Raw genomic sequence first — 54765 nt, 5'->3', positions numbered from 1 at the left:
CCGTGACGGGCCATTCACAAGTGCTAACGATAACACCGTTACACTCGCTGCTGCCGCCTAAACAGCGGACGTAAGCGCGGTCCGGGGGGCACCGGGCAACAGAAGCCCCCCACTTTCCTTGCGGGCATCCCACTTTCTTTCCCGTCGATTGAGGGCTATTGCCATCGTTGACTCTCCGGCAAGGCGGGTCGATGCTTTCACGAAATTTCCGACAGGCCATGAACGATCGCTTTCACTACGACGCTCTCGTCGACGATGCGCTGCGCAGCGTCGTGCGGCGCGTGCTGACTCAGGTCGCGGAAACGGGCCTTCCGGGCTCGCACCATTTCTACATCAGCTTTCGCAGCGGCGATCCCGGCGTTGAACTGCCCGAATATCTGCGCGCCAAGTATCCCGAAGAGATGACGATCGTCCTCCAGCACCAGTACTGGGACCTGATCATCGGCGACACGGATTTCGAGGTGACGGTCAGCTTCAACAAGCAGCAGGAGCGCATAAAGGTCCCGTTCGCTGCGCTCTCGGCCTTCGTCGATCCGTCGGTGCGCTTCGGTCTGCAGTTCGACCGCCGCGACAAGGCCACGGGAGAGAAAGTTTCCGCCGACAAGCCGGAAAGCGCTGCCACGCCGACCCCGCTGCCCGTGCCCGAGAAGCGGCCGGCGCCGCCCGTTCAGGAAGGCGAGACAACGGAGGCCGACGGCGAGGCAGCGACGGCCGAAGCGCCCAAGTCCGAGGACGCGGCCTCCAAGGTCGTCAAGCTCGACAGCTTCCGAAAGAAGTAGGTAGACGCCGCGCCCCGGCTGCGGCAGGAAACCGGCGCCCCGACAGGGTCGCCAGGAGAGAAGACGCATGCCCGAATTCCAGTTCCAGGAAATGTTCCCGAGCCACGAGGACACGACGCCCTACCGCAAGCTCACCTCGGACTTCGTCGGCACCACGAAATTCAACGGCAAGGAAGTCCTGACCGTCGAACCGGAGGCGCTGACCACCCTGACGGCCGCCGCTTTCCACGACATTTCCCACCTTCTGCGCCCCGGCCACCTGCAGCAGCTCCGCAACATCCTCGACGACAGCGAGGCCTCGGCCAACGACCGCTACGTCGCGCTCGAGCTGCTGAAGAACGCCAACATCTCGGCCGGCGGCGTGCTGCCGATGTGCCAGGACACCGGCACCGCCATCGTCATGGGCAAGAAGGGCCAGGCCGTGTGGACCGGCGGCGGCGACGAGGAAGCGATCGCCCGGGGGGTCTACAGGACCTACACCGAGACCAACCTGCGCTACTCGCAGGTCTCGCCGCTGTCGATGTTCAAGGAAGTGCAAACCGGCACCAACCTGCCGGCGCAGATCGACATCTATGCGACCGACGGCGATGCCTACAAGTTCCTGTTCGTTGCCAAGGGCGGCGGCTCGGCCAACAAGACCTACCTGCACCAGCAGACGCCGGCCGTGCTGAACGAGGCCTCGTTGCTCAAGTTCCTCGACACGCAGATCCGTACGCTGGGCACCGCCGCCTGCCCGCCTTATCACCTGGCCATCGTGGTCGGCGGCACCTCCGCCGAGATGAACCTCAAGACGGTGAAGCTCGCCTCGACCCGCTACCTCGACGACCTGCCCGGCGAGGGCAACAACAAGGGCGTGGCCATCCGTGACCGCGAGATGGAGCAGAAGGTGCTGGAGCTCACGCGCCAGATGGGCATCGGCGCACAGTTCGGCGGCAAGTACTTCTGCCACGACGTGCGCGTGATCCGCATCGCCCGGCACGGCGCCTCGGTGCCGATCGGCATCGGCGTCTCCTGCTCGGCCGATCGCCAGGCCGTGGGCAAGATCACGAAGGACGGCGTCTTCCTCGAGCAGCTCGAGACCAACCCGGCGCACTTCCTGCCCGAGGTCGAGCCGGCGCAGCTCTCGGGCGACGTCGTCTCTGTCGACCTGAACAAGGGCATGGCCCACACGCTCTCGGTGCTGACGAAGCATCCGGTGAAGACGCGCGTGAACCTGAGCGGCACCCTGATCGTCGCTCGCGACTCCGCACACGCCAAGCTGAAGGAGCGGCTCGATCGCGGCGAGGGCCTGCCGGACTATTTCAAGCAGTTCCCGGTCTACTACGCCGGCCCGGCCAAGACGCCGACCGGCATGGCCTCGGGCTCGTTCGGCCCGACCACGGCCGGCCGGATGGATTCCTACGTCGACCTCTTCCAGGCCAATGGCGGCTCGATGGTCATGCTGGCCAAGGGCAACCGCAGCAAGCAGGTCGTCGACGCCTGCAGGAAGCACAAGGGCTTCTACCTCGGCTCGATCGGCGGTCCGGCCGCCATCCTGGCGCAGAACGTCATCAAGAAGGTCGAGGTGCTGGAGTACCCGGAACTCGGCATGGAGGCCATCTGGCGCATCCAGGTCGAGAACTTCCCGGCCTTCATCATCACCGACGACAAGGGCAACGATTTCTTCAGCGACCTGAAGATCTGATCGTCAGCGATCCGTCATCCTCGCACGACCCATGCCGCCAAAACCCCGGGAATCGTCCCGGGGTTTTTCGTTTCGTCTGTTGCGTATGTTTCGTTTATTTCGTTTGTATTTCTTGACGACGTCGCTGGTCGATCCACACGACGCCGTTGCGCGCATCGATGACCTGCAGCCGGGTTCCGCGGCATCCGAGGAGGCGGAACCTGGCCGTGTCGCCGTCCAGGGTCGCGAGGTTCTGGCCCAAGGGTCCTGGCCGGCTGTAGAGCGCACTGCCCGACCTGGCGTCGATCCCCAGCCGATCGGCCTGTACCCACCCATAGGGTTCGGCGCCCACTGCGATGCGCGCCCAGCCGCCCTGGCCGCCAAGGACGCTGACCACAGCATGGCCCTGAAGCGTCCCGATGGCGGGCGAGTCCAGCGTCGGCTCGGCCCGCACCGGCACGGTCTCGCCCCGTGGCAGCAGGACATGAGCATCGGTCGGCGTGCACGATGCGTCCCGACCGGTGCTCGCGTCGACCGAACGCTCGACGACGGCGAAGCCGGCCAGCACGGCCACCGTGCCGATCATGGCACGAATCATCGAAAGTCCCTTCCCACGTCCCACCGGCGGCTCGCCAGCGGCCGGTGCTTAACCCCGCCCGTTCTAGGTCCGCTCTGCAGCCTCGTCGTGGCGGGCTTTGTAAGATTTGTGTCCCATCCCGCGCTAAACTGGCCGCATGAACCTCGCCAAGCAGCATCTCGACGTCGGCCTCTTCTCCAACACGCGCGACGCACAGCTCGCCTTCTGGCAGCGGACGGTCGGCTTGCCTTACGACCACATGGGCAAGCTGGGCGGCGGCATGCAGCAGCATCGCCACCACATGAACGGCTCGATCCTGAAGATGAACCATGCGCGCGGGCCCCTGCCCGACGTGCCGCCCTCGGGCATCATCGGCCTCGAGATCGCGCGCGAGGGACTTACGGCGCCGCAACCGCTCGCAGATCCGGACGGCAACCAGGTGACGCTGGTGCCGAAGGGCCGGAACGGCGTCGAGGGCATCGCGATCCGGCTCCGGGTCAACGATCCTGCCGCCCACGACCGGTTCTGGACGCACGCCATGCAGTTCGAGCGCGTGGGCGAGGGCCGCTACCGCTGCGGCGACTCACTGGTGGTGATCGCAGAGCAGGGCAAGGAGGTGTCGGCGTCTTACGCCGACGGAGGGGTCATAGACCTAACGCTTGCCCTTGCGGGCCTTGCGGGCGGCGTAGCGGGCGTCGCGGGCGGCCTTCTGCTCGGCCTCGGTGAGGACCGGCTTGGCCTTGCGGCGGGCGGCACGTTCGGCCTCTTCGGCTGCTGCCGCAGCAGCGGCTTCGGCGGCGGCGGCTGCAGCCGCCTCCTCCGCGGCGATCCGTGCGGCTTCGCGCTCGGCGGCGATCCTCGCCTCTTCCGCCCGCTTGGCTTCCCGGCGCTCGTTCTCGCGCGCCTCGCGGGCGGCCGCGAGGGCGGCCCGCTCGGCCTGCTTCTTGAGGAGTTCCGGATCGTTGGCCTTGGCCTTGGCCTTCTCGAGCAAGGCCTGCTTGGCCGCCGCGGCGGTCGCCAGGCGATCGCCGAAATCCACGTTCCTGCCGCTCATGTCCTGGTCTTTACTCCGCCGCCGCAGCGGCCTGCTTCTTGGCCCGCTTGCGGTCCTCGGCATTGAGGAAGCGCTTGCGCAGCCGGATCGATTTCGGGGTGATCTCGACCAGTTCGTCTTCTTCGATATACGCGATCGCCTGCTCGAGGGACATCTTGCGTGGCGGCGTGAGGCGGACCGCCTCGTCCTTGCCCGCCGCGCGGATGTTGGTGAGCTGCTTGCCCTTCAGCACGTTGATCTCGAGATCAGTGCCGCGGCTGTGCTCGCCGATGATCATGCCCATGTAGACGGGCACGCCGGGCTCGATGAACATCGGGCCGCGATCCTCCAGCTTCCACATCGCATAGGCGACCGACGTGCCCTCTTCGTTGGCGATCAGCGCACCGTTGCGCCGGCCGGCGATCGGGCCGCGATAGGCGCCGTATTCGTGGAACAGGCGATTCATCACGCCGGTGCCGCGGGTGTCGGTCAGGAATTCGCCATGATAGCCGATCAGGCCGCGCGACGGGGCGTAGAACACCAGGCGGGTCTTGCCGGCGCCCGACGGCCGCATGTCCTGAAGCTCGCCCTTGCGCAGCGAAATCTGTTCGACGACGGCGCCGGTATAGGCATCGTCGACGTCGATCACGACTTCCTCGATCGGCTCCAGACGCTGGCCAGTGACCGGGTCGGTCTTGAACAGCACCTTGGGACGGCCGACGGCGAGCTCGAAGCCCTCGCGGCGCATCGTCTCGATCAGCACGCCGAGCTGCAGTTCGCCGCGACCGGCGACCTCGTAGGAATCGGCGTTCTCGGTGTCGGTGACGCGGATGGCGACGTTGCCCTCGGCCTCGCGCATCAGGCGGGCGCGGATCATGCGGGTCGTGACCTTGTCGCCTTCCCGGCCGGCCAGCGGCGAGTCGTTGACCATGAAGGTCATCGCCAGCGTCGGCGGATCAATCGGCTGCGAGGTGATCGGCTCCGAGATCGTCAGGTCGCCGATCGTGTCGGCCACGGTGGCGACCTTCATGCCGGCGATGGCCACGATGTCGCCCGCGTCGGCCGAGTCGAGCGCCACGCGCTCCAGGCCACGGAACGCCAGGATGCGCGTGATGCGCGTCTGCTCGAGTTCCTTGCCGTCGCGAGCCAGCGCCTTGACCATCGAGTTGGGCTTGATCGAGCCCGACAGGATGCGGCCGGTGAGGATGCGGCCGAGGAAGTTGTCGGCTTCGAGCGTCGTCACCAGCATGCGGAAGGCCGGATCCGGATCGATCTTCGGCGCCGGCACGTGGTTCACCAGCAGCTCGAACAGCGGCGTCATGTCCGTGTGCTCGGCCTCGAGCGAGGTCGCAGCCCAGCCCTGGCGGGCCGAGGCGAAGAGCGTCGGGAAGTCGAGCTGCTCGTCGGAGGCCTCGAGCGCGGAGAAGAGATCGAACACCTCGTCGTGCACCTCGTGGGCGCGCGCGTCGGAGCGGTCGACCTTGTTGATCAGCACGATCGGCTTGAGGCCGAGGCGCAGCGCCTTGCCCAGCACGAACTTGGTCTGCGGTAGCGGCCCTTCGGCCGCGTCGACCAGCAGCACCACGCCGTCGACCATCGACAGGATGCGCTCGACCTCGCCGCCGAAGTCGGCGTGGCCCGGCGTGTCGACGATGTTGATACGGGTGCCGTGCCACTCGACCGAGGTCGCCTTGGCGAGGATGGTGATACCCCGTTCGCGTTCGAGGTCGTTCGAATCCATGGCGCGCTCGGCCACCTGCTGATTCTCGCGGAAGGTGCCGCTCTGCTTCAGCAGGCAATCGACCAGTGTGGTCTTGCCATGGTCGACGTGCGCGATGATCGCGACGTTACGGATATCCATAATGATGTGTCCGGAGGGGGTTGGTTGGGCGCGCTTATACGCACGCTCTGTGACGGCGGCAAGGCAACATGAGAGGGCGTGTTGCCGCTGCCGGGGCCTGCTGCCACAGTCCCGTCATGCGTAAACGCTCGGTCACGATCGACGGCCACCGTACCAGCATCTCGCTGGAAGATGCCTTCTGGACCGAGCTTTCAGCCCTGTCACAGGCACGCGGCCTGTCGCTCAACGCCCTGGTGGCCGAGATCGACCGCGGCCGGACGCAGGAGCAGACCAACCTGTCGAGCGCGCTGCGGCTTTACGTGCTGCACGAACTGAAGCAACGCACGATCAGTCGAGATTGAAGCCCTTCGCACGCACGAATGCACCGAAATCGGCGCGCTCCGGCACCGAATATTGCCGCGCCTTGTCCTCGGACCAGCCGTAGGCCGGGGCCTCGCCGAATTTCTCCACGAAGCGCTGGGATTTGTAGGGCTGGGTCTCGTTGCGCCGCCGGTCGTAGGCCTCGACCTTCTCCTTGAGGCCTGTCTCGTCATAGCGGTCGCGATGAATCGACACGTCGAGGCCCAGGCGCGGGCTCATCACGCCCTCGAAGGACGGCCAGCCGACGCCCAGCCCGGCCACCGGGAAGACATGCTGCGGCAGGCCGAGCACCTCGGAGACGCGACCCGCCTGGTTGCGGATCTGGCTGATCGGGCAGGTCCCGAGCCCCACCCGGTCGGCCGCGGCGATGAAGGTCGCGAGCACGATGCCGGCATCGACGGCAGCATTGAAGAACGGGTCGAGATGGTCGTTCACGAAGGGCCGGCCGCGCCAGTCGAACAGCAGCCGGTGCCGGCGATTGTTGCCGCAGAAGACCAGCAAGGCCGGGCCGGCGGCGGCCCACGGGTTCTCGGGGATCAGGGCCTGAAGCTTCTCCCGCTGCATCTTGTCGGTGACGATCACGATGTCGGCCTGCTGCAGGTCGCTCTTGGACGGCGCCGACAGGGCCACGGCGCAGAGCGTGTCGAGCAGCGCCGGATCGAGCGGCTTGTCGGAATAGCGCCGCACCACCCGCCGGTTGGCCATTTCCACCAGGACCTCCACCCCCTTCGGGGCCTTCGACAGTGCGGGCGCGGAACCGAACCGTGCCTTCAGCACGGACTTCAGACGATCAAGCACGGGAACTCCTAACGGCCGAAAATATTGGGGATCGGAATGTTGGGGATCAGCGAGCGCGGCTGCCCCGGGAGAATCGTCTGCTCGAGCTGCTGCAGCTGCTGCGCCCCGGGCAGGGTGCTGGTCATGCCCGGCGGATCCTTGGCGCTGCCGCGCGTGACGTTGAGCGACGGCGAAGACATGGAGCCGCGCGCGGTCGTGATCAGGTAGGGCGCCGACCCGTCCTCGGCGATGTAGAAATTGACCGTCGTGTCGGTGGTCGAGGCGCCGAGATTGGTGCGCGTGGAGATCCGGGCCGTGGCGCGATTGCCCTGGACGCTCAGCCCCCTGTCGGTCAGCACGCCCCCCGCGAAGTCGACATGGCCCGAGATCGGGCTGTCGTGGTTGACGAAGCGATTCAACACCAGCGAGATCGCGTTCAGCATGCTGGTCGGCGACATCCCGCGCTGGCCGACGGCGCCCAGGACATTGCCCAGGGTCTGGTCGATCACCGTGCTGGCGGCGCCCGCCGCCATCGAGCCCAGCATCTGCAGGGCCCGGTCGGCACCGATGAAGACGTGCCCGCTCAGCTGGGCGCCCCCCGCCATCGAAGCCCTGATCTGGTCGGCGGTCGTACCGGCGCCGCGCACGGTGATGCCGTTGGCATTCAGCTTGCCGTCGACCGTCACCTTGATGGCGCTGCCGAACTGGTTGGAGCCGGAGGTGCTGCGCAGCATCTCGCCCAGGATGATGCTGTTGGCATCGCCCTTGAAGTCCACGGAGAGCGCCGGCCGGGTGGCGTCGACGGTGCCGGCGAGCGCCAGCGAGCCGCCATAGAGCGAGCCCTTGAAGTGCTGGATCGTCAGAACGCCGTCCTTGAGCGAGGCCGAAAGGTCGGCATTGCCGATGCGCAGGGGCGAACTGACCAGAGTGGCGGCCACCAGCTTCAGGGAACCGTCCATGCTGCGCAGCGGCGCCGTGTCGATCGGCTTGGCGGCCGCCTGTCCCCGGGCGGCCGGTCGTGCCGGGGCTCCACCGCCGCTGCCGCCAATCCGGTCGAGGTCGAGCACGTTGGCACGCAGGTCGGCATTGACCGTCGTGCGGCCGGTCAGGCGGGCATCGATCGACCCGTCGACCGACTGGCCGTTCAGCACCAGGTTGCCCTTGTAGGAGGCCGACTGCGGCGCGCCCTTGGACGCACCCGGCAGCGCCAGCGTACCGGTGGCCTTCACGGCCTGGCCCATCGCATTGACGGACAAATCGCGCAGGGTGAGCTGCTCGATCGTGCCGGCGACGCCGCCGCTCGCACTCACCGCGCCGAGATCGGACGGCCCGGTAGTGCCGGCGACCTTGAGCACGCGGCTCATGTCGGGCGCCTCGAAGTTGAAGGCGATGTCGGCCCGCGGCTGCACCGCCGAATAGTTGGCGACGGTGCCGCGCACCGCCAGACGGGCGCCCCCGAGGTTCGAAACCTTGACGTCGTTCAGCCGCAAGGTGCTGCCCTGCAGCGCCACGTCGACATCGACGCCCTGGATCGTCTCCTTGTTGTAGATGAGCTTCGCCACCTTGGCCTTGAGACCGACCGACGGACCGGCCACAGCGGGCGCCGCTGGCGGCGTCGAGGCACCCGCCGCAGCCGGCTTGTGCTGCGCCGCCACCGGGACGAGGAAGGAATCGAGGTCGAGCGTGTCGACGTTCACGCTGGTCACGATCGACAACGGCACAGTGAAGGTGACCGTCACGCCACCGCTGCCCTTGAGGTCGTCGAGCTCGAAGAGGGCATCGCTCACCTGGACGTTGCCACCGGTCGAGGACATGCGGCCGCGCAGGCTGAGCTTCTGCAGTTTGGACGGCGGCACCGAGGAAAGATCGACGGCGAGCCAGGACAGCGTTTCGCGCAGCTTCGGCCCGACCATGCTGAACTGGCCGGTGACGCCCGGCCGCGCCGTATCGCCCGTCAGGGTCGATTGCGCCTGCAGGACCATGTCGCCCGGCAGCGTGGCCGTGAGCTTCGGCACCGCCACGGCGCCGCCCTTTGCATCGATCTCCAGCACGACGTTGCGGACCGGCTGCTTGTTGTAGATCACCTCGCCGACTTCGATGGCGACTTTGGCGGTGAGATCACTCAGGAAGCTCTGCGACGTCGTCGCGGGAGCAGCGGTGGAAGCAGCAGGCGCCGCTGCGGGCGCAGTTTCCTGCAGCGTGACCAGCCATCGGTCGAGATCGAGCTTCGGCACGGCGAGCTTGCCCTCGACGGCGAGTCTGGGCTTCAGCGTGAGCGAAAGTGATCCCGAGCCGCTGTCCTGCCCCAGGGCGATCTTGAAATCGCGCGCGGCGAATGCCGTCTGGGACACGTCGACGGCGCCATCAAAGCTGAACTTGCCGGCGAGCAGGGCCGGCAGCACGGGCTCGGGCTGGCCGGCGAGCTTCACCAGCGTGCCGACGAAGGCGGTGAGCGATTCGGCCGAGGCGGAAGCCACGCCGGAAATCTTCGCGGCCGCGCCGAGTTCGCTCAGCGTGCCCTTGAACCCGAGCTTGCCGCCGCCCGCCTGCAGGGCGAGGTCGGCGGTGTGGCCATTGGCGCCGCGCGCGCCGACGGCGAGGTCGAGCCTGAGCGGCGCCCCGTTAATCGAGGCGTCTCCCGCCAGCGAATAGGGACCGTCGAGCGAGCCGATCGAAGCGGTGAAATTCGCCTTGTCGGCGACCACCGAGAGGCCCGCCTTGGAATCGCTGAAGATCAGCGTGCCATTGTCGATGGTGAGCTGGCCGAGCGATAGCGGCCGCGGCGCGCTGGGCTTGGGGGCCGCGGGCTTCGCTTCGGCGACCGACGGCGCAAACTCCCAGTTCGGCTTACCCTCGGCGTTGATCTCCAGCACGATCTTGGGTTCGACCAGCGTCACCTCGCTGACTTCGATGCTGCCCCCCAGCAGGGCGAGCAGCGACGGCTTCACGGTGACCGACTTCACCTCGACCATGTTGGCGTTCTTGGAGCCGGGCACGTTGAAGAACTTCACGCCCGTCACCGAGACGGTCGGCGTCGGCAGCAGCGACAGCGAGATCGGCCCGTCGATCACCAGGTCGCGGCCGGTGGCCGTCTTCACCTGCGAGACGATCAGCGGCTTGTAGGAATTGACGTCGATCAGGGCGGGCAAGGCCACGAGCGCAACGACCAGTAGCGCGACGATGCCGCCGCCGCCGATCAGGAGACGCTTGCGGGTTGTTGGTGTCATGGCAGGGCTCCCCGGTCCGGCAGGGCAAGACTAGCGCATCGACTGCAAGCACGGCATAGAGAAATCGATGGCCGAGATCGTCAACCTGCGACGGGCGCGCAAGGACAAGGCGCGACGCGAACGCGAAGCGGAAGCCGACGCGAACCGCCGCCGCTTCGGCCGCACCCGCGCGGAGAAGGAAGTCGACAGGGACGCCGCGGAGCGCACCGTGCGCACGCTCGACGGCAAGCGGCTGGAGCCGGAGAAGGACTAGGGTCTCTTGTCGTCCTGAGCGCAGCGAAGGACCTCAAGCCAGCCACCGAGTACCCTGGTCGTTCAGCCAGGTCCTTCGCTCTGCTCAGGACGACTGAGGAGCCGCTACCGCGCCGGCCGGTTGAGCGCCAGGCGTTCGAAGAAGGTGCGCGTGGTCTCGTCGGCGCCTGGTCCCGCCACCGCGCGGACGTTGGTGAGTTCGAGGCGGCGGCCGCTCTCGGCGTCGATCAGCACCGGCTCGAGTGGGCGGTTGTCGGCACGATCCACCAGGTCCATCGGCTTGCCGGCGCGCGCGGCCGCGCCGAAGCGGTCGCCCCATTGTTTCAACCCGACGATCACCGTGAACAGCGCGGCCCCCTTCTCGGTGAGGCGGTATTCGTGGCGCAGCGGACGCTGGCGATAGGCGGTCTTCCGGAAGATTCCGGCCTCGACCAGCTTCTTCAGCCGCGCGGTGAGCACGTTGCGCGCGATGCCGAGATTTTCCTGGAAGTCGTCGAAACGGCGCACGCCGTAGAAGGCATCGCGCACGATGAGGAGCGTCCACGGCTCGCCGACGACATCGAGCGCCGAGGCGATCGAACAATTCATCTGCTCATAGGAGGTGCGCCGCATCCCGAAAGTATAGGCCGGCAGGCGCACGGCGCAATCTTGGCAGGCGCGTCATTCTCCAAAACAGAACGCCCGGGTCTTTCGACCCGGGCGTCCTTTCGATTTCCCGAAGGGCAGTCCGCTAGTCGCGCGACTGGCCCAGGAAGCTCATCAGGAACTGGAACAGGTTCACGAAGTCCAGGTAGAGGCTGAGCGCGCCGAAGATGGCGACCTTCTCGACCATCTCCGTACCCCAGGCCTCGGAGTACTGCTCCTTGATCTTCTGGGTGTCGTAGGCGATCAGGCCCGAGAAGATCAGCACACCCGCGGCGGAGATGATGAAGCTCATCGTGCCCGACGGCCAGATCATGTTGACGAGGCCGGCCAGGATGAGGCCGATCACGCCCATGAACAGGAACTTGCCCATCGCCGTGAGGTCACGCTTCGTCGTATAGCCGTAGAGGCTCAGCGCGCCGAAGGCGGCGGCCGTCACGAAGAAGGTGCGCGCGACGCTGGCACCGGTGTAGCGGAACAGCAGCAGCGACAGGCTGACGCCCATCAGAGCCGTGACCGCCCAGTAGACCGCCTGGATCGCTCCCACGCTCATCTGAGCGGCGCGGAACGAGGTGAGAAGCAGCAGGCCGAGCGGCGCGAAGATCGCGATCCACCCCAGGATGTTCAGGCCGACGACACGGCCCGCCTGCACCTGGAAGAACAGGCTGGCGAGCTCGGCGGAGCTGAACAGGCCGAAGGCCACGATGCCCGACAGTGCGAGCCCCGAAGCCATGTAGTTGTACACGCGCACCATATGGGCGCGCAGACCGACATCGAACGACGCCTGGTCGGCAACGGTGCCGGCGCGATTAAAGGTGCCGAAGTTCGGATTTACCATTTGGTTTCAAGCCTCCAAGGGGGCCTCGTTTGCCGAGCCCCTTCGACGATAATCTGGGGTTACAGATCGACTGAATCAATAGCCAAGTAGCTCGACGGGATTCCAATTTGGAGCCGTTCCGGAGAATAATTAATTCACTCATTGCGCAACAAGGCAAGCGGTCTTTGCCGCAATGCCGCCAGGGTTCCCGCCAGCCCGAAGGCCAAGGTCAGCGCCATGGCCCCCACCGCGACCGCCACCGCCACGGTCGGCAGGAACGTCCATTCGAGGTTCATGAGCCGGCGCACGACCAGATAGGCGGCCAGCGTCCCCACGCCCAGCGCCGCCACGGCGGTGGCGAGTCCGAGGAAGGCGAACTCCCAGGCGAAGGTCCCGGCGATGCGCGCGCGGGTCGCGCCCAGCACCTTCATGACGACCGCCTCGTGAACGCGGCGGCGCTGGGTGGCGAGCATGGCGCCCGCCAGCACGAGCACCCCGGCCAGGATACTGAGGAAGCCGATCACCCGGCTCGCGAGGCCGATATTGCCCAGCACGCCGGCGGCCGTCTCGATGGCGTCGCGGATGCGCACCACGGTGACGTTGGGGAACTGGTCGGTGACCGCCTTGAAGATCGCGTCCTCGGCCTCGGGCGTCGATTTCACCGTGGCGAGGAAGGTGTGTGGCGCCTTGTCGAGCGTGCCCGGCGAGTAGACGAACACGAAGTTGATGGCGAGCGTCGTCCATTCGATGCGGCGCAGCGAGGCGATCTTCGCTTCGATGTCGCGGCCCAGGACGTTCACGGTGATGCTGTCGCCCAGCCCCAGGCCGAACTGGTTCGCCAGATTCTCGTCGAAGGAGATGAGCTGCGGCCCGCGATAGTCGGCCGGCCACCATTCGCCGGCGACGATACGGGAGCCCTCGGGCGGCGTCGCCGAATAGGTCACCCCGCGATCGCCCTCGACCGCCCAGCGCGCGTCGGACGGCACCGCGATCTCGCCGACGGGTTTGCCGCCGATCTTGACGATGCGCCCGCGCAGCGACGGCACCTTGTCGAGCGGCCCGGCGCCGGGAATGGCGGCGATCGCCTTCTCGAAGGCCGGCATCTGGCTCGACTGGATGTCGACGAAGAAGAAGGCGGGGGCGTCGCTCGGAATGCGCCGGGTGAGCTGTTCTCGGAGATTGCCCTCGATCAGGGCCGTCGCCACCAGCACGGTGAGGCCGAGGCCGAGCGACAGCATGACGATCGGCGTCGGCGCACCCGGCCGGTGCAGGTTGGCCAGCGCCAGCCGAAGCGCAGCGAATTTGGGCTTGCCGATCCAGGCAGCGCCCAGCATCAGCAGCCGCGCCAGCAGCGGAAAAGCGATGAAGGCGCCGACCGAGCCCAGCACGAAATAGGCGGCGATCCGGCGGCTGTCGGCGGTGAAGATCGTGAAGGCCGCCAGCGCCATGGCCGCTGCGGCGATGATCAGCGCGTCGCGCCAGGCCAGCCGGCCGCCCTGTTGGACCACGGCGCCGCGCATCAGGGTCGCGGCCGAAACGCTTCGGGCGCGCATCAGCGGCATGAGGGCGAAGAGGAGCGAGACCAGCAGGCCGAATCCCGCAGCAGTCGCCAGCGGTCCGGCATAGAGCGCCACGCGCGCTCGCACCGGCAGCACGTCGGCGATCGCCGACTGGGCGACGAAGGGCAGTGCGGCGCCAATCACCAGGCCGATGCCGACGCCCAGCGCCGCCAGCGCCGAGAGCTGGATGAAGTAGGTCGTGAAGACCAGTCGCTCCGGCGCACCCAGGCACTTCAGCGTAGCAATCGTCCGCAGCCGCGCGGCCAGGAAGCTGGAGACCGCATTGCCGACGCCGACTCCGCCCACCAGCAGCGAGGCGAGACCGATCAGGCCGATGAACTGGGTGAGTCGGTCCAGCCAGAAGCGGATGCCGCCGCCGGCATCGTCGAGGCCCCTCACCCGCCAGCCGGCATCGGGAAAGCGGGCCTTCAGCGCCGCGACGACCGCCTTGTCCGAGCGTCCGGGCGGCAGGCGCAGGCGATATTCCCAGGTGAGCAGGCTGCCGGGCTGGACGAGGCCCGCTTCCAGGGCGGCGTCCAGGGGGATCATGAGACGCGGGCCGAGGCTCGCGAAGGCATTGAGGCCGCGGTCGGGCTCGTGCGCGATGATGCCGCGCACCTCGACCGCCGTGTCGCCGACCTTCAGCATGTCGCCCGGCGCCATGTTCATGCGGCGCAGCGCCGATTCCTCGAGCGCGGCGCCCCAGATACCGTCACGCTTGCCCAGCGCGTTGGCGAGCGTCCCGCCATCGGCCATCTCGACCTTGCCGTAGAGCGGATAGGCCGGTTCGACGGCCTTGAGCTGCACCAGCGTGGGTCGTCCGTCGGGCTTGGTTGGCCGCGCCATGGCCCGGCTGTCGAGCCAGCGCACGAACTCGCCCTGTTCGCGCATGAAGGCGATCTGCTCGGGCGTCGCCTCGCGATAGAGCAGCGAGATCGCCACGTCGCCGCCCAGGATCTCGCGCGCATCGGCGCGCAGCCCTTCCTCGATGGCGCGGCTGAACGACAGGATTGCCGCGATGGCACCGACGCCCAGCGCCAGGCACGCGATGAACAGACGGAAACCGCCGAGGCCGCTGCGCATCTCGCGGCGCGCGAGGCGGAAGGCGAGGCTCATGGCGACGCCGTCACTGCGCGGCGAGCGCGCGCAGGCGATCGTCCGCGACCAGCAGGCCGTCGGCGATGCGCAGCACCCGGTCGCAACGCTCGGCGAGGCCCATATCGTGCGTGATCAGGATCAGAGTCGTGTTGTCGGTGCGCGCGACCTCGAACAGGAGATCCATCACCTGCTTGCCGGTGGCGCCGTCGAGATTGCCGGTCGGTTCGTCGGCCAGCATCAGCCTGGGCCGGCCGACGAAGGCGCGGGCGACGGCCACGCGCTGCTGCTCGCCGCCGGACAGCTGCGCGGGATAGTGGCCGATGCGATGGCCGAGCCCGACACGCTTCAGCGCCGCCTCGGCGAGTTCGAACGCATCGGAACGGCCGGCGAACTCGAGCGGCAGGGCCACGTTCTCGTGTGCGGTCATGGTGGGAATGAGATGGAAACCCTGGAAGACGATGCCGATATGGTCGCGCCGCAGGCGTGCCCGGTCGTCGTCGCCCATGGGGCCGAGATCGTTGCCCACGACTTCGACCCTGCCCGAGGTCGCACGCTCCAGCCCTCCCGCCACCATCATCAGACTCGACTTGCCGGCACCGGACGGCCCCACCACGGCCGTAATCTCGCCCGCCGCGATGTCGAGAGTGACACCGCGCAGGATATTGACCGTGCCGGCATCGCTCGCCATGTCGAGATGCACGTCTTTGAGACGAACGATGGGACTTAGCTCGACCAAGCGGGCTCCTGGGACAGGCAAGGAATGAAACTGCAATCTCGATATGGTGGTTTTGCGGCGACGGTCAATTCACGGATCGCGGCGTTCGTGGCGCTGGTCCTGTGCCTTGCAGCCTCCGCAGCCCATGCACAAACCGGGCAAACGGCGGCCGAGCCGGTGAAGCTCGCGATCCTGGGTGACAGCCTGGCCGCGGGATACGGCCTCGCCCCCGCCCAGGCCTTCCCGGCCCGCCTCCAGGCGGCACTGAAGGACAAAGGCCGTAACGTCACCGTCATCAATCACGGCGTTTCGGGCGATACGACAATGGGCGGCCTCGAACGCATCGACTGGATGATGGCCGACAAGCCCGACATCGTGCTGGTCGAGCTGGGCGGCAACGACATGCTGCGCGCCCTCGATCCGGCCGCCACCGAGCGCAATCTCGATGCCATCCTCGACAAGTTGAAACAGGCTGGCGCCACCGTATGGCTGGTCGGCATGCTGGCGCCGCGCAACTTCGGGCCGGAATACGTCAAGCAGTTCGACGGGATCTACAAGAAGCTCGCCGACAAGCACGGCGTGCCGCTCTATCCCTTCTTCCTCGACGGCGTGGCCCAGGACCCTGCACTCAACCAGCCCGACGGCATCCATCCCAACGCCAAAGGCGTCGACGTCATCGTCGAACGCATCCTGCCTTTCGTTACCAAGAATCTCGACGATGCCGCGCCTGTTCGTCGCCCTGCCCGTCCCTGACGAAATCGCCGACGCGCTGTCGGCGTTGCAATCGGGCGTGCCCGATGCGCGCTGGGTGCCGCAGGAGAATCTCCACATCACGCTCTGCTTCGCCGGCGAGGTGCAGGGTGGCATGCTGCGCGACTTCGAGGAGGAGCTGGCCGACATCGAAGGTCCGCCCTTTCGGGTCGCCATCGCCGGCGTCGACCAGTTCAGCAACGGCAAGCAGCCCCGCGCGCTGGTCGCCCTCGTCGGACGCAGCGAGCGCCTCGACTGGCTGCAGCAGAAGGTGACGACCGTCGCCCGCAACTGCGGCATCGAGGTCGATCGCCGCAAGTATCGTCCGCACGTCACCCTGGCGCGCTTCCCGGCGGGCGGCGAGACCGGCCATCACATCGCACAATTCATGGCGAGCCACGGCACGTTTCGCGTGGAGCCATGGGTGGCCGAGCACTTCACGCTCTATTCGAGCCGTATCGGACGCAGCGGTCCGATCTATACGGCCGAAGCGGAGTATCGGCTGACGTTTTGAGTTTGCCCCGTCATCTCGACCGGAGCGCGCAGCGCGGAGTGGAGAGATCTTCTCTCCACCATTTGCCCGCTTTTGGTTGAGGGAAGGTCTCTCCGCTACGTCTCGCTTCGCGAGGCTTCGGTCGAGACGACGGGATATTTATTTCGCGCCCTTCACACGAACGTCAGCAGCCGCCGCGGGTTGTCGACCAGGATCGCGTCTATCTCGGCCTCGCTGTAGCCGCGCTTCTGCATCATCGGCACGACGTTGCGGAAGATGTGGCCGTAGCCGTGTCCGCCGAAGCTCGCGAGACGCGTGCGGTAGCAGATGTCGTGGCTGATCACGACCCTATCCAGATGATCCGCCTCGATGAGCGCCCGGATCAGCTTGAGTCGCGTCGCGTCGTTGGGCATGTCGATGTCGCTGAGGCCGTAGTAGCTCGACTCCTGGCCGAACAGGTCGAACTCCACCGTCACGCCCGAGTCGGCCAGCTTCAGCAGCCGCGGCTCGTCGAAGATGGTGCGGTCGATGTGGCTGATGACGATGCGCTCGGTCGGAAAGCCCGCCGCCTTGGCGAAGTCGGCGACCTCCTGTGGCTGGTCGGGATCGCGGCCGGGATGGACGTTGATCGCGGCGCCGGTCTCGGTGGCGGCAATGAAGGCGCCCTGCATCACGCGCTTCTCGGTGTCGGTCCACGGTGCCTGGCAGCCGATCTCGCCGATCATGCCGGCGCGGACGTCGGTCCCCCAGGCGCCGTCGTGGATCTGGCCGATCATCTCGGCGGCGAAATCCTCGACGGTGCGGTCGTGGTTCTTCGGGTCCTGGTAGTCGTTCACGTAGTAGCCGCAGCCCATCACGAGGTGCACGCCCGTGCCGGCCGCGATGCGGCGCAGGCCGTTGGGATCGGGTGAGAGGCCGCCGCAGGACAGCTCCACGATCGCGTCGCCGCCCTCGTGCTTCATCATCGCCACCTCGCGGGTGGCGATGTCCTCGAGGTCGAGCATGTACTTGCGGCCGGCGCGCTTCAGGCCGCGGCCGTAGTTGATCTGCCAGACATTCTCCAGGGTGATCTCGGGGCCGAGATCGTTGTCGGAGCGCGTGCCGGGCGGGCGGATGTCGCAGAGCACGTGCTCATGCATCAGCGTGCGACCGAGCTTCCCGGGCTCGATCGGCCCGAGAACGGTCTGGATCTTTCCCTTCAGCTCGCGACGGCTCATTGCGGCTCCAGCTTGGCGGCCTCGACGACCTTCTTCCACTTCACGTACTCGCTCTGCATGTGCTTGGCGAGGTCCTCCGAGGAGCCGCCCAGCTCGGCGGCGCCGGCGTCGCGAATCTTCTTGATGACGTCGGGCTGCTTGGAGGCCTTCACCAGCTCGTCCGAGAGCTTCTTCACGATCTCCGGCGGCGTGCCGGCCGGTGCCGCCACGTACCACCAGGGTGCGGCATCGAAGCCGGCATAGCCCTGCTCGGCGATGGTCGGCGTGTCCGGCAGCGCAAACCAGCGCTTGCCCGAGCTGACACCCAGCGCCCGCAGCGCGCCCGACTGGATGTGCGGCAGATAGGGCGGCAGATTGTCCATCGTGCTGGGGATGTGCCCGGCCAGCAGGTCCTTCAGCACCAGCGAGCTGCCGCGATAGACGACATGCTCGACCTTGAAGCCGCCCAGCGACTGGAAATATTCCATCGCGAGATGGCCCGTGCCGCCGATCGCCGGGGAGCCGAAGCTCACCTTGTTCGGACCCTGCTTCTTGCAATATTCGACATATTCCTTGGCCGTCTTGACCGGCATGTCGGGATGCACCGCGAGCACATTGGCGACCTCGCCGAACAGCGCGACCGGCGCGAAGCTCTTCACGCCGTCGTAGGGCATGTTCTTATAAAGGAACTGGTTGGTGACGGCGGTACCGACCGTGCCGAGCAGCAGCGTGTAGCCGTCGGCCGGTGACTTGGCGACGATCTCGGCGCCGACATTGCCGCCGGCGCCGCTCTTGTTGTCGACCACCACGGTCTGGCCCCAGACTTCCTGGAGATGCGCTGCGGCGATACGGCCCAGCAGGTCGGTCGTTCCGGCCGGCGCGAAAGGCACGACCATACGGATCTGCTTGTTGGGGTAGGTCGACTGCGCCCAGCCGTGGCGCGCGAGCATCGGCGCAGCGAGAGGAACGGCGACCGCGCCCGCGATGAGGCTGCGGCGTCCGATTGTCTTGGCGATTGTCTTATTGGTCATGGCGAAGCTCCCTTGTTTCAGGCGACTATATCGGCCGCCAATTGGGAGTTAAATGTGACCGCAGCATTGATTGGGTACACGGATCGCATCTCGGTACGGAGCGGCGAGAAGATCGCCTTCAAAGTCTCGAGCACGGGACCGAACCCGTACCACGCCATGCTGGTCCGCATCGTGCGCGGCGATCCCAATCCCGGCGGACCGCCGCCCAAGCTCGAGGACCTGTCCGAGCTGTTCGACGGCCGTTTCGCCTCGCGCGTGCAGAACGCATGGCCCGGCTCCTACGGTCTGGTCGAAGCGGCGAAGGACGCAAAGATGCCCGCGGCCCTCCACGTCGAGGCGTTGATCTGGCCGACCCTGCCCGAGGACGGGCCGCAGACGGTGATCTCGCGCCGCGATCCCGCGACGGGCGCAGGCTTCGCGCTGGTCCTGACCCCGGACGGCATGGCGCTGGAGACCGGCACGGATCGCATCGTGGTGGGCAAGAAGCTGCGGGGACGCATCTGGTATCGCGTCTGGGCCAGCGCCGATCCCGAGACCGGCACCTTGCGCGTCGGACAGCAACCGCTCGCGCGCGCGTTCGGCACCGACGACGAAGGCCAGGCGAGCGGCAAGGCTTCGTCTCCCGCCCTGGAGGCCGCCGCGCCGGTGATGATCGGCGCGGAGCCGGCGACCGACAGGCCGGCGCGGCGCTGCTTCAACGGCAAGATCGAGGCGCCCTGCATCCAGGGGTTTGCCGCCTGGGATTTCACCCGCCGCATGGACTCGATGGAGATCGAGGATACCGGCCCCAATGGCCTGCACGGCAAGCTGGTCAACCTGCCGACGCGGGCCATGAAGGGCTCGGCCTGGACCGGCGCCGAGCGCGACTGGCGGCGCGCGCCGCATCACTATGCCGCCATCCACTTCCATGACGACGACCTGCACGATTGCGGCTGGCTCGACGATTTCAGCTTCACCGTGCCGAAGGAAATGAAGAGCGGCGTCTACGGCATGCAGCTCACCTGCGGGAGCCACCGCGACGTCATCCCGTTCTTCGTGCGGCCGCAGGTCGGCAAGCCGCAGGCCAAGGTCTGCTATCTCGCCTCGACCTTCACCTATCAGGTCTATTCCAACTTCTCGCGCGGCATGTACGACGACGCCTTCCGCAAGAGAGTCGCCGACTGGAAGGCCTATCCGCACAATCCGGATGAGCACGGCGATTACGGCCTCTCGACCTACAACCATCATCGCGACGGATCGGGCGTGGCCTATTCCTCGCGCCTGCGGCCGCTGCTGACCTGGCGGCCGAACTATCTCAGTTTCAACGACGAGGCGGGTTCGGGCCTGCGCCACCTGCCGGCCGACACGCATCTCACCGGCTGGCTCGACCGCATGGGCGTGGCCTTCGACGTGGTGACCGACCACGATCTCGACGAGAAGGGCGTCGAACTGCTCGCCTCCTACAAGGTCGTGCTGACCGGCTCGCACCCCGAGTATCACACCGCGGGCACGCTCGATGCGCTGCAGGCCTATACCGAGAGCGGCGGTCGGCTGATGTACCTCGGCGGCAACGGCTTCTATTGGCGCGTGGCGCTGTCGCCCAGGGTGCCTGGCGCGATCGAGGTCCGGCGCACCGAGGGCGGCATCCGCACCTGGGCGGCCGAACCCGGCGAGTACTATCACGCGTTCGACGGCGCCTATGGCGGCCTGTGGCGGCGCTCCGACCGGCCGCCCAATCTCCTCTGTGGCATCGGCTTCTCGAGCCAGGGCACCTTCGTGGGCGATTCCTACCGGCAATCGCCGGCCGCGCGCGACAATACTCATGCCTGGGTGTTCGAGGGCGTAAACGACGAGTTGTTCGGCGGTTACGGCTTCTCCGGCGGCGGCGCGGCGGGCTTCGAACTCGACCGGCTCGACCATCGCCTGGGCAGCCCGCTCAACGCCGTGGTGCTGGCCTCGTCGGAAGGCCACGACCGGAAGAACTTCGTCGTCGTGCACGAGGAGCGGCTGGGCTTCACCACGACCATTCCGGGCCAGTCGCTGGAGCAGCTCATCCGCGCCGACATGACCTATATCGAGAAGCCCAAAGGCGGGGCCGTGTTCTCGGTGGGCTCGATCACCTATTGCGGCAGCCTGCCCCACAACAAATTCGACAACGACGTGTCGCGACTCACCTTCAACGTGCTGAATCGCTTCGGCGAACTCGGCCTCAAATGGCCTTTTTGACCTCCGGCGTGAGCTTCGCCAGCAGGCCGCGCGTGGCGGCCTCGATCATGCCGATGGCGCGCTCATAATCGTCGACCGTGCCGCCGAACGGATCGGGGATGTCGAGGACGCCGAGCGGCGGGGCGTAGCTCATCAGGAGTTGCGGCTTGCCGGCCAAGTCGCGCGGCGCCAGCCAGCGCATCTCGACGAGATGGCCGCGGGTCATCGCCAGCACATGGTCGAAGTGCCTGATGTCCTCGCCCGTAATCTGACGGGCGCGGATGCCGGTGATGTCGTAGCCGCGCGCCGCCGCCGCATCGATCGCAGGCTTGGTCGGCGGTTGGCCGACATGGCTGGCGCCGGTACCGGCGGAATCGATCTCGAAAGCGTCGGCCAGGCCGGCCTTGGCAGCCAGCGACCGGAATACGCCCTCGGCCGTGGGTGACCGGCAGAGGTTTGCAGTGCAGACGAACAGGATGCCGATGGTCATGGTCGCCGACCCTAGCACGGCGCTAGATTGGCGGCATGCATCAGGATTTCTTCCCGCCCGGCATTGCGGTGCTGACCGGTGCCGGCATCTCCAAGGAAAGCGGGATCGACACGTTCCGCGACGCGGACGGGCTGTGGAACCGGGTCGACCTCGAGGAGGTCGCGACCCTGGAAGCCTGGCACCGAGACAAGAAGAAGGTGCTCGACTTCTACAACAGGACACGCGCCATGTTCCGGGCGTCCGGCATCGCCCCGAATGACGCGCACAAGGCGCTGGCCCGGCTCGAGCGTGAATATGAAGGTGAAGTTACGGTCATCACGCAGAACATCGACCCGTTGCACGAACTGGCCGGGTCGAAGCGGGTGATCCACATGCACGGGCGCGACGGCGAAATCCGCTGCATGGCCTGCAAGGCGGTGTTCGAGTCGGACAAGGACCTCACGCCCGTTTCCGTCTGCCCCAATTGCAAGGCGGTGGGCGAACTGCGCCCCAACATCGTCTGGTTCGGCGAGATGCCGATGCATCTCGACGAGATCTACGAGGTGCTGGAGCGCTGTGGCCTGTTCCTCGCGATCGGCACGTCAGGCGAAGTCTATCCGGCTGCCGGCTTCGTGCTGCACGTGCGTCGCCACGCGCCACGCGCCCGCACGGTCGAGCTCAACCTCGAGCCAACCGACAACAAGAGCCTGTTCCAGGAGCACATCTACGGCCCTGCCACGGAGATCGTGCCGCCCTATGTCGCACGCGTGCTGACGCAGGGCTGGCGATAGAACGAGAAGAAGAGACGGAGGAAGACATGCCCGACATGATTCACGTGCCGCACGGCGCCCACCACATCGCGGCCGACGCGCACGGCCAGAACTTCTATGCGATCGATCGCCAGTTCCAGGACCTGATGCGGCTCTACATGGAGCCCGGCCTGCTCCGCCAGGTGACGCCGCATTTCGAGCGGCTGGGCGGGCTGGCCGGCGGCCGGCTCGACGAGCTGGCGATGGTCGCCGACAAGCATCCGCCGGTGCTGCAGCCGCGCGACCGCTTCGGCCGCGACGAGGACTGGATCGACTACCATCCCGCCTATCGCGAGATGGAGAAGATCGCCTTCGAGGAGTTCGGCATGCACGCGATGAGCCATCGCGCCGGCGTGCTCGGCCTCGCGGAGCCTGCCCATCCGCTGGTGAAGTACGCCATCACCTACCTCTTCGTTCAAGGTGAGTTCGGCCTGATGTGCCCGATCTCGGTGTCGGATACATCGAACTTCATCATCAAGCGCTACGGCTCGCCCGAGCTGAAGAAGCTGCTGCTCGACCGGCTGCTGAGCCAGGATCCGGCAACGATGCTGAAGGGCACGCAGTTCATGACCGAGAAGGCCGGCGGCTCCGATGTCGGCGCGCTGGAGACCGAAGCCGAGCGGGTGGGCGTCGGCCCCGACGGCGTCGAGCGCTGGAAGCTCTACGGCCAGAAATGGTTCTGCAGCCATGCCGACGCCGATGTCGCGGTGATGCTGGCGCGGCCGCGCGGCGCGGCGCCGGGAACGTCGGGTCTCGGCCTGTTCGCCCTGCCGCGGCGACTGGAAGACGGCAGCCGCAACAGCTACCGGATCGTGCGCCTCAAGGACAAGCTCGGCACGCGCTCGATGGCCTCGGGCGAGATCATCCTCGACGGCGCCACGGCTTACCTCGTGGGCGACGTGAACCGCGGCTTCAAGCAGATGATGGAGCAGGTCAACCTGTCGCGGCTGAGCCACGGTGTGCGCGCCGCCTCGATGATGCGCCGCTGCCTCAACGAGGCGCTGGCCGCCGCGCGCGGTCGCCGGGCCTTCGGCCGCGCCATCACCGAGTATCCGCTGCTGCGCCGCCAGCTCATGAAGATCCTGCTGCCGACCGAGCAGGCGCTGTCGATGTTCGCCTTCTCCGCCGACGCGATGGGCCGCGCGGATAAAGGTGACAAGGAGGCCGCGAACCTGCTGCGCATCCTGACTCCGGTCTACAAGTTCCGCGCCTGCCGCGACAATATCCCGGTCGCCAGCGCCGCCCTCGAGGTCAAGGGAGGGCTGGGCTACATCGAGGAATGGGTGACGGCGCGGCTGGTGCGCGACGCGCAGATCGGCACCTTGTGGGAGGGCACCTCCAACATCAACGCGCTCGACGTGGTGCAGCGCGCCGTCGGCAAGTCGGGCGGTCACAAGACGCTCTCCGCGGCGCTCAAGGCAAAGTACGAGCCGAGCGGCGCCCTGCCCGGTCAGTACAAGGGCCTGCTCGGCGCCACGCTCGACCGGGTCGAACGCTTCGTCGAGGCGGTGGCGCAGGACCCCAAGCACGAGAAGCGCTCCCGCCTCGCCGCCGGCGCCCTCTATCACGCGACGACGGCCGCGCTGCTGGCGTGGGAAGGCGCCACCCTCGGCGCCGAGGGCGGCGACGCCCGCCGCCTCTTGTTGTCGCGTCTGGTCATCGAACACCGCCTCGCCCCGCAGGACCCGCTGTCGCTCGGTGAGTCGGGCTGGGAAGAGGAAGCCATCAACCTCCTCCTCGACGATGCACCGGTGCCGTTGGCCAAGGCGATGGCACTCGTGGCGGCGTGACGATAAAGGTCCCTCGCTGCGCTCGGGATGACAATTATGGGTTGCTGACGCACATTCTTCACTAAGGAAAAGCTGTCATCCCGAGCGCAGCGAGGGACCCTTCCCCTAACGCTTCAGCACCTCGGCCGTATGCTCGCCCAGTAGCGGTTCGCGATAGAGCGGGCTCGACGGTTCGTCCTTGAAGCGCACCACGGGACCGAAGTGGAGGCGGCCTTCGGCGTCAGTCACCATGAAGCCGCGCTTCTGCAGGTTGGCGTCGGCGATGGCTTCGGGGAGCGTGTTGACCGGGCCGTAGCAGATGTCGAGCGATGCCAGATACTCCATCCAGTGGGCCAGTGGCTTCGCCTTGAAGGTTTCGGCGAGGAAGTCGACCACGGGCTTCTGGTGCGCGCCGGGCCATTCGCACAACGGCGCCATTTCCGGCCGACCGAGCGCACCCAAGAGATTCTTTATGAATTTCATCTCCTGGCCGGCGATCACGAGCTGGCGGCCGTCGGACGTGTCGTAGACGCGGTAGAAGGCCGAGCCGCCGGTCGTGCGCTGCTGCTTCACGTCGGGCGCCTTGTTCTCCGCGAAGGTCGTGCCGACCACGTTGGCGCAGGAGGCCATCAGCGATTCGTGCATCGAGACGTCGATATAGTCGCCGCGGCCGGTATCCTTGCGCCGTAGCAGCGCCATCAGCACGCCCGCCAGGCCATGGAGACCGCTCACCAGGTCGGCGACGGGAATGCCGGGGATTGCCGGCCGGCCGTCGTCGCCCAGGGTCAGGCTCAGCACGCCGGTCATGGCTTCCAGCGCGAGATCGTGCGCGGCGCGGCCGGGATAGGCGCCGTCCTGCCCGAAGGCGCTGATCGAGCAATAGACGATACCCGGATTCTTGGCGGCGACGGCGTCGTAGCCGATGCCGAAGCGGGCCGCGACGCCCGGCCGAAACGATTCAACCAGCACGTCGGCCTCGCAAGCGAGACGGAGGAGGTCGGCGCGGCCCTGCTCGCTCTTGAGGTCGAGCACGACGCTCTTCTTGCCGCGGCCCATGTTGCGGAAGAACACCGAGGTGCGCTGGTCGGGCGGGAGGATGTGGCGCCCGGGATCGCCCTCGCCCGGCGGCTCGACCTTGATCACCTCGGCGCCGTGATCGGCCAGCGAGGTGGTGAGATAGGGCCCCGGCAGGAACCAGGAGAGATCGACGACCTTGATGCCCTGAAGTTTCATGACGGCTTGTCCAGTAATGATTCGTTGTCGGCACCAAGTGGCGAACAGGCGGTCTGTGCTAGCCGTTCGCCGTCGATGCGCAGGGGATTGGCGAGGACGCGCAGCTCGCCCTTCGCGGGATGCGGCACGGACGAGACCATTCCAGCCTCACGCGCGAAGTCGCTGTCGAGTGCCTGATCCAACCGGTAGACCGGCGCCGCGGGGAGCAGCCCGTTCATGGCCGCCAGCCACTCCGCGGTCGTGCGCGTGCGGAAGGTCACGTCGAGTTCCGCCGACATGGCCGCGCGATTCCTTGCTCGCGTGTTGGGATCGGGAAAGCGTGGATCAGCCACGAGATCGGCGCGGTCCAACACCTCGCACAGGTTCAGCCAGAATTTCTGCGTCATGCACATGATGAAGATCCAGCCATCCTTCGTGGGGAAAGTCTGGACCGGCGCCAGCGAGAGATGCGCGCTGCGCGGCACCCTCGGCGAGACATCGCCCTCGTTCAGGTACCAGAGGCCGGGATAGGTGAGCTGGTGCATGGCGACGTCGTAGAGGCAAGTGTCGACGTCGCAGCCCTTCCCCGTCGTGCGGGCACGCAGCAGGCAGCTCAACAGGCCGACGATGCCGGTGAGGCCGCTCATGCTGTCGATCATCGAGACGCCGACACGCGTCGGCGGCCCGTCGGGCTCGCCGGTCAGTTCCATCAGCCCGGCCTCGGCCTGCATCAGGAAGTCGTAGCCCGGCCAATCTGCGCGAGGGTTGGCCTTGCGCTCGTTGTCCCGGCCGTAGGCGGAGATGTGCAGGCAGACGATCGAGGGCTTCAGATGTTTCAGGCTGGCATAGTCGATGCCGAGCTTGGCCGGCTGCGTGCCGCGCATGTTGTTCACGACACAGTCGGCACCCTTCACCAGTTGCTCGAACTGCCGCCGACCCGCCTCCGACTTCATGTCGAGGGCCACGCTTTTCTTGCCGAGATTCCAGGCCTGGAAATACTCGCTGTCGTTCTCGCCAAGCTTGTGAGGCCCGACCTGGCGCGAGGGATCACCGCCCTGTGGCGCCTCGATCTTGATCACCTCGGCGCCGAGTTCGGCCAGGAACATCGTGCCGTAGGGGCCGGCGCCGAACTGTTCGAGCGTGAGGACGCGGATGCCCTCGAGCGGCTTGCCATTCAGGCTCACGAGATCGGGTTCCGCTTGATCAGCTGCCGCGCGATGATGATGCGCTGCATCTCGTTGGTGCCCTCGCCGATGCAGGTCAGGGGCGCGTCGCGATAGAGGCGCTCGATGTCGTATTCCTTCGAATAGCCGTAGGCGCCGTGGATGCGCATCGATTCGATGCTGTTCTCGAGTGCGGCCTCCGAAGCAAAATACTTCGCCATGCCGGCTTCCATGTCGCAGCGTTCGCCGCGATCGAAGATGGCCGCGGCATCGAGCGTCAACAGGCGGGCGGCGCGGGCCCGCGTCGCCATCTCGCCGAGCTTGAGCTGGATCGCCTGATGCTCGCAGATCGGCTTGCCGAAGGTCTTGCGCATCTGCGAGTATCCGGTCGCCAGCCTGAGCGCGCCCTCGGCGATGCCGACGCCGCGCGAGGCCACGTTGATCCGGCCGAGCTCGAGCCCGCCCGCGACCTGGGCGAAACCCTGGCCCTCGACCTCGCCGATCAGGTGATCGGCCGGGATCTTGTAGTCCTCGAACACCAGCTCGCCCGAATCGATCGACTTGTAGCCGAGCTTTTCCAGCTTGCGACCGACCGTGAAGCCCGGCCCCTTGGGCGTGATGAACAGGCTCATGCCGGTGTGGCGCGGATTGGCCTCGGGATCGGTCTTCACCAGCATGGCGAAGCAATGGCCCTCGATGCCGTTGGAGATCCAGGTCTTGGTGCCGTTGATGACGTAGCCGTCGTTGCCGTCGCGCCTGGCTACCATGCGGATCGATTGCAGGTCGGTGCCGGCATCGGGCTCGGTGAGCGCCAGGCCGCCTCGAATCTCGCCAGTCGCGAACTTGGGCAACCAGCGCTCCTTCTGGCGCGGGGTGCCGAACTTCTCGACGGCCAGCGCCAGCATCAGGTGCGAGTTGAAAATGCCGGTGATGGCCATCCACACCGACGAGATGCGCATCACGATCTCGGCGTAGGTCGTGGCCGGGAGGCCGAGCCCGCCATATTCCGGGCTGATCGTGGCGCCGAACAGGCCGAGCTCCTTCATCTGCTCGACGATCTCGGCCGGCCATTTGTCGGCGTGGTCGAATTCCTTCACCCGCGGCGCCACCTCGCGCTCGATCCAGCGGTCGATGGTGGCAAACAGCTGGGCTTCGTCGGCCTTGTCGATCGTCTTCATTCGGTCCTCCCGGCCGCCATCATGCCCGACGGAAGGGGGCGGACAAGGCCGCGGAACCTCAGGACGAAATCCAGACGGGGGACGGCCCTAGGCGGCGCGACACACCTCGTGCATCATCGCGCGCAACAAACTCCAAATAAAAAGGAAAGACGCGATGAGGAGACGTCACTTCACGGCCGGCATGGCGACGCTACCATTTGTCCCGACCTTCGCACTCGCCCAGGCCGACGACTGGCCCAACCGCAACGTCCGCATCGTCTGCCCGTTCACCCCCGGCGGCTCGCAGGACAATATCGCCCGACGACTCGCCGCCAAGCTCAGCGACGAATTCGGCCAGACCTTCGTGGTCGAGAACCGCACCGGCGCCGGCGGATCGATCGCCGCCGACAACGTCGCCAAGTCGCCGCCCGACGGCTATTCGGTGCTGCTGGGCAATATCGGCAGCCACGCGCTGGTGCCGCACCTCTATCGCAAGCCGGCCTACAATGCCGTCACCGACCTCGAGACCGTGGCCTGGATCGGCACGCAGCCCAACCTCCTGTGCTGCAGTCCCGGCTTCCCGCACGACACGCTGCCCAAGCTGATCGCGGCGGCGAAGAAGGAGCCCGGAAAATATTCGTTCGGTTCGTCCGGCCTCGGCACCTCGCCGACGCTTACCATGGAGCTGTTCAAGCAGAAGACCGGCGTCGACATCACCTTCATCAGTTATCGCGGCGCCGCGGCGGCCGCGGCCGACGTGCTGGCCGGCCATGTGCCTATGGTGATCTCCAACATCGATTCGTTGATGGGTCAGGTCAGCGCCGGCAAGCTGAAGCCGATGGCGTCGAGCGGCGCCAAGCGCTCGACGGTCCTGCCGGATACGCCCACTTTTGCCGAGACCGTTTCGCCGGACCTCGTCGTGACCTCATGGTCGATCTGGGCGGTGCCGACCGGCACGCCGGCCAGGATCAAGGACAGGCTTCGTGTGGCGACGGAGAAGGCGCTGAAGTCTCCCGACGTGATGGAGAGCATGAAGGCCGGCGGCTTCGAGCCCGGCGTCATGACCGTTCCCGAGATCGACGCCTACATCCAGACCGAGATCAAGCGCTGGGGCGAGGTCATCCGTGCCGCGGGCATCAAGGCTGAATAGTCATCTCATCCCGGACCTGCTGGCGCCGGGTCTCGACCTTGTGTTCTGCGGCACGGCGCCGAGCCCGGCCTCGTTCAAAGCGCGCGCCTACTACGCCAATCCCGGCAACGCTTTTTGGCCGACACTTCACGCGGTCGGCCTGACGCCGGAACGACTGACGCCTCAGCGCTTTCCCGAGTTGCTGACGTTGGGCCTTGGCCTCACCGACCTCAACAAGACCGAGGTCGGATCGGATCATGAGCTGACGCCCGAGGCGATGGATGCGAAGTCGCTGCACGCCAAGCTGCGGCGTTTCCGGCCCGCCGCCATCGCCTTCACCTCCAAGAACGCCGCGTCACTCGCTCTGGGCATCAAGACACCGGCCTATGGACGACAGGTCGAGCTTCTTGAAGGCGCAGTGGCTTTCGTTCTGGCGTCGCCCTCGGGTCGCGCCCGCTCCTTCTGGAGCCTGGCGCCCTGGAAAGAAGCAGCCGCCTTTGTCGCCGAACGGCGACGTCTGCGCGAGCGCGGAGCGTGAGGATCGGTCGCCGCGCTGCGCTGGCCGGGCTGATGAGCCTGCCTGCGCTGGCGGAAGCCCAGGACACCGCCGCGACGCTGCACGACCTCGCGCGGCGCGCCACGATCTATCTCTTCCCGGTCTATGAGATGTATCGCGCCCGCTGGCGCGCGACGGCCGACGAGACGAACCCGCAGCGTCAGCGGCTCAACCGCTTCCGTCACATGCCGACACTCGCCGACTCGCGCACGCGCGACGTCACCACGCCGAACGCCGACACGCTTTATTCCTCGGCCTGGCTCGACCTGTCGCTGGAGCCGTTGTTCCTCACCGTGCCGCCGGTTGGCGATCTCTATTACAGCTACGCCTTCATCGACCTGTTCACCGACAACTTCCTCGTCGTCAGCCATCGCGCGAGGGGCAACGGCCTGGCAACGCACATGATCGTCGGGCCGAAGTGGAACGGCGACGCGCCGGGCGACGTGACGCTGGTCCGCGCGCCCACCAATTCTGTGTGGCTGCTCGGTCGCATCCTGCTCGATGGACCGGACGAGCTCGACCGCGTGCGCATCCTGCAAAGCCGCGTGTTGCTCGAGACGCCCGACATGCGCAACGAGCGGCGCATCCTCGAGACCGGCGAGCTGATGCGCTTCCGCACACAGGCGCCGCCCGAACCCGTCGCCGACTGGCCAGCGCCCCATCCCGACGAGCCTTTCGACCTGTTCGACACCAGCCTGCGGGCACTCGGCGAGAGCCCGCTGCCCGAACGCGACCGTCCGTTGTTCGAGGCGCTTGCACCGCTGAAGCTGAAGCCGGGGCGCAAGTTCGACCAGCGTTCCTTCAGCGACATCGAGCGGCACGCCATTCGCGCCGGCATCGAACAGGGTCATGCCGACATCCGCGCGGCCGCCGGGCGCGGGCGCACAATCGACGGCTGGACCTATGGCCAGCGGCACCTCGGCAACTTCGGCGACGACTATCTCTATCGCGCCGCCACCGCGCTGACGGCCCTCGGTGCCCTGATGCCTGACGAGGCGGTCTATGTGAGCTGTGCCGTCGATGCGGACCGGCAGCCTCTGTCCGGCGCCCTGCGCTACACGCTCACCTTTCCGGCCGACAACCTGCCGCCGGCGCGAGCCTTCTGGTCGCTGTCGGCCTACGAGGTGACGCCGGAGGGCCGCGCCTTCTTCATCGACAATCCGATCGATCGCTACTCGATCGGGGATCGCACCCGAGGCTTGACGCGCGGCCCCGATGGATCACTCACGATCCACATCCAGCGCGACCAGCCACCCCGTGAACACGCCGACAATTGGCTGCCGGCGCCGGCCGGACCAATGCGTCTGGTGTTGCGCGCTTATCAGCCCGACGCGGCACTGATCGAAGGCCGCTACCGCGTGCCGCCGGTGCGTCGCAACTCCTCCCCCTGACAGGCGTTGCTCCTGCGAACACGAGCAGGAGCCCCCATGACCGACATCTCCCGCCGCTCCTTGGCCGCGGGCGCCGGCCTGCTGGTTGGTGCCTTTGCGATTGGTGCACGCGCCCAGCAGGCGCCGCCGCAGCTCGCGAGCGCTGTTCCCGTCCCGAAGGCGACGCCCAAGCCCCTGATCGTCAATCCCGACAAGGTGAAAGGCCTGTCGGCCAATCTCCTGCGCACCCATCACGACGCCGAATATGCCGCCGGGGCGGTGAAAAGGCTGAACGCGATCGGCGAGGCACTGGCCAAGATCGACTTCGCCGAGGTGTCGCCCGAGAAGCTCGGCGAATTGAAGCGTGACGAGCAGGCCGCACAGAATGCGATAGTCCTGCACGAACTCTATTTCGACGGGCTGGCGGAGGCGCCCAGCCAGCCCTCGGGCCTGCTGGCGCAGGCGCTGTCGCGCGACTTCGGGAGTCTCGACCGCTGGAAGGCGGAGTTCGTCGGCATCGGCAAGTCGTTGCCCTCAGGGATGGGCTGGGTGATCCTGGCCTATGCGCCGCGCGACAAGCGCCTGTTCAACTACCGCGCCGAGAACGATTCCATGGCCCCGGCCGGCGGCGTCCCCCTGCTCGCCATGGACATGTTCGAACACGCCTATGCGGCCGACTACGGCACCGATATCGCGAAGTACATCGATGCATATGTGCAGGCGATCAAATGGACGAACGCCGAACGCCTCTATCGCGAGGCGATGCGGGTCTAACTCAAGCGCTCGGCTGGATGCGCTGCGATTCTTCTTCGGCCTTGGCTTCGATCGCTTCCATGTCGTCGTCGCTCAGGCCGAAGTGATGGCCGATCTCGTGGATCAATACGTGGCGCACGATGTGCGGCAGATCCTCACCCGATTCGCACCAGTAGTCGAGGATGGGACGGCGATAGAGGAAGATGCGGTCGATGTCGTTGGCGACATGACCGGCGCCACGCTCCATCATCGACACGCCCTGATAGAGACCCAGCAGGTCGAAGGGCGTCTCGAGTTCCATCTGCTTCTCGATCTCATCGCTCGGGAAGTCGTCGATCTGGATGCGCACGTTGCCGATATGCCGACGAAACTCCTCGGGAATCGTCGCGAGCGCCTCGGCGGCGATCGCTTCGAAATCCTCCAGTGTGGGCGCCAGGCCGAAACAGGGCATGCGCCGAGGATTGTTGAAGACCGGCATGACTCCCCCTTATAGGACCAGCGCGCCCACGCCAAGCGCCCCGTCGTGACCGTTTGTGTACCTTCCCATCTCGAAGTTGGCGCGGTATTCGCATGGTCGCCTTCCCGATCGATCCGCATTAAGCTCGCCACCGCACATGCTTCGTTTTCTCGTCCGCCGCCTGATCGTGGCGCTGCTCGTCGCGGCCACGGTCATGACCCTCGCCTTCATCCTCACGCGGCTGTCGGGCGATCTCGCCATCTCGATCGCAGGCCCCAACGCGACCGCGTCCGACATCGAGGCGGTACGCAAGGCCTACGGCCTCGACCGCCCCGTGCTCGAGCAGTTCTTCGACTGGGTCGGGCGCGCGGTGACCGGCGATCTCGGCAACAGCTACTTCTTCCAGACGCGGGTCTCGACCTTGATCGCCGAGCGGATGCCGGTGACCCTGACACTCGGGTTGACCGGCCTCTCGCTCGCGCTCCTCCTCTCGATCCCCATGGGCATCCTCGCCGCGGTGCGCGAGAACACCAGCTTCGACCGCGCGGTCCAGATGGTCGCCCTGATCGGCCAGGCCATGCCGTCCTTCTGGCTGGGCCTCCTGCTGATGATCGTGTTCGGCCTGACCCTGGGCTGGCTGCCGATCTCGGGCACCGGCTCGTGGGAGCATTTCGTCATGCCGGGCACCGTACTCGCCTTCTCCGCGGTCCCGGCCCTCACCCGCCTCACACGCGCCGGCATGATCCAGGCGATGGGCAGCGACTACATCCGCACCGCGCGCGCCAAGGGACTGTCGCGCGCCTCGATCCTGCTGAAGCATGCCCTGCGCAACGCCGCCATTCCCGTCGTCGCCATCGCCGCCGTGCAGCTCGGCTTCATGCTGGGCGGCTCGATCGTCATCGAGCAGGTCTTCGCCCTCCATGGCGTCGGCTTCCTCGCCTGGGAGAGCATCGCCAAGAACGACTTCCCGGTGGTGCAGGCCGTCGTGCTGGTGCTCGCCGTCATCTATGTGGCTCTGACGATGGTTTCCGACCTGTTGAATGCCGTGCTCGATCCGCGGCTGCGCGCATGAGCACTGCCGTGGCCATCAATGCCGGCCCGCGCCGGGGCTGGAGGAGCGCGGGCACCTGGATCGGTGCCGTCATCGTCGGCGCCGCGCTGGTCTGCGCGATCTTCGCGCCCCTGCTGGTACCGCACGATCCGTTCGCGCAGGACCTCAACCGCCGGCTCCTCGTGCCGTTCTGGATGGAAGGGCACAATCCCGACTTCATCCTCGGCACCGACCAGCTCGGCCGCGACTATCTCTCGCGCCTGATCTGGGGTTGCCGCATCTCGATGCTGATCGGCGTCACCGTCACGATCGTCTCGGCCCTGATCGGCATCACCATCGGCGTGCTGGGCGGCTTCTTCGGCGGCCGCATCGACGATGCGGTGCTGTTCGCCATCACCACGCGTCTGTCCATTCCCGTCGTCCTGGTGGCGCTCGCCGTCGTGGGTCTGCTCGGCACCTCGATGACCCTGCTGGTGCTGACCCTGGGTCTCCTCCTGTGGGACCGCTTCGCCGTCGTGGCCCGCTCGACCTCCATGCAGGTGCGCAACCTCGATTTCGTCGCTGCCGCGTGGTGCGCCGGCTGCTCGCGCTTCCGCGTTCTCTCGCGCGAAGTGCTGCCCAATATCGCCAGCCACCTCGTCGTCGTGGCGACGCTCGAGATTGCGCTCGCCATCCTTCTCGAGGCGACGCTCTCGTTCCTCGGGCTTGGCGTCCCGCCGCCGCTGCCCTCCTGGGGCCTGATGATCGCCGAGGCCAAGGACTACATGTTCTTCAGCCCCTGGGTGATCGTGATCCCCGGCGTGGCACTGTTCGTGCTGGTACTCGGCATCAACCTGCTGGGCGACGGGCTGCGCGACGCCTTCGCGACGAGGTCCCGCACATGAGCGCGCTTCTCGACGTCGAGCGGCTCGAAGTGGGCTTCGGCGGAACCGCGGCGGTGCGCGGCGCCTCGCTCACGGTCGAGCGCGGCGAGACCCACTGCCTGGTGGGCGAATCGGGCTGCGGCAAGTCGGTGACTTCGCTCGCGATCATGAACCTGCTGGCGCGCGGCGGCCACCGCACGGCGCAGCGCCTCACCTTCCAGGGCGAGGACCTGCTGAAGCTCGACGACCGGGGCATGGCGCGGCTGCGCGGCAATGCCATGGCGATGATCTTCCAGGAGCCGATGACCAGCCTCAATCCGGCCTACACGATCGGCTCGCAGATGACCGAGGTGATGCGCCGCCACAAGAAAGTGAGCCAGCGGGTCGCCACCGATCGCGCCGCCGACCTGCTGGGCCGGGTGGGCATCACAGCGCCGGGGCTTCGGCTCGGCCAGTTCCCGCACCAGCTCTCGGGCGGCTTGCGCCAACGGGTGATGATCGCCATGGCGCTGATGTGCGAGCCGCAGCTCCTGATCGCCGACGAGCCCACCACGGCGCTCGACGTCACGGTGCAGGCCCAGATCCTGCGCCTGCTGGCGCAGCTGCAGCGCGACCTTGGTCTCGGCATGCTGCTGATCACCCACGATCTCGGCATCGTGGCCCGCGTCGCGCATCGGGTTTCCGTCATGTATGCGGGCGAAGTTGTCGAGAGCGCGGCCACCGCCCAGCTTTTCGCCGATCCCAGGCACCCCTACACACAGGGCCTGCTGCGCTGCGTGCCGGTGCCGGGCAAGCAGCGCCAGGACGAGCCGCTGGGCTCCATTCCGGGCACCGTGCCGCGCATCGGTCCGGGCTTCGAAGGCTGCGGCTTCCGCGATCGCTGCAGCTTTGCCGACGCGACCTGCGCCCACACCGTCCCGCCCCAGACCGCGGCACCGGGTCACGACTATCTCTGCCGGCTGGCGCCATGAACGCGACGACACAGGCCGCGATCGAACTCAGGTCCGTCGGCAAGACCTTCCGTGTTTCCGGCGGCATCCTGGGCAAGGACCGCCGGGTCGTCGCCGTCGACGGCGTCTCCTTCGCCGTGCCGCCGGGCGGCGTGCTGGGCGTCGTGGGTGAGTCCGGCTGTGGCAAGTCCACCCTCGCCCGCCTGATCCTGGGCCTGCTCAGCCCCGATTCCGGGGACATCGCCGTCGAGGGACAGCGCGTCGTGGACATGGATCGCAAGGCGCGGGCGCGCCTGATCCAGCCGGTGTTCCAAGACCCTTTCTCGTCGCTCAACCCGCTGACCCGCATTCGCGACATCGTGGCGATGCCGCTGCAGGCGCAGGGCAGCTTTTCGCGCGCCGAGATTGCCAAGCGCGTCGACGAGATGCTGGAGCGCGTCGGCCTGCCCGGCGAGATGGGCAATCGCCTGCCGGCCGAACTTTCCGGCGGCCAGCGCCAGCGGGTCGCCATCGCGCGCGCCCTGGTGCTGCGGCCGCGCATCGTGGTGTGCGACGAGCCGACCTCGGCCCTCGACGTCTCGGTGCAGGCACAGATCCTGAACCTGCTGGCCGAACTGCGCCGCGACCTCGGCCTCACCTACCTGTTCATCAGCCACAATCTCGCGGTCGTCGAGCATGTCGCGAGCGAGGTGGCGGTGATGTATCTCGGCCGTATCGTCGAGAAGAAGCCGACGCAGGCGCTGTTCCACGCGCCCGAGCATCCCTACACCAGGGCGCTGCTTGCCTCGGTGCTGACGCCGGAGCCCGGTCTCGGCGTGCCCGATGTCGGGCTGGGCGACGTCATGCCCGACCCCGCCAACATCCCACCGGGCTGCCGCTTCCATCCGCGCTGCCCGGTCGCCGAACCGCGCTGCTCCACGGAAACGCCGCCGCTCAGGCCTCGGCCCGGCGGCGGCGTGGAGTGTCTGCTGGTTCCTTAGAAGAGAGATCCCTCGACTACGCTCGGGATGGAAGTGACGCGCTTGCGCGCGTCACTTCCACTTGGCGAAGTAGAAGCGCGGCAACTCGTCGGGGAAGGTCTTGAATTCCAGGCCCTTCGAGAAGGCGTAGGTGTTCACGTAGGTGTTGATCGGCAGCCAGTAGGCCTTTTCGGTCGCGATCTTCACCGCCGCCGAGTAGGCCTTCTTGCGGGCCTCGGTGTTGGAGGTGGAGCCGCCTTCGGCGATCAGCTTCTCGAGTTCGGGGTCCCTCGAATAGTTGTCGAGCGCGCCGGCGCCGAACATCACGGGCAGGATCGCCGAGACGTCGTTGATCGAGTAGCTGCCCCAGCTTCCCATGTAGAGAGGCGCCTCGCCCTTCTGGGCCTTCTGGATGGCGGGCGCGACCTGGAGCTGGTTGATCTTGGCACGGATGCCGACGGCCTGCAGGTAGCTCTGCACCGACGCCGGCCACGAGGTCGGCTGCACGTAGGTCACAAACTCGATGTCGAAGCCGTTGGGATAACCCGCCTCGGCCAGCAGCGCCTTGGCCTTGGCCGGATCATAGTCGTACTTCACGGCGGCGTCGGCATCGCAGCCGAACTGGCTCGGGAAGCACGGGGCCGGCGGCACGCGGCTGCCGCCGCCGACCAGCTTGTCGGCGAACTGCTTGCGGTCGACGGCGTGCCAGATGGCCTGACGCACCTTGAGCTTGGTCAGCGGATTGTCGGCGCCGGTGCGGCCGGCCGCATCGATCGAGAGATAGCCCACGCGCATCGATTCCTGCCGCACGGCCTGCAGGAACGGCATCTTGTTGATGTCGTTGGCCTGGTCGGGATTGATGTTCCAGATCCAGTCGGCGCGCTGGGCCAGCAGTTCGGTCACCGAGGTGGCAAGATCGGGCACGAAGCGGACGTGCAGCTTCTTGATCGCCGGTACGCCCTTGGGCGAGCCCTTCCAGTAATCGTCGAAGCGCTCGAAGAACACTTCCTTGCCCTGGTCGTTCTTGACGATCTTGTAGGGACCGGCGCCGACCGGCTTGGCCGAGAAGCCCTCGGGGCCGACCTTCTCGCGATAGGCCTTGGGATGGATCGGCGTCACCATGGCGAGATACTCGAGCGCTGCCGGCGTCGGCCGCTTCATCTTGATGCGCACGGTCCAGTCGCCGGTTTTTTCGGCCTTGTCGATCCAGGCGTAGTTCGAGGGCGTCGCCACCTTGGACGCGGGATCGGCGGCCATGTTGATCGTGTAGACGACGTCGTCGGGGGAGAGCGTGCTGCCGTCGTGGAACTTGACGCCCTGGCGGATCGTGAGGTCGAGCGTGTTGTCGTCGGTGAACTTCCAGTCGGTGGCGAGCGACGGCTTGATCTCGAAGGTCGCGGGATCGCGATGCACCAGCATGTCCCAGGCCTGGTGCGCCAGAATCAGGCCGGTGCGCTGGCTGTTGAAGTACATGTCGATGTTGGGCACGGCGTCGTTGAACAGGATGCGCAGCGTATCGGCGCTCTTCTGGGCGAAGGCTTGCGGAACGGCAGCAGCGGCGCCGAGAGCGGCGGCCGTGGTCGAGAGAAGGGCGGTACGTCGGGTGATCTTCAAGAAAGCCTCCGGTTTGTTGGGGCGAGCCTAGGCTGCTGGCCCGCGATGAGGCAAGCTTCACGCCAACTGAGGAGAGAACAGATGACCGCCAAACTCGCCGGCAAGACCCGCGCCCAGGCCCTGGCCTCGATCAAGGGCTGGAAGAAGGTGCGCGGGCGCGATGCCATCCAGAAGAGCTTCAGGTTCGCCGACTTCAATGAAGCCTGGGGCTTCATGACCCGCGTCGCAATGGCCGCCGAGAAGGCCGATCATCATCCGGAATGGTCCAACGTCTACAACAAGGTCGAGATCGTTCTCAGCACGCACGATGCCGGCGGCCTGTCGGAGAAGGACGTTGCGCTGGCGAAGATCATCGACTCGGTCGCCTGACGGCAGCGCCTGACGGCGCGGTGGGTCGGATGGGATTGGCGCGTCGCGCTTGGTTGGAGGAGCTGCTCCGGGTCACAACATCGAAGCCGGAGCAAAAGCCGTGCTGTGACAATCGACCGTCACCGCCCTGTAACCTCTGGAATTCGGAGGGCGCCTTCCCAGATGGTGATCACTGAATAGCGTTCACCATCGGAAAGTTCAGCCCATGTCGAAGAGTATGTTCACGCTCGCTGCGGCTATGGCCGCAGTCGTGCTCGTGCCGCTCGCCGCCGCATCTGCCTGTGCCGCAGGCCTTCCCAGCATCTATGATGCGAATGGCGAATACGATCACGATCTCGCGAACTGTACGGCCGAAGCGCCTCCGAGCGACGGCCAGCTTGCAAGCGGTCGTGTCGTGGCGATCGATCCGGCTGGCCGCATCACGCTCGACTACCGGCCGCTCCCGCTCCTGCCCGAGGGCGGCGTCAGGATCTTCACGGTGGAAAATCCTGCTGCCCTGAAAGGTCTCAGCCCCGGCGATCGCGTCCGCTTCGAGGTCGAGCGCAACGGCCGCGACTATGTCGTGACGCGCCTCGAGAACAGCAACTAGAGAACAACGACTACGAAGCGAGCCGCTTGCGCGCGTGGCGCAACAGTTCGCCGTCGCTCGGCTCCTCCATCGCCTCCACGCCGACCAGCTTCTTCGCAAGCTGCTCGGCGTGGCCGACGCGGACGTATTTCTCGAAATCCTGCCGCGGTCCTGTCGGGCCCGCGATCATCCAATTCTCGACTTCGGTGAGTTCGGCCAGGATCGCCTCGAAATACTCGCGATCGTCGCGCACCCGGCCATTGCCGTCGGCCTTCACCTCCCGCCGCTCGACCTCACCGCCCCCGAAGCGATAGATATGGGCCTCTTCGGCGTTCAGCCATACGGCTGCATGCGGCGAACTCACATGCCCCTCCCGCGTTCCTCGGCGCCCTGATTGTGCTCGCCGCCCGGCTGGGCGATATCGCGCAGGGCGTTGCCGGCCTTGCGTCCGTCGTTCTCGTGCGCCGCCACGTCGGCAAGCGACAGGATGCCGACCAGGCGCTTGTCCCGATCCACTACCGGCAAACGACGAACCTGCAGTTCGCCCATGTTCTTCGCAACATGCGCCGTGTCCTCGTCGACGAAGCAGTATTTTACATCCTGGGTCATCACCTCGCGCACCTCCGTGCCAGGGCCCTTGCCCTCGCCGATGGCGCGCACGGCGATGTCACGGTCCGTGATCATTCCGACCAGACGGTCATCCTCACCGACGGGCAACAGGCCGGCATCGATCGCCAGCATCATCCGGGCCGCATCTTCCACCGAATGGTCTGGCCGTGCGACGCAGACGTCGCGTGTCATGGCATCGCTCACTCGCATGACTTCTCTCCTTCTTCCTGTTGGCTCAGGGAAGCAACGTCATCGCGGAAAATGTGGTTGCCAACGGTCGTGCAGTGGGAACCCGGGGGAACGACCGTTGTGAGCCGACGTTGCGCCGCACATGAAGAGCCCGTTCTCCTGGCTGGAAGGCGTCGTCGCATGGGCCCCGAATTGGGTGATTTCCGTTGCCTGCTTCGTGGCCGCCGCACTCGTCGCCCTTACCTTGCACGGGTTGGCGATGCGCCTCCTCCGCTGGATGATCCCGGCCTCATTTCACTTCGTTCATTCGTTCATATCCGCAATCCAGGCCCTGTTGCGGGTCGGGCTGGTGATCTTCGCGGTTGCCCTCGTCCTGCCGCTGGTGCCGCTCGAAAGCAGGGGGCAGGCGGTCATCGGGCACCTGCTGATCGTCGCGTTCATCCTCCTGCTGGGCTGGAGTTGCACGGCCGCCATCACATTGGCTTCGGACTACTATCTCCGCCGCGCGGATATCGACCTTAGCGGCGACCCGCTCGGTCGCAAGCATCTGACGCAGGTGCGCGTGCTGCGCCGGGTCGCGGCCACGCTGGTCATTCTCGTCACGGTCGCCGCCGCGTTGATGACGTTCGACTCGGTCAAGCAATATGGCGTGAGCCTGATCGCATCCGCGGGCGCCGCCGGCCTCGTGGTCGGCCTGGCCGCCCGGCCCCTTCTCACCAACCTGTTCGCCGGAATCCAGATCGCAATCACGCAGCCGATCCGCATCGGCGACGCCGTGATCGTCGAAGGCGAATGGGGCTGGGTGGAGGAAATCACCGGCACATACGTCGTCATCAAAATCTGGGACTGGCGACGGCTGGTCGTGCCGCTCTCCTACTTCCTCGAACGACCGTTCCAGAACTGGACCCGGCAGACCACCGATCTCATCGGCTCGGTGCTGCTTTGGGTCGATTATACCGTGCCGGTGGCGCGCATTCGCGCCAAGCTCGAGGAGATCGTGAAGACATCAGAACTGTGGGACGGGCAGGTCGTCAATCTCCAGGTAGTCGACAGCAGCGAGCGCGCCGTGCAGCTGCGCTGCCTCGTTAGCGCGCGGACATCGCCCGAGGCCTGGGACCTGCGCTGCGAAGTCCGCGAAAAGCTGATCGCCTTTCTGCAGGACGCGTATCCCGGCGCCCTGCCCAAGCAGCGCGCCCAGGTAGTCGATTTCGAGCGGATGGCCGCAAAGGCCGCCGGGTGAGCTTTTCGGGCCGCGAAAAGACCTCTGCGATTTGAGTGGCCTCGCATGCCGCCGCGGCGGAAGCTTCGTCCAATCAATTCGGAGGGAGCATCGTGGTACAGAGACGGAAATTGATCCTGGGGGGACTTGCAGCGACGGGCGCCCTGGCGACCGGCTTCGGCGCAAGGGCGCAGGCCTTCCCGACCAAGCCTCTAAGGTTCGTCGTGCCCTTCGCCGCCGGCGGCAACGCCGATGTAACGGCCCGCCTGGCCGGCGAAGGCATGTCGCGCAAGCTCGGCCACCCGGTCGTGGTGGACAACCGGCCGGGCGCCGGGGGCGTCGTTGGCCAGGAACTGGTCCTGCAGGCCCCTGCCGACGGCTACACGATGGTGATCGCCGCTTTCGGCACGCTCTATGTCTCGCCCCTGATGGCCGGCAAGCCCTCCATGGTGCCGTCCTTCGCGCCGGTGAGCATGCTGAGCACGGTGCCGATGATCGTCGTCGTGCCCGCCAACAGCCGCTTCACCGACTGGCAGTCGCTCATGGCCGCCGCAAAGGCGAAACCGGGCACCATCAGCATGGGCCACGCCGGCAACGGCACGCCCAACCACACCGACATCCTCCGCATCCAGGAGAACGAGAAGGTGAGCTTCTCGATTGTGCCCTATCGCGGTTCGGGCGTGGGATTGAACGATGTCCTGGCGGGCCAGATCGACAGCTACGTAGATCAGCTCAGCAGCTCTCTGCCGCACCTCCAATCGGGCAAGCTGCGCGCCCTCGTCGTTGTCGGCGAGAAGCGCACGCCCGAACTGCCGAACGTGCCCACACTCGCAGAAACCGGCTGCACTGCATTCGACGGCGGCACGACGCTCGGCATCTTCGTCCGTCAGGACACGCCGGCGCCGATCATCAACACGCTGAACGCAGCCGCGGTCGCGGCCCTCGCCGAGCCGTCGATCAAGCAGAAATTCACCGACCTCGGTGCGACGGTGCGGCCCTCGACGCCAGCGGAATTCGCCGCCTTCATGAAGACGGAAGAAGCCGGAATCGGCGAATTGGCCGCGAAAGGCCTGTTGAAGCCCGAGTAAGCACCGAGCGGCGAAGACCTACTTGGTCTTCGCCTTGCCCTGGCCCTTCGGGTCGCCGGCCTTGCCCTTGGCTTCGGCGGTGTCGAGCGCGCCCGCTTCCTCGGAATCGAGCGCCCGCATGGCCTCGCGGGCGGCGCTGTCGACATTGCCCTTCTTCAGGAAATCGGCCGTGCGCTTGTTATAGTCGGCGGTGGCGCTGTAGCTGCCTTCACCCTCGATCTTGCCGTCGGCTTTGGACTTCTCCATGGCTCTCTCCTTCGTTGTCCTGTACGGCAACGCGGAACCTCTGCCAGGGTTACGTGAGCAGTCCGATCTCGCGATAGAAACGAATGACTCCGGGATGCAACCTTTCGTGTCCTGGAACCACCGACACGGTATTGGCGGCTGTCGTGTCGACCAGTTGAGGCGGCGGTTTGCCAGCCTGCTGCACTGCGTGCAGCGCCTTCACGAGGCGGTAGGCCGCCATTTCATCGAGACCCGGGCGTGCCAGCACGAAGCTCCAGGAGCCAACGGAGGGGATCGCGGCCGTCTGGCCCTTGAAGGTTCCCGCAGCCTGCGTCACCGGCTTCAGGAAGGTGTGCTTCGCCAGGATGCGCTGGATCTCGGTCGCATCGGGCGCGATGAACCGGGCGCCCTCCTTGCTGTTGGCCATGGTCACAAAGCCCGGCCAGCCGCTGCCGCCGCCCCACAGCGCGGCGGCCCGTCCGTCGAGCACGATCGCCGGGCCATCCCCGGCGCGCTCCAGGTAGATCGGCTGGAAGTCCCGGGCGGCATCGAGGCCGAGCCCATCCATGGCGTAGCGGCCGAGGATCACCAGCCCCGAACCGCCGGCCCCCCACGCGACCGGCTTGCCCTTGAGGTCGGCGATGGTGCGGTAGGGCGAATCGGCGCGCACGACGAACATGCCCGCGGTGGGATACATGGCCGTCAGCACGCGCAGATCGGCGGGCGCGCGACCGATCCCCTGCAGCGCTTCGTGCACGACTTCCCCCTGGACCAGCGCGATATCGAGCGCGCCGGTCTCGAGCATCGGCACGTTCTCCGTGCTGCCCCTAGTGTTGATTGCCTCGATCTCGAGCGTCGGATCGAAGCGGCGCACCCCTTCGACGAAGGCGGCGCCATAGACCGGGAAGCCGCCCCCCGGCGTGGCCGTGCCGAGCCGGACTTTCAGGGGCTGGGCTCCAACTGGCGTCCCCGTGAACAGAAGACCGGCCGTGGCAGCTCCCGTTCGCAGCATGCCGCGTCGGCCGGGAAGCCACCTCATTGGGCGCAGTGGTTCACCCGACCGGCCCATGCTGCCTAGGACTTCTTTGTCTCGAAATAGGGCTCGACCGTGCCCTTGAGCTTGATGGTGAGAGGGTTGCCCTTACGGTCGACCGTCTTGCCGACGGCGACACGGATCCAGCCCTCGCTCACGCAATACTCCTCGACGTTGGTCTTCTCCTGGCCGTCGAACTTGATGCCGATGCCGCGCTGGAGAAGCGCCTCGTCATAGTGCGGGCTCTTGGGATTGGTCGAGAGGCGGTCGGGGAGCGTATCGGTCATAAGTTTCCTATAACATCAATGCGTAGACGATGCCGGCCATCGAACTGGCCAGCAGGACCGGGATCATCCCGAAGCGGAAGCGGAATACAGCAACGGCACAGGCCGCCGCCAGCGCAATAGCCGCGACATTCGCCGACCCTGGAACCGGCACGTCGACGGTGGCGCCGAACAGGCCGACCGGGCGCAGCTCGCCAAACAGGACCTGCAGCCCGAACCAGACGGCGAGGTTCAGAATGACGCCCACGATCGCCGCGGTGATGGCCGCCAGAGCGCCCGACAATGCCTTGTTGGACCGCAGCGCCTCCACATATGGGGCGCCGACGAAGATCCAGAGGAAGCAGGGCACGAACGTGACCCAGGTGGTGAGCAGCCCGCCCAGGGTCCCGGCGAGCAGCGGGGGCAATCCTCCGGAGTCGCGCCAGGCGCCGAGAAAGCCGACGAACTGCGTCACCATGATCAGCGGCCCGGGCGTCGACTCGGCCAGCCCGAGCCCGTCCAGCATCTCGCCCGCGGTGACCCAGCCATACTGGTCGACCGCCTGTTGCGCGACATAGGCCAGCACGGCGTAGGCGCCGCCGAACGTCACCACCGCCATCTTGCTGAAGAACACCGCGATCTGCGTGAAGACATCGTCGGGTCCGCGCAGGAGCCACAACAGGCCGACCGGCGCCAGCCACAGGGTGAGGAAGATGGCGCCGATCGACAGTGTCCAGGCGAGGTTGGGCCTGGCATGTTCGGGGGTCGCCTCGCCCAGCAACGATTGCGCATCTCCCAGTCCGGCATGTCCGCCCGCGCCGTGGCCGCCAGCCTGGAATTCCGGCCGGCCGAGCTTCGTCGCGGTGAAGCCGATCAGCCCCGCCGCGACGACGATCAGCGGAAACGGCACGCCGTAGAAGAAGATCGCGACGAAGGCGGCCACCGCCAGCAGTCGCATCGCGCCGTTGCGCAGTGCGCGTCGTCCCACGCGCAGCACGGCCTCGATCACGATGACCAGCACGGCGGCTTTCAGGCCGAAGAACAGGCCCTGGACCAGGGTGACCTTGCCCAGCAGGACGTAGACCCACGACAGCACCATGATGGCCACAAGGCCCGGCAGCACGAACAGCGTGCCGGCCAGCAGGCCGCCCGCCGTGCGATGCATCAGCCAGCCGATATAGGTCGCGAGCTGCTGCGCCTCCGGACCGGGCAGCAGGGTGCAGTAGTTCAGTGCCTGGAGGAACCGATGCTCGCCGATCCACTTTTTCTCTTCGACGATGATGCGATGCATCACCGCGATCTGGCCGGCGGGGCCGCCAAAGGAAAGGGCCGCAACCCGGGCCCAGACCTTCATCGCCTCAACAAACGGAACGCCGTGCACTTTCGGCTCGCTCATGACTTCCTCGCCGTCGGCGGCCAGTCATGACCCTCGTCGACGGCGTCGCGGCACCAACGATAGAAGGCGTCGTAAAGGGCGAGCCCCGCCTCGAGTTGCGCGAGATCGTCGGCATACATGCGCGACAGGCCGAGCGAGGCAGCCAGCAGGCCCGCCGATTCGGGCGCAAGTTCTGGCCGGCCGGTATCGGCGCCGCGCACGATCGTGGCCAGGCGCTTCAGGGGCTGGGTCTCCAGGCCGAATTCCTCGATCATGAGATCGAACGTGCAGCGCTCGCCACGATGGCTCCAATGCACGTCCTCATGGTCGACGTCGAACGGTGTCGCGCCAAACCGGTCGGCGACATCGAGCACCTCCGAGGGCGCGACGTAGAGAAACACCGCATGCGGATCGACGAAGCGCCGGATCAGCCACGGGCAGGCGATGCGATCGATCTTGGGCCGGCTGCGGGTGACCCAGACCGTGCGCCCCTGCGCATCGCGCGGCGGCAGGCGTTCGACCGGCACGGTCGGCAGCTTCGCGGCCTGCCATGCCACCATGCCGCCTTCGAGCACATCGGTCGGCACGCCCTGGTGCCGAAGCCAGGCAGCGGCTCCCTGGCTGAGTTTCAGGCCCTTCTTGCAGATCACTATGGCGGACCGGCCGGTGCCGGCAAAGGCCGCGCCCCAGGCGGGAACCTCCTCCCAGGGACGGCGAACCGCACCCGGGACGAGCCGCGGGTCGGCGACGAAATCCTCTTCGGTCCGGACATCTATCAGTGCAGGTGAATCAGGACGTCCGAGAAGGCGGGCAAGCTTGTCGGCAGGGATCGTGTTTGGCGAAGGCATGGCAGCGTCCTTTGTGAAACAGGGCAGGACGCGATGCTTCGGCTGTCGCCTCGTGGGGAGATCGCGATCCCCATCGCAATAACTTTTAAGCGCAGTGCAATTAGTGTCAAGCTTGGCCGATTGCCGCGACCGCGGCCGGACGTTAGTTTCCCGGCGGGAATTGGGACTGGCAGTGCAGTTATAGACCGGGGGTTTCATGGCTTGGGGTCGTCTAATTCTTCTGGCAATGGCCGTCGTAGGTACGGCCGTGGCGTGCAGCCAGGGATCGCGGGTCGTGCAATCGACGGCGCAGATCAAGCGCGCCTACTGGGGCCTGCCACAGGCGGGCCCCGGGGCTGACGTGACCAGCATGGTCACTTGCCCGGGGGGTTATCCCTGTGACGTGTTCGCCAATGGACCTGCCTTCAACGACAACCGCATGGACCTGGCCAAGAAGCTCACCGTGATCTGGACCTGCCAGCCCCAGAACTTCGTGCTGGCCGAGGTCGCTCCGCCGACCTTCAAGGTCCGCATGGCCTGCATCGGCCAGGCGCCCATCGTGCCGCGGCGCATCGACATCCTCGAAGCCTCGTGGGGCGGTCCGTCGTCGACGATCGACGTCACCCAGCAGGTCCGCGACATCTGCGGCGACGGCTCGACCCGCTGCCAGGTGCCGGCGATGGCCTATATCTTCGGCATGCCCGATCGCCTCACCAAGACGCTGCGCATCCGCTACACCTGCAACGGCCAGACGACACCGGGCCGGCAGGCCACGGAGAACAGCGTCGCCGACCTGCGCTGCGAGCAGCCGGCCGATCTCGGCTACTGACGAATGTCGCTAGCGCCGCTCGGCGGGTACGCCGGGCGGCGGCGGACTGCGGCGGCATTCGCCATGCAGCAGGCCGCCATAGTTGGCCCCGAGCGGCGTCATCGAGTAGGCGCCGTCGTTGCGGTTGTATGTCATCGAGAAATTGGGAAAGGTCGCTCGCAGCGCCTGGAACGTGATGACAACGCTCGTGCCCTCGGCCATCGAGGTGCCGTCCCAGACGCCGACCGTATTGCGCCGGTCGTCGAACACGACGCTGAAATTGCGCACCTGGCCGCCCTGATCCGTGACCTTGCAGGCGAGCCAGCGCGGCTCGGCCCTTGCCGGTCCCGCGGCGGCAGCCAGACCGACGGCCGCCATCAATAGTGTCGCGAACCGCATCGGAGCGCCTTCCCCGGGCCGCCTACTTCGGCGCCATGCGGATTGCGCCGTCGAGGCGGATCGTCTCGCCATTCAGCATGGGATTCTCGACGATGCTCATGGCGAGCTGGGCATATTCCTTCGGGTCGCCGAGGCGCGAGGGGAACGGGACCTGCGCGCCCAGGCTCTTCTGCGCCTCGGCCGGCAGGCTCATCATCATCGGCGTGAGGAACAGGCCCGGCGCGATGGTGCAGACGCGGATACCGAGGCTCGAGAGGTCGCGCGCGATCGGCAGGGTCATGCCGACGACGCCGCCCTTCGACGCCGAATAGGCCGCCTGGCCGATCTGGCCGTCGAAGGCCGCGACCGACGCGGTGTTGACGATGACGCCGCGCTCGCCGCCGTCCAGCGGCTCGGACTGGCTCATGGCGTAGGCCGCGACGCGGATCACGTTGAAGGTGCCGATCAGGTTGACCTGGATGACCTGGCTGAACATGGCCAGATCGTGCGGGCCGGACTTGGAGATGGTGCGCCCCGATCGGCCGATGCCGGCGCAGTTCACGACGACGCGCGGCGTGCCCAGCTTCTCGACGACGGTCTTTACGGAGGCCTCGACGCTGGCGGCGTCGCCGACGTTGGTCTTGACGAAGAGACCGCCGATTTCCTTCGCCTTCTGCTCGCCCAACTCGTCCTGCAGGTCGAAGATAGCGACCTTGGCGCCCGCGGCCGCCAGGGCCGACGCCGTGGCGCCACCCAATCCCGACGCGCCGCCCGTGACGATGGCGGCCTGACCCTTGACGTTCATCCGTGTCCTCCGTGGTTGGGCGCTTTTAGCATTTCCATCCCCCTTGCCAAGCGGGCGCGTCGTCCCAACCTTTCCCGGCATGAGCGACGAATCCGACCCGGCCCGGAACGAAGCGACCGTCCGCCGGAACTTCTGGCAGAAGGCCCGCCGCACCCTGGGCCGCGTGCCCTTCACCGAGGACGCCGTCGCCGCCTTCTACTGTGCCAGCGACAGCGCCACGCCGCTGCCGATCCGCGCGACCCTGTTCGGGGCGCTCGCCTATTTCGTGCTGCCGTTCGACGCCATTCCCGACCTGCTGCTGGGTCTCGGCTTCACAGACGACGCTGCCATCATGGTGGCGGCCTTCACCGCCGCCCGCATGCACATTACCGAAGAACACCGCGCCCGGGCGCGGGCCTGGCTGCTCAAGGAGCAGGCCCGGAACCAGGTTCGCCCGGAGGCTTCTCCGGCGGGCTGACCGCGGCGGCACGCCGCCGCTCGCGCGCTACCACATGCTCGCGATGGGCGATGTAGAGCGCCGAGGCGATGACGATGGCGGCGCCGACATAGGTCCAGACGACCGGCATCTCGTTCCACATCAGCCAGCCCATGAAGACCGCAAAGGGCAAGCGCATGTATTCAAACGGCGCGATCGCCGACATCTCGCCGGCCTTGAAGGCCTGCACCCAGAAATACTGGCCGATCGTGGCGCTGGAGGCGATGCCCACCGCCAGCACCCATCCGAACAGGTCAGGCCAGCGCCACACCCAGATCGCCGGCGGCGCAAGAAACAGGGTCGAGAAGATCGCGAACTGCGTCAGGATCATCAGCGGCGATTCGGAATCCGAGAGGCGCTTCACCAGCAGGATCGAGATGGCGACGCAGGCGGCATTGGCCAGCGCCACCAGCGCGCCGAGCTGCAGGCTACCCTCGCCCGGCCGGACCATGACCAGCACGCCGACGAAGCCCACGACCGTCGCGGTCCAGCGCCGCCAGCGGACCTTTTCTTTGGCGATGACGGCCGCCACGACGACGGAGAAGAGCGGCTGCGAGAAGGCGATGGCCGTCGCGTCGGCCAGCGGCAGCATCGAGATGGCATAGAAGCCCAGCACCATCGACGTGGTGCCCATGAAGGTGCGCCAGAAGTGACCCTTGATGCGCTGGCTGAGCCAGGGCTTCACCTTTCCGGTCATCATCAGTGGCAGCAGCATGATCACCGAGAGGACGGCGCGGAAGAACGCGGTCTGGACGCTCTCGATCTGCTCGGAGAGCAGGCGGATCATCACGCCGGTCGATGTGAAGATGAACCCGCCGCTCACGAGCCACAGCGCCCCCTGCACGTTGGGCGGGAGACGCCGCAGCCAGTCGCGCATCAGATCTTCCGCTCGTGCCCGGCCCAGTACGGCTCGCGCAGGGTCTTCTTCAGCACCTTGCCGACGGGACTGCGCGGCAGCGCGTCGACGAAGTCGACCGACTTCGGCGCCTTGACGCCGCCCAGTCTCTCCTTGGCGAGCTGGATCAGCTCGTCGGCCTTCACCGTCATGCCGGGCTTCAGCTCGACGACGGCCTTCACCGCCTCGCCCCACTTCTCGTCGGGAATGCCGATCACCGCGCAATCCTGCACGGCGGGATGGCTCCACAGGACCTGCTCGACCTCGCCGGGGAAGACGTTGAAGCCGCCGGAGATGATCATGTCCTTCTTGCGATCGACGATATAGACGAAGCCGTCCTCGTCGATCACGCCGATGTCGCCGGTATGGTGCCAGCCGAAGGTCGAGGCTTCGGCCGTCGCCTCGACGTTGTTGTAGTAACCCTTCATCACGAGATTGCCGCGCACGACGATCTCGCCGCGCTGCCCGCGCGGCAGAAGCTTGCCGTGATCGTCCATCACCTCGAGCCGCACCAACGGCGAGACCTTGCCGCAGCTCGCGAGCCGATGGCGATTGTTGCTCTCCAGAGCCGCCACGTGGTCTTCCGGCGAGAAGAAGGTGCAGATCATGCAGGCCTCGGCCTGCCCGTAGGTCTGGGTCAGCACGGGACCGAACACCTTCACGGCCTCGACCAGCTTGTCGACCGACATCGGCGCCGAGGCATAGACGAGGTGCTGCAGCGAACTGTAGTCGTATTTGCCCACGTCGGGATGCGCGAGGAGCATGTAGATCAGGGTTGGCGGCATGTAGACATGCGTCACCTTGTGCTTCTCGATTGCGGCCAGAATGCCGCCGGGATCGGCCGTGCCCATGAAGATGTTGGTGCCGCCGAACGGCAGCAATGGAAACGAGCAGACCCCGGCCGCATGCGTCATCGGCGCCACCATCAGGTGGACCGGCGGCGACTTCACCGGCATGCAGGCCCAGAAGATCGAGTTCATCGCCTCGATGTTGCGGTTGGTGATCTGCACGCCCTTGGGCCGCCCGGTGGTGCCACCCGAACTGGCCAGGAAGGCCACGTCGTCGGGTGCGTCGGGCAGGTCCGGCGCCTCCTCTTCCTGCGCTGCCAGCCACTCGGGGAAGGACGGCGTGTCGATGCAGACGAAGCCGGTGATGCGCGGGCAGGCCTCGCGGATGCGCGCGAGATAGGTCTCGAAGCTCGAATGATAGAACAGCACCTCCACGTCGGTGTTATTCAGGATGTACAGATTCTCCTCCAGCGCATTGCGCGCATTGACGGGCGCCCAGGTGACCCCGGCGCGCACGATGCCCAGAAGGCAGGCATAGGCCGCCGCATGGTTGGGACTGTAGACGGCTGCCTTCGAGCCGCGCCCCAGCCCCATGGTCAGCAGCCCGTTGGCGACGCGATGCGTCTGCCCCCGCACCTCGCGGTAGGTCCAGCCCTGAGTGCCATCATGCAGGCAATGCCGCTCCGGATAGAGATCGGCGCCGCGGTCGAAATAGTCGATCAGTCTCATGGCGTCCCTCACCCCTTCGTTGTTATTCTGCCGCTCCAGGCAGCGTCGTATCCCCCGGTCCGAGCGGCCGTTCCATGAGGACGCTGTCGAGCCAGCGGCCGAACTTGAAGCCGACGCTCTTCAAGGTGCCGACCATCGCGAAGCCACAGGAGGCATGGAGGTTGATCGACGCCACATGGGCGGAGTCGCCGATGACCGCGATCATCTGGCGACGCCCGTCGCGGGCGCACAGGTCGATCAGGGGCAGGAGCAGCGCCTTGCCGACGCCCTGTCCAACGGCATCCTTGTCGATGTAGATCGAGTTCTCGACCGTAAATCGGTAGGCGGGTCGGGTCCGGTAGAGGCCGGCATACGCATAGCCCAGAATGCGGCCCTCTTTTTCGGCCACCAGGTAGGGCAACCCTAGTTCGAGCACCGCGGCGCGGCGCTTCGCCATCTCGGCGACGTCCGGCGGATCGACCTCGAAGGAGGCCGTCCCGTGCAGCACATGATGTCCGTAGATTTCCGCGCAACGCGCCACGTCGGCCTCCGTCGAGGCCCTCACGGTCAGTCCACTCACGTCTTCAAATCCCCGCACCGGTTTCGGCGGGATTATAGACTCAGTTGGGATTGCCGCCGCGCCGAATAGCGCCGGCGTCCGGACCGTCGAACTTGAAGAGACTTGCGGCGAGCGGCAGACCGGTCTGGAGACCGTTCAGCGAAACGTCGACCCGCTGGCCGCGATTGTCGATGATGCTCCACCCCCGCAGGACCATCGGGTTCTCGCCCAGGCGAACGATGACCTTGCCCTCGTTCGGCTTCTTGGTCTGGCTCATGGTGAGCTGCAGCATGCCATCGGTACGCTCGATCTTCTCGACCGTGAGATCGCCGCCCTGCAGCACCATCGGCTCGCGCACCAGGAAGGAAGCGGCGGTCCAGCCGATCGGCCACTGGCCGAAATCGCGGTTGGCGATGTCCCACATCGTCACCTGGCTGCCGTCGGCCACGATCTTGAGCTGCGAGGGCGGGTCGTATTCGAAGCGCATGCGGCCGGGCCGGCTGACCGAGAGCGTGCCCTGCACCACCGTGCCGCCCGGGTTGGACTGGACGAAGCGAGCCTGCATGGTGCGGATGCTGTTGAAGTAGCGTTCCACCTCGGCAACCTGCGGATTGGAGGCCGGCGCCTGGGCTTGGGCTGTTCCGAAGGCCAAAAGAGCGACGGAAAGAAAGGCGGCGAGGAAGGTGCGCATGGCGCGGATATGACGGTCGAATACGGCGGAATCAAGCATCGGCGGGTACTTCCCAATCACGTGAACGGGTGTTTACCATGCGGCAACCAGCAGGAGGTAACGCCATGCATGTCGGAATGGCTGCAGTCTTCCAGAACACCGGCCGTGCACTCAGCGACCGCCAAATCTACCTGAACGAGCTGGCGCTGGCCGACATGGCCGAACCGCTGGGCTTCGACTCGATCTGGTCGGTCGAGCACCATTTCACCGACTACACGATGTGCCCCGACGTGGTTCAGTTCCTGTCCTATATGGCGGGCCGGACGAAGCACGTGCGGTTGGGATCGATGGTCGTGGTGCTGCCGTGGCACGACCCGGTGCGGGTCGCAGAGCAGATCTCCATGCTCGATCATCTCTCTGGCGGGCGCATGATCCTGGGACTCGGCCGCGGCGCCGGGAAGGTCGAGTTCGACGGCTTCCGCCTCGACATGGGCGACAGCCGCGAGCTGTTCGTCGAGTACGGCGAGGCATTGCTGAAGGGCCTCGAGACGGGCGTGATGGAACACCAGGGCAAGCACTACAGGCAGCCGCCGGTCGAGATCCGGCCCGCCCCGTTCAAGAGCTTCCGCGGCCGCACCTATGCCGCGGCGGTCTCGCCGGAGAGCGCGCGCATCATGGCGCGGCTGGGCGTCGGCCTGCTGATCATCCCGCAGAAGCCGTGGCGGGAGGTCGAGAAGGAACTGGCCGAGTACAACGCGCTGTATCGCGAGATCAATGGCAGCGACGCGCCGCAGCCGATTTCGGCCGGCTGGACCTTCGTCGACGAGAGCGCCGAGCGGGCCCGCGAGATGGCGGTGAAATACATAGGCGGCTATTACCGCACGGTGCTCGACCACTATCAGTTCGCCGGCGCGCACATGAAGAACCAGCGCGGCTACGAGTACTACGCCAAGATGAACGAGAAGCTCGCGATCTACGGCGACCGGAAGGCGATCGAGTTCTTCGCCGACCTGCAAGTCTACGGCACGCCCGAGCAGGTCCATGAAAAGATCATGGCGATCCACAGGCAAACAAACAACTGCGGCTATGTCGGCGTCTTCTCCTATGCCGGCATGCCCCATGAAGAGGCGGCGCGGAACATGCGGATGTTCGCCGACACCGTGATGCCCGAACTGAAGAAATTCGACGCCGGCGCACCCGTCGACCGCTCGCGGCCCCTGCCCGACCTGCGCTTCGCCGCCGCTGCGGAGTAGAAGGCGCGGCCTCGATCCTCCTGATACGCTGCGGCATGGATGTGATCGCAGCCCATGCTGGCTGACCGAAATGCTGGCTGATCTGAGGGCGGCCTGGCGCCTGCGCAGCGGACAGGCCGGACCGGGACGGCTGGCCTTCCTCAGCTTCCTGATCGTGCTCGCGGGGGCCAGCGACGGGCTGGGCCTCGCCCTGCTCGTGCCACTGCTGAATTCGCTCGGCGCCACCGATGCCGGTTGGCAGAAGGGTTTGTTTGCTTTCCTGCCCCGGACTCTCACCGGCCTTCTGCTGGTCTTCCTGGGCATCGTGCTGGTTCGTGCGCTGGTCTCGCGCACGCGACAGCTGGCGACCGCCCGCCTCGCCTTCGACTTCGCCGTGGCGCTGCGGGTCAGGGCCTATGCCGCCATCGCCCACGCCTCGTGGCCGTACCTGCAGCGCCGGCGGGCCGCCGACTTCCACGCGCTCTTCTCGACCGAGATCGAGAGGGTCGAGCACGCGACCCATCTGCTCCTCGAAGTGCCGGCACGCCTGTCCATCCTGGCGGCGCATTTCGTGGTCGCCTTCGCCATCGCGCCAGGCTTCAGCGCGCTCGCCCTCGCCTTCGGCGCGGCCCTGGTCTGGCTGATGCGGCGCAGGCTGACCGAAAGCCGTCGGCTCGGCGAGGCCGCCTCGGAGGCCAACATACGCGTCAGCCGCGAGATCACCGAATTCCTCCAGGCCCTGAAGCTCACCAAGGCCTATGGCGCAGAGGCTCGGCATGTGCATGCCTTCGCCGACGCCGCCCGTAGCGCCGAGGGTGCCGATCTCGCGGCCAATCGCCTGCAGGCCGACACAAGCTTCCTGCTCGACTGCCTCGTCGCCGTCGCGCTGGCGGGCTTCCTGTGGATGGCGGCAAGCTGGGCTGCCTTGCCGCTGGCCGACCTGCTGGTGCTGATCCTGGTCTTTCAGCGCCTGCTGCCGATGCTGCAAGGCGTGCAGGAACTCGGCCAGCAATTCGTCCATGCGTCGCCTGCCTACAGACTGGTCGCCGACGCGATCGAGGATTGCGAGGCGGCGGCCGATGTGCCGGAGACAGGCCTGCCGGAGCCCGTGGCCTTCGAGCGTGAGATCCGGCTGCAGGATGTACGCTTCGGCTACGACAATCAGCCGGAGATCCTGCGCGGCGTCGACCTGTCGCTGCCGGCCGGCTCTCTCACGGTAATGTCGGGCGTGTCGGGTGCCGGCAAGAGCACGATCCTCGACTTGCTGGGCGGCCTGCTCACGCCGCAATCGGGCCGCATCCTGATCGACGGGCGCGAGCTCACGCCGACGCTCGCACCGGCGTGGCGGCGCTCGGTCGGCACGATGGCGCAGGAGGCCTTCCTCTTCCACGCCTCGATCCGCGCCAATCTCGCCTGGGCGCGGCCCGACGCCCCGGACGAGGCGATGCAGGAGGCACTGCGGCTGGCCGGCCTCGGCGATTTCGTCGCCATGCTGCCGCAAGGTCTCGCGACGGTGGTCGGCGATCGCGGCGCCAGCCTGTCGGGCGGTGAGCGTCAGAGACTGGCCCTCGCCCGCCTGCTGCTGCGCGCACCCCGACTGATCCTGCTCGACGAACCGGCCAGCGCGCTCGATGCCGCCAACGAGGAGCGCATCCTGGAGACCATCGCCGGCTTGAAGGGGCGGGCGACGATCCTGCTCGTCACCCATCGTCCCGCCGTCATCGCGGCGGCCGACCGTCACGTCGTGCTGGTCGAAGGCAGGCTGGTGTGAACGGGGCCGCGCTGCGCCTGCTGGCGTTCGGCTCGCTCGGCTACGCAAGCAGCCTCGCCAAGAATGCCATGAAAGGAGCGCTCGGACGGCCGTCGCACTTCACCGCCGACGACATCCTGTTCCGGCACTATGTGCGGCAGCTCATCGGGCGCGGCAGGATAGACAGGATCACCTGCATTGCCTCGACGCACGAGGGCGCCGGTTCCCAGTCGCTGATGACGATGAGGGCGATCGAATTCGCGCGCGCCCACGGCCTGACCTACGTCCACACGCCGTTCACCGAGATCCACCACGCCGATCGCCCGATGCACGAATGGGCGGCGGCCTGGGAGACGCATTTCAATCTCGGTGCGGACGAAGCCACCGTTCGCGACACGGACGCGCACGATGCCGTCAATTTCGCCTTCACCTTCCCCATGTTGCGCGCGCTGTTCGGGGTGGAGGACGAAGATCTTCCCTTCGACGAGGCGCTCGTCCGAGATTTCAGGCGAAAGTACTATCTGAACAAGACGCCGCGCGCGGACACGCCTCCCAGCATCTGCATCCACGTCCGGCGCCGCAACCGGCATGACGCCCATTCACAGCATGCGACCGACATGGCCTGCTTGGTGCGGGT

Annotated in this window: 56 protein-coding genes and 1 other RNA gene (1 of these 57 cut by a window edge); 27 read left to right on the top strand and 30 right to left on the bottom strand. The window is 66.7% G+C overall.

Features of this window, described 5'->3' with window-relative positions:
• The 3 genes from ssrA to EPO41_RS20550 all read left to right on the top strand — a co-directional run.
• Positions 1-114, top strand: a transfer-messenger RNA (tmRNA) gene (gene ssrA / locus EPO41_RS20560); the annotation flags it as partial.
• A gap of 104 nt (positions 115-218) precedes the next feature.
• Positions 219-779: a ClpXP protease specificity-enhancing factor SspB gene (locus EPO41_RS20555; RefSeq protein WP_296328959.1), complete on the top strand. Its 561-nt coding sequence runs from the start codon at positions 219-221 to the stop codon at positions 777-779.
• Positions 780-846: 67 nt separating this feature from the next.
• Positions 847-2463: a fumarate hydratase gene (locus tag EPO41_RS20550; protein ID WP_296328956.1), complete on the top strand. Its 1617-nt coding sequence runs from the start codon at positions 847-849 to the stop codon at positions 2461-2463.
• A 94-nt stretch (positions 2464-2557) separates the two neighbouring features.
• Here EPO41_RS20550 and EPO41_RS20545 read toward each other — a convergent pair whose 3' ends face one another.
• The 3 genes from EPO41_RS20545 to typA all read right to left on the bottom strand — a co-directional run bounded on the left by EPO41_RS20545 (position 2558) and on the right by typA (position 5913).
• The gene (locus EPO41_RS20545) at positions 2558-3028 is read right to left on the bottom strand and encodes an SH3 domain-containing protein (RefSeq protein WP_296328954.1); all 471 of its coding nucleotides are present in this window, start codon (positions 3026-3028) and stop codon (positions 2558-2560) included.
• Between the two features lie 643 nt (positions 3029-3671).
• Entirely contained in the window at positions 3672-4073 is a 402-nt protein-coding gene (locus tag EPO41_RS20540; RefSeq protein ID WP_296328951.1) for a DUF6481 family protein, read from the bottom strand.
• A gap of 10 nt (positions 4074-4083) precedes the next feature.
• Positions 4084-5913, bottom strand: a complete 1830-nt coding sequence (gene typA, locus EPO41_RS20535; protein ID WP_296328949.1) for a translational GTPase TypA — start codon at positions 5911-5913, stop codon at positions 4084-4086.
• 116 nt (positions 5914-6029) lie between these two features.
• Between typA and EPO41_RS20530 the strand changes: the two genes are divergently transcribed.
• Complete coding sequence (locus EPO41_RS20530) at positions 6030-6254, top strand: ribbon-helix-helix domain-containing protein (protein ID WP_296328947.1); 225 nt, start codon at positions 6030-6032, stop codon at positions 6252-6254.
• Here the strand turns inward: EPO41_RS20530 and EPO41_RS20525 are convergent.
• Complete coding sequence (locus tag EPO41_RS20525) at positions 6241-7071, bottom strand: nitroreductase family protein (RefSeq protein WP_296328945.1); 831 nt, start codon at positions 7069-7071, stop codon at positions 6241-6243. The two genes, EPO41_RS20530 and EPO41_RS20525, sit on opposite strands and share 14 nt — an antisense overlap.
• 8 nt (positions 7072-7079) lie before the next feature.
• A complete protein-coding gene (locus EPO41_RS20520) occupies positions 7080-10277 on the bottom strand; it encodes an AsmA family protein (RefSeq protein ID WP_296328941.1) in 3198 nt (1065 codons plus the stop codon).
• A 67-nt stretch (positions 10278-10344) separates the two neighbouring features.
• On the opposite strand from EPO41_RS20520, the gene EPO41_RS20515 reads away from it, so the two are divergent.
• The gene (locus EPO41_RS20515) at positions 10345-10530 is read left to right on the top strand and encodes a DUF4169 family protein (protein WP_296328938.1); all 186 of its coding nucleotides are present in this window, start codon (positions 10345-10347) and stop codon (positions 10528-10530) included.
• Between the two features lie 104 nt (positions 10531-10634).
• On the opposite strand, the gene EPO41_RS20510 is transcribed toward EPO41_RS20515, so the two are convergent.
• The 4 genes from EPO41_RS20510 to EPO41_RS20495 form a co-directional block, all read right to left on the bottom strand.
• A complete protein-coding gene (locus EPO41_RS20510; RefSeq protein WP_296328935.1) occupies positions 10635-11141 on the bottom strand; it encodes a helix-turn-helix domain-containing protein in 507 nt (168 codons plus the stop codon).
• Positions 11142-11259: 118 nt separating this feature from the next.
• Positions 11260-12009 carry a Bax inhibitor-1/YccA family protein gene (locus tag EPO41_RS20505; protein ID WP_296328933.1) on the bottom strand — a complete coding sequence of 250 codons (750 nt, stop codon included), beginning with the start codon at positions 12007-12009 and terminating at the stop codon, positions 11260-11262.
• 134 nt (positions 12010-12143) lie between these two features.
• Positions 12144-14663 (bottom strand): FtsX-like permease family protein, encoded by a 2520-nt coding sequence (locus tag EPO41_RS20500; protein WP_296328930.1) that lies wholly within the window; start codon positions 14661-14663, stop codon positions 12144-12146.
• Between the two features lie 10 nt (positions 14664-14673).
• The gene (locus EPO41_RS20495; protein WP_296328964.1) at positions 14674-15333 is read right to left on the bottom strand and encodes an ABC transporter ATP-binding protein; all 660 of its coding nucleotides are present in this window, start codon (positions 15331-15333) and stop codon (positions 14674-14676) included.
• Between the two features lie 72 nt (positions 15334-15405).
• Between EPO41_RS20495 and EPO41_RS20490 the strand changes: the two genes are divergently transcribed.
• Together EPO41_RS20490 and thpR are read left to right on the top strand one after the other, a co-directional pair.
• On the top strand, positions 15406-16113 hold the full coding sequence (locus EPO41_RS20490; RefSeq protein WP_296328929.1) for an arylesterase: 708 nt from the start codon (positions 15406-15408) through the stop codon (positions 16111-16113).
• Positions 16079-16624 carry an RNA 2',3'-cyclic phosphodiesterase gene (thpR, locus tag EPO41_RS20485; RefSeq protein ID WP_296328928.1) on the top strand — a complete coding sequence of 182 codons (546 nt, stop codon included), beginning with the start codon at positions 16079-16081 and terminating at the stop codon, positions 16622-16624. Before EPO41_RS20490 ends, thpR begins: the two co-directional genes overlap by 35 nt.
• A gap of 152 nt (positions 16625-16776) precedes the next feature.
• Here the strand turns inward: thpR and EPO41_RS20480 are convergent, their stop codons facing one another.
• Positions 16777-17820: a hypothetical protein gene (locus EPO41_RS20480; RefSeq protein ID WP_296328926.1), complete on the bottom strand. Its 1044-nt coding sequence runs from the start codon at positions 17818-17820 to the stop codon at positions 16777-16779.
• Positions 17817-18830 (bottom strand): tripartite tricarboxylate transporter substrate binding protein, encoded by a 1014-nt coding sequence (locus EPO41_RS20475; RefSeq protein WP_296328925.1) that lies wholly within the window; start codon positions 18828-18830, stop codon positions 17817-17819. The genes EPO41_RS20480 and EPO41_RS20475 overlap by 4 nt, the downstream gene beginning before the upstream one ends.
• Before the next feature lie 54 nt (positions 18831-18884).
• On the opposite strand from EPO41_RS20475, the gene EPO41_RS20470 reads away from it, so the two are divergent.
• On the top strand, positions 18885-21035 hold the full coding sequence (locus EPO41_RS20470; RefSeq protein WP_296328924.1) for a N,N-dimethylformamidase beta subunit family domain-containing protein: 2151 nt from the start codon (positions 18885-18887) through the stop codon (positions 21033-21035).
• Here EPO41_RS20470 and EPO41_RS20465 read toward each other — a convergent pair.
• Positions 21019-21504 carry a low molecular weight protein-tyrosine-phosphatase gene (locus EPO41_RS20465; protein ID WP_296328922.1) on the bottom strand — a complete coding sequence of 162 codons (486 nt, stop codon included), beginning with the start codon at positions 21502-21504 and terminating at the stop codon, positions 21019-21021. The genes EPO41_RS20470 and EPO41_RS20465 overlap by 17 nt on opposite strands.
• Positions 21505-21539: 35 nt before the next feature.
• On the opposite strand from EPO41_RS20465, the gene EPO41_RS20460 reads away from it, so the two are divergent.
• Both EPO41_RS20460 and EPO41_RS20455 read left to right on the top strand, forming a co-directional pair.
• Positions 21540-22274 (top strand): NAD-dependent deacylase, encoded by a 735-nt coding sequence (locus EPO41_RS20460; protein WP_296328920.1) that lies wholly within the window; start codon positions 21540-21542, stop codon positions 22272-22274.
• 26 nt (positions 22275-22300) lie between these two features.
• The gene (locus tag EPO41_RS20455) at positions 22301-24082 is read left to right on the top strand and encodes an acyl-CoA dehydrogenase family protein (protein ID WP_296328918.1); all 1782 of its coding nucleotides are present in this window, start codon (positions 22301-22303) and stop codon (positions 24080-24082) included.
• Between the two features lie 105 nt (positions 24083-24187).
• Here EPO41_RS20455 and EPO41_RS20450 read toward each other — a convergent pair whose 3' ends face one another.
• Genes EPO41_RS20450 through EPO41_RS20440 form a run of 3 tightly spaced genes read right to left on the bottom strand, consistent with a single transcriptional unit; the run spans position 24188 to position 27614 of the window.
• Positions 24188-25294 (bottom strand): CaiB/BaiF CoA-transferase family protein, encoded by a 1107-nt coding sequence (locus EPO41_RS20450; RefSeq protein ID WP_296328916.1) that lies wholly within the window; start codon positions 25292-25294, stop codon positions 24188-24190.
• The gene (locus tag EPO41_RS20445) at positions 25291-26457 is read right to left on the bottom strand and encodes a CoA transferase (protein WP_296328914.1); all 1167 of its coding nucleotides are present in this window, start codon (positions 26455-26457) and stop codon (positions 25291-25293) included. Before EPO41_RS20445 ends, EPO41_RS20450 begins: the two co-directional genes overlap by 4 nt.
• A complete protein-coding gene (locus EPO41_RS20440; protein WP_296328912.1) occupies positions 26454-27614 on the bottom strand; it encodes an acyl-CoA dehydrogenase family protein in 1161 nt (386 codons plus the stop codon). The genes EPO41_RS20445 and EPO41_RS20440 overlap by 4 nt, the downstream gene beginning before the upstream one ends.
• Before the next feature lie 154 nt (positions 27615-27768).
• Here EPO41_RS20440 and EPO41_RS20435 point away from each other — a divergent pair, with 154 nt between their 5' ends.
• Genes EPO41_RS20435 through EPO41_RS20420 form a run of 4 tightly spaced genes read left to right on the top strand, consistent with a single transcriptional unit; the run spans position 27769 to position 31422 of the window.
• On the top strand, positions 27769-28743 hold the full coding sequence (locus EPO41_RS20435; RefSeq protein WP_296328910.1) for a tripartite tricarboxylate transporter substrate binding protein: 975 nt from the start codon (positions 27769-27771) through the stop codon (positions 28741-28743).
• Positions 28718-29260, top strand: coding sequence for a mismatch-specific DNA-glycosylase (locus EPO41_RS20430; RefSeq protein WP_296328909.1), 543 nt, complete (start codon positions 28718-28720; stop codon positions 29258-29260). Before EPO41_RS20435 ends, EPO41_RS20430 begins: the two co-directional genes overlap by 26 nt.
• The gene (locus EPO41_RS20425) at positions 29257-30669 is read left to right on the top strand and encodes a DUF1254 domain-containing protein (protein WP_296328907.1); all 1413 of its coding nucleotides are present in this window, start codon (positions 29257-29259) and stop codon (positions 30667-30669) included. The genes EPO41_RS20430 and EPO41_RS20425 overlap by 4 nt, the downstream gene beginning before the upstream one ends.
• A 36-nt stretch (positions 30670-30705) precedes the next feature.
• On the top strand, positions 30706-31422 hold the full coding sequence (locus tag EPO41_RS20420) for a Fe-Mn family superoxide dismutase (RefSeq protein ID WP_296328905.1): 717 nt from the start codon (positions 30706-30708) through the stop codon (positions 31420-31422).
• Position 31423: 1 nt separating this feature from the next.
• Here EPO41_RS20420 and EPO41_RS20415 read toward each other — a convergent pair whose 3' ends face one another.
• Positions 31424-31879: a metallopeptidase family protein gene (locus EPO41_RS20415; RefSeq protein ID WP_296328902.1), complete on the bottom strand. Its 456-nt coding sequence runs from the start codon at positions 31877-31879 to the stop codon at positions 31424-31426.
• A 136-nt stretch (positions 31880-32015) separates the two neighbouring features.
• Here EPO41_RS20415 and EPO41_RS20410 point away from each other — a divergent pair, with 136 nt between their 5' ends.
• Genes EPO41_RS20410 through EPO41_RS20395 form a run of 4 tightly spaced genes read left to right on the top strand, consistent with a single transcriptional unit; the run spans position 32016 to position 35702 of the window.
• Complete coding sequence (locus EPO41_RS20410) at positions 32016-32930, top strand: ABC transporter permease (RefSeq protein WP_296328900.1); 915 nt, start codon at positions 32016-32018, stop codon at positions 32928-32930.
• Positions 32927-33793 carry an ABC transporter permease gene (locus EPO41_RS20405; protein WP_296328899.1) on the top strand — a complete coding sequence of 289 codons (867 nt, stop codon included), beginning with the start codon at positions 32927-32929 and terminating at the stop codon, positions 33791-33793. The genes EPO41_RS20410 and EPO41_RS20405 overlap by 4 nt, the downstream gene beginning before the upstream one ends.
• Entirely contained in the window at positions 33790-34743 is a 954-nt protein-coding gene (locus EPO41_RS20400) for an ABC transporter ATP-binding protein (RefSeq protein ID WP_296328898.1), read from the top strand. Before EPO41_RS20405 ends, EPO41_RS20400 begins: the two co-directional genes overlap by 4 nt.
• Positions 34740-35702, top strand: a complete 963-nt coding sequence (locus EPO41_RS20395; protein WP_296328895.1) for an oligopeptide/dipeptide ABC transporter ATP-binding protein — start codon at positions 34740-34742, stop codon at positions 35700-35702. The genes EPO41_RS20400 and EPO41_RS20395 overlap by 4 nt, the downstream gene beginning before the upstream one ends.
• 51 nt (positions 35703-35753) lie before the next feature.
• On the opposite strand, the gene EPO41_RS20390 is transcribed toward EPO41_RS20395, so the two are convergent.
• The gene (locus EPO41_RS20390) at positions 35754-37295 is read right to left on the bottom strand and encodes an ABC transporter substrate-binding protein (RefSeq protein WP_296328893.1); all 1542 of its coding nucleotides are present in this window, start codon (positions 37293-37295) and stop codon (positions 35754-35756) included.
• Positions 37296-37376: 81 nt separating this feature from the next.
• Between EPO41_RS20390 and EPO41_RS20385 the strand changes: the two genes are divergently transcribed.
• Positions 37377-37664, top strand: a complete 288-nt coding sequence (locus EPO41_RS20385) for a 4a-hydroxytetrahydrobiopterin dehydratase (RefSeq protein WP_296328891.1) — start codon at positions 37377-37379, stop codon at positions 37662-37664.
• Between the two features lie 205 nt (positions 37665-37869).
• Positions 37870-38253, top strand: a complete 384-nt coding sequence (locus EPO41_RS20380) for a copper-binding protein (protein WP_296328889.1) — start codon at positions 37870-37872, stop codon at positions 38251-38253.
• Between the two features lie 10 nt (positions 38254-38263).
• Here EPO41_RS20380 and EPO41_RS20375 read toward each other — a convergent pair whose 3' ends face one another.
• Together EPO41_RS20375 and EPO41_RS20370 are read right to left on the bottom strand one after the other, a co-directional pair.
• Entirely contained in the window at positions 38264-38596 is a 333-nt protein-coding gene (locus EPO41_RS20375; protein ID WP_296328888.1) for a hypothetical protein, read from the bottom strand.
• Positions 38593-39051 carry a CBS domain-containing protein gene (locus tag EPO41_RS20370; RefSeq protein ID WP_296328885.1) on the bottom strand — a complete coding sequence of 153 codons (459 nt, stop codon included), beginning with the start codon at positions 39049-39051 and terminating at the stop codon, positions 38593-38595. The genes EPO41_RS20375 and EPO41_RS20370 overlap by 4 nt, the downstream gene beginning before the upstream one ends.
• Before the next feature lie 121 nt (positions 39052-39172).
• Here EPO41_RS20370 and EPO41_RS20365 point away from each other — a divergent pair, with 121 nt between their 5' ends.
• Both EPO41_RS20365 and EPO41_RS20360 read left to right on the top strand, forming a co-directional pair.
• Positions 39173-40270: a mechanosensitive ion channel domain-containing protein gene (locus tag EPO41_RS20365; protein ID WP_296328883.1), complete on the top strand. Its 1098-nt coding sequence runs from the start codon at positions 39173-39175 to the stop codon at positions 40268-40270.
• A gap of 92 nt (positions 40271-40362) precedes the next feature.
• The gene (locus tag EPO41_RS20360) at positions 40363-41337 is read left to right on the top strand and encodes a tripartite tricarboxylate transporter substrate binding protein (RefSeq protein ID WP_296328880.1); all 975 of its coding nucleotides are present in this window, start codon (positions 40363-40365) and stop codon (positions 41335-41337) included.
• An 18-nt stretch (positions 41338-41355) separates the two neighbouring features.
• Here EPO41_RS20360 and EPO41_RS20355 read toward each other — a convergent pair whose 3' ends face one another.
• The 5 genes from EPO41_RS20355 to EPO41_RS20335 are packed head-to-tail and all read right to left on the bottom strand — an operon-like array spanning position 41356 to position 45081.
• Positions 41356-41583 (bottom strand): hypothetical protein, encoded by a 228-nt coding sequence (locus tag EPO41_RS20355; RefSeq protein WP_296328878.1) that lies wholly within the window; start codon positions 41581-41583, stop codon positions 41356-41358.
• A 49-nt stretch (positions 41584-41632) separates the two neighbouring features.
• The gene (locus tag EPO41_RS20350) at positions 41633-42601 is read right to left on the bottom strand and encodes a TAXI family TRAP transporter solute-binding subunit (protein ID WP_296328875.1); all 969 of its coding nucleotides are present in this window, start codon (positions 42599-42601) and stop codon (positions 41633-41635) included.
• A gap of 35 nt (positions 42602-42636) precedes the next feature.
• On the bottom strand, positions 42637-42882 hold the full coding sequence (locus tag EPO41_RS20345) for a DUF3297 family protein (RefSeq protein WP_295145643.1): 246 nt from the start codon (positions 42880-42882) through the stop codon (positions 42637-42639).
• 7 nt (positions 42883-42889) lie between these two features.
• A complete protein-coding gene (gene chrA / locus EPO41_RS20340) occupies positions 42890-44254 on the bottom strand; it encodes a chromate efflux transporter (protein ID WP_296328872.1) in 1365 nt (454 codons plus the stop codon).
• Positions 44251-45081 (bottom strand): sulfurtransferase/chromate resistance protein, encoded by an 831-nt coding sequence (locus tag EPO41_RS20335; protein WP_296328869.1) that lies wholly within the window; start codon positions 45079-45081, stop codon positions 44251-44253. The genes chrA and EPO41_RS20335 overlap by 4 nt, the downstream gene beginning before the upstream one ends.
• A 226-nt stretch (positions 45082-45307) precedes the next feature.
• Between EPO41_RS20335 and EPO41_RS20330 the strand changes: the two genes are divergently transcribed.
• Entirely contained in the window at positions 45308-45889 is a 582-nt protein-coding gene (locus EPO41_RS20330) for a hypothetical protein (RefSeq protein ID WP_296328868.1), read from the top strand.
• A 9-nt stretch (positions 45890-45898) separates the two neighbouring features.
• Here the strand turns inward: EPO41_RS20330 and EPO41_RS20325 are convergent, their stop codons facing one another.
• Positions 45899-46267, bottom strand: coding sequence for a hypothetical protein (locus tag EPO41_RS20325; RefSeq protein ID WP_296328867.1), 369 nt, complete (start codon positions 46265-46267; stop codon positions 45899-45901).
• Positions 46268-46289: 22 nt separating this feature from the next.
• Positions 46290-47051 carry an SDR family NAD(P)-dependent oxidoreductase gene (locus EPO41_RS20320; protein ID WP_296328864.1) on the bottom strand — a complete coding sequence of 254 codons (762 nt, stop codon included), beginning with the start codon at positions 47049-47051 and terminating at the stop codon, positions 46290-46292.
• Between the two features lie 79 nt (positions 47052-47130).
• Here EPO41_RS20320 and EPO41_RS20315 point away from each other — a divergent pair, with 79 nt between their 5' ends.
• Positions 47131-47508 (top strand): YkvA family protein, encoded by a 378-nt coding sequence (locus EPO41_RS20315; protein WP_296328861.1) that lies wholly within the window; start codon positions 47131-47133, stop codon positions 47506-47508.
• Here EPO41_RS20315 and EPO41_RS20310 read toward each other — a convergent pair.
• The 4 genes from EPO41_RS20310 to EPO41_RS20295 are packed head-to-tail and all read right to left on the bottom strand — an operon-like array spanning position 47456 to position 51206.
• Positions 47456-48403 carry a DMT family transporter gene (locus EPO41_RS20310; protein ID WP_296328858.1) on the bottom strand — a complete coding sequence of 316 codons (948 nt, stop codon included), beginning with the start codon at positions 48401-48403 and terminating at the stop codon, positions 47456-47458. The two genes, EPO41_RS20315 and EPO41_RS20310, sit on opposite strands and share 53 nt — an antisense overlap.
• Positions 48403-49938: an AMP-binding protein gene (locus tag EPO41_RS20305; RefSeq protein ID WP_296328856.1), complete on the bottom strand. Its 1536-nt coding sequence runs from the start codon at positions 49936-49938 to the stop codon at positions 48403-48405. The genes EPO41_RS20310 and EPO41_RS20305 overlap by 1 nt, the downstream gene beginning before the upstream one ends.
• Before the next feature lie 22 nt (positions 49939-49960).
• Entirely contained in the window at positions 49961-50497 is a 537-nt protein-coding gene (locus tag EPO41_RS20300) for a GNAT family N-acetyltransferase (RefSeq protein ID WP_296328852.1), read from the bottom strand.
• Between the two features lie 40 nt (positions 50498-50537).
• Positions 50538-51206, bottom strand: a complete 669-nt coding sequence (locus tag EPO41_RS20295) for an outer membrane lipoprotein carrier protein LolA (RefSeq protein ID WP_296328851.1) — start codon at positions 51204-51206, stop codon at positions 50538-50540.
• 77 nt (positions 51207-51283) lie between these two features.
• On the opposite strand from EPO41_RS20295, the gene EPO41_RS20290 reads away from it, so the two are divergent.
• From EPO41_RS20290 to EPO41_RS20280, 3 genes are all read left to right on the top strand, one after another.
• Positions 51284-52399: an LLM class flavin-dependent oxidoreductase gene (locus EPO41_RS20290; RefSeq protein WP_296328848.1), complete on the top strand. Its 1116-nt coding sequence runs from the start codon at positions 51284-51286 to the stop codon at positions 52397-52399.
• A 70-nt stretch (positions 52400-52469) separates the two neighbouring features.
• Positions 52470-54149 carry an ABC transporter ATP-binding protein gene (locus tag EPO41_RS20285; protein ID WP_296328845.1) on the top strand — a complete coding sequence of 560 codons (1680 nt, stop codon included), beginning with the start codon at positions 52470-52472 and terminating at the stop codon, positions 54147-54149.
• Positions 54146-54765, top strand: partial view of a hypothetical protein gene (locus EPO41_RS20280; RefSeq protein ID WP_296328843.1) — the 5' portion only. It continues 352 nt past the right edge of the window; only the first 620 of its 972 coding nucleotides appear in the window; the start codon lies at positions 54146-54148; its stop codon lies off the right edge, out of view. Before EPO41_RS20285 ends, EPO41_RS20280 begins: the two co-directional genes overlap by 4 nt.

Source organism: Reyranella sp. (assembly GCF_004297265.1).
In the GTDB taxonomy this organism is placed as follows: Bacteria; Pseudomonadota; Alphaproteobacteria; order Reyranellales; family Reyranellaceae; genus Reyranella.
This window is presented reverse-complemented; position numbering and strand designations above follow the sequence as displayed.

Excerpts from the sequence above, each read along its gene's own strand:
- EPO41_RS20555 (WP_296328959.1), top strand. The coding sequence starts at position 219 with ATGAACGATCGCTTTCACTACGACGCTCTCGTCGACGATGCGCTGCGC.
- EPO41_RS20550 (WP_296328956.1), top strand. The coding sequence starts at position 847 with ATGCCCGAATTCCAGTTCCAGGAAATGTTCCCGAGCCACGAGGACACG.
- EPO41_RS20545 (WP_296328954.1), bottom strand. The coding sequence starts at position 3,028 with ATGATCGGCACGGTGGCCGTGCTGGCCGGCTTCGCCGTCGTCGAGCGT.
- EPO41_RS20540 (WP_296328951.1), bottom strand. The coding sequence starts at position 4,073 with ATGAGCGGCAGGAACGTGGATTTCGGCGATCGCCTGGCGACCGCCGCG.
- typA (WP_296328949.1), bottom strand. The coding sequence starts at position 5,913 with ATGGATATCCGTAACGTCGCGATCATCGCGCACGTCGACCATGGCAAG.
- EPO41_RS20530 (WP_296328947.1), top strand. The coding sequence starts at position 6,030 with ATGCGTAAACGCTCGGTCACGATCGACGGCCACCGTACCAGCATCTCG.
- EPO41_RS20520 (WP_296328941.1), bottom strand. The coding sequence starts at position 10,277 with ATGACACCAACAACCCGCAAGCGTCTCCTGATCGGCGGCGGCGGCATC.
- EPO41_RS20515 (WP_296328938.1), top strand. The coding sequence starts at position 10,345 with ATGGCCGAGATCGTCAACCTGCGACGGGCGCGCAAGGACAAGGCGCGA.
- EPO41_RS20510 (WP_296328935.1), bottom strand. The coding sequence starts at position 11,141 with ATGCGGCGCACCTCCTATGAGCAGATGAATTGTTCGATCGCCTCGGCG.
- EPO41_RS20505 (WP_296328933.1), bottom strand. The coding sequence starts at position 12,009 with ATGGTAAATCCGAACTTCGGCACCTTTAATCGCGCCGGCACCGTTGCC.
- EPO41_RS20500 (WP_296328930.1), bottom strand. The coding sequence starts at position 14,663 with ATGAGCCTCGCCTTCCGCCTCGCGCGCCGCGAGATGCGCAGCGGCCTC.
- EPO41_RS20495 (WP_296328964.1), bottom strand. The coding sequence starts at position 15,333 with ATGGCGAGCGATGCCGGCACGGTCAATATCCTGCGCGGTGTCACTCTC.
- EPO41_RS20490 (WP_296328929.1), top strand. The coding sequence starts at position 15,406 with ATGAAACTGCAATCTCGATATGGTGGTTTTGCGGCGACGGTCAATTCA.
- thpR (WP_296328928.1), top strand. The coding sequence starts at position 16,079 with ATGCCGCGCCTGTTCGTCGCCCTGCCCGTCCCTGACGAAATCGCCGAC.
- EPO41_RS20480 (WP_296328926.1), bottom strand. The coding sequence starts at position 17,820 with ATGAGCCGTCGCGAGCTGAAGGGAAAGATCCAGACCGTTCTCGGGCCG.
- EPO41_RS20475 (WP_296328925.1), bottom strand. The coding sequence starts at position 18,830 with ATGACCAATAAGACAATCGCCAAGACAATCGGACGCCGCAGCCTCATC.
- EPO41_RS20465 (WP_296328922.1), bottom strand. The coding sequence starts at position 21,504 with ATGACCATCGGCATCCTGTTCGTCTGCACTGCAAACCTCTGCCGGTCA.
- EPO41_RS20460 (WP_296328920.1), top strand. The coding sequence starts at position 21,540 with ATGCATCAGGATTTCTTCCCGCCCGGCATTGCGGTGCTGACCGGTGCC.
- EPO41_RS20455 (WP_296328918.1), top strand. The coding sequence starts at position 22,301 with ATGCCCGACATGATTCACGTGCCGCACGGCGCCCACCACATCGCGGCC.
- EPO41_RS20450 (WP_296328916.1), bottom strand. The coding sequence starts at position 25,294 with ATGAAACTTCAGGGCATCAAGGTCGTCGATCTCTCCTGGTTCCTGCCG.
- EPO41_RS20440 (WP_296328912.1), bottom strand. The coding sequence starts at position 27,614 with ATGAAGACGATCGACAAGGCCGACGAAGCCCAGCTGTTTGCCACCATC.
- EPO41_RS20435 (WP_296328910.1), top strand. The coding sequence starts at position 27,769 with ATGAGGAGACGTCACTTCACGGCCGGCATGGCGACGCTACCATTTGTC.
- EPO41_RS20420 (WP_296328905.1), top strand. The coding sequence starts at position 30,706 with ATGACCGACATCTCCCGCCGCTCCTTGGCCGCGGGCGCCGGCCTGCTG.
- EPO41_RS20415 (WP_296328902.1), bottom strand. The coding sequence starts at position 31,879 with ATGCCGGTCTTCAACAATCCTCGGCGCATGCCCTGTTTCGGCCTGGCG.
- EPO41_RS20410 (WP_296328900.1), top strand. The coding sequence starts at position 32,016 with ATGCTTCGTTTTCTCGTCCGCCGCCTGATCGTGGCGCTGCTCGTCGCG.
- EPO41_RS20405 (WP_296328899.1), top strand. The coding sequence starts at position 32,927 with ATGAGCACTGCCGTGGCCATCAATGCCGGCCCGCGCCGGGGCTGGAGG.
- EPO41_RS20400 (WP_296328898.1), top strand. The coding sequence starts at position 33,790 with ATGAGCGCGCTTCTCGACGTCGAGCGGCTCGAAGTGGGCTTCGGCGGA.
- EPO41_RS20395 (WP_296328895.1), top strand. The coding sequence starts at position 34,740 with ATGAACGCGACGACACAGGCCGCGATCGAACTCAGGTCCGTCGGCAAG.
- EPO41_RS20385 (WP_296328891.1), top strand. The coding sequence starts at position 37,377 with ATGACCGCCAAACTCGCCGGCAAGACCCGCGCCCAGGCCCTGGCCTCG.
- EPO41_RS20380 (WP_296328889.1), top strand. The coding sequence starts at position 37,870 with ATGTCGAAGAGTATGTTCACGCTCGCTGCGGCTATGGCCGCAGTCGTG.
- EPO41_RS20370 (WP_296328885.1), bottom strand. The coding sequence starts at position 39,051 with ATGCGAGTGAGCGATGCCATGACACGCGACGTCTGCGTCGCACGGCCA.
- EPO41_RS20365 (WP_296328883.1), top strand. The coding sequence starts at position 39,173 with ATGAAGAGCCCGTTCTCCTGGCTGGAAGGCGTCGTCGCATGGGCCCCG.
- EPO41_RS20355 (WP_296328878.1), bottom strand. The coding sequence starts at position 41,583 with ATGGAGAAGTCCAAAGCCGACGGCAAGATCGAGGGTGAAGGCAGCTAC.
- EPO41_RS20350 (WP_296328875.1), bottom strand. The coding sequence starts at position 42,601 with ATGAGGTGGCTTCCCGGCCGACGCGGCATGCTGCGAACGGGAGCTGCC.
- EPO41_RS20345 (WP_295145643.1), bottom strand. The coding sequence starts at position 42,882 with ATGACCGATACGCTCCCCGACCGCCTCTCGACCAATCCCAAGAGCCCG.
- chrA (WP_296328872.1), bottom strand. The coding sequence starts at position 44,254 with ATGAGCGAGCCGAAAGTGCACGGCGTTCCGTTTGTTGAGGCGATGAAG.
- EPO41_RS20335 (WP_296328869.1), bottom strand. The coding sequence starts at position 45,081 with ATGCCTTCGCCAAACACGATCCCTGCCGACAAGCTTGCCCGCCTTCTC.
- EPO41_RS20330 (WP_296328868.1), top strand. The coding sequence starts at position 45,308 with ATGGCCGTCGTAGGTACGGCCGTGGCGTGCAGCCAGGGATCGCGGGTC.
- EPO41_RS20325 (WP_296328867.1), bottom strand. The coding sequence starts at position 46,267 with ATGCGGTTCGCGACACTATTGATGGCGGCCGTCGGTCTGGCTGCCGCC.
- EPO41_RS20320 (WP_296328864.1), bottom strand. The coding sequence starts at position 47,051 with ATGAACGTCAAGGGTCAGGCCGCCATCGTCACGGGCGGCGCGTCGGGA.
- EPO41_RS20315 (WP_296328861.1), top strand. The coding sequence starts at position 47,131 with ATGAGCGACGAATCCGACCCGGCCCGGAACGAAGCGACCGTCCGCCGG.
- EPO41_RS20310 (WP_296328858.1), bottom strand. The coding sequence starts at position 48,403 with ATGCGCGACTGGCTGCGGCGTCTCCCGCCCAACGTGCAGGGGGCGCTG.
- EPO41_RS20305 (WP_296328856.1), bottom strand. The coding sequence starts at position 49,938 with ATGAGACTGATCGACTATTTCGACCGCGGCGCCGATCTCTATCCGGAG.
- EPO41_RS20295 (WP_296328851.1), bottom strand. The coding sequence starts at position 51,206 with ATGCTTGATTCCGCCGTATTCGACCGTCATATCCGCGCCATGCGCACC.
- EPO41_RS20290 (WP_296328848.1), top strand. The coding sequence starts at position 51,284 with ATGGCTGCAGTCTTCCAGAACACCGGCCGTGCACTCAGCGACCGCCAA.
- EPO41_RS20285 (WP_296328845.1), top strand. The coding sequence starts at position 52,470 with ATGCTGGCTGATCTGAGGGCGGCCTGGCGCCTGCGCAGCGGACAGGCC.